The following is a 57,043-nucleotide window of genomic DNA, read 5'->3' on the forward strand; positions in this document are numbered from 1 at the left end:
TCCCCGGAAGCCTCCTGCCCGACCGGCGCAAGCCCGACCGGCGAGAGCCCGGGCAGCGCACGCTCCCCGCTGCCGCCGGCGCGCTCCACGAACGTGTGCGTCATGTCGCCGATCCCCGCGATGGTCGCGACGACCAGGCCGTCGCGGGCGACGGGCGCGGACACCGGCCGCGCGCCGCGGCGGACCGCTTCGGCGAAGGCGGCGCCCGCGTCCGCGACGCCCAGCGCGATGTCGGCCACCCCGTCCCCGTGCCGCTCCACGTACTCCGCCCCAAGATGACCGGCCGCGACCGGCTCGCTCAGCAGCAGCCGGATCCCGCCCCGCCCCAGCGCCAGCGACCGCACCCCCACCGGCCCCGGCCCGCCCTTTGAACGCGCGTACACCGTCAGGCCGTACCCCCCGGTCAGCCAGTCCGCCGCACGCGCCAGGTCCGCGACATAGAACCCGACATGGTCGAGGACCATGTCCGAGAACGCCGCCGCGGCCGCCGGGGCCGCTTCTAACCGTCCGCTCATCGTCCTCTCCTTCAGTTCGTCCGCAGGCGCCGCGCGAGAGCGCGCGGCCGAAGGTCGCTCCAGTGCTCGTTCACGTAACCCAGCGCAGTGGCGCGATCGGCCGGAGGCAGGGCCACGGTCCATCCGCCCGGCACCGGCGCGGCGGCCGGCCAGAGCGAGTACTGGCCCTGCGCGTTGACAAGGACCGAGAACAGGGCGCTCTCGTCGTCGAAGGGGCCGCTCATCGTCGCTCTCCTTCCGTCCGCTCCTCAGGCGCCGGCCCGGCCGGCCCCAGGAGCCCGTCCAGTCCGAGCACCGTCGGCGCGTCGAAGAACTGGGTGATCGTCACGTCCGTGTCGAACAGCGACCGGATGCGGCTGATCAGCCGCATCGCCGCCAACGACTGCCCGCCCAGGTCGAAGAAGCTGTCGTCGATCCCGACCCGGCCCACCTCCAGCGCCTCCGCGAACAGCGCGCACAACGTCCGCTGCCGCTCGTTCAGCGGCTCCCGCCCGCCGGCGGGCCCCGACTCCGGCCCCGGCTGCGGCAGCGCCCGCCGGTCCAGCTTCCCGTTGGGCGTCAGCGGCAGCTCCGCTACGGCGACGAACGCGCTCGGCATCATGAAACCGGGCACCAGCCCCGCCATGTGCGCCCGCAGACCAGCCGCCTCGAAGCCCTCTCCCGCCGCCACGTAGTACGCCACGAGCCGCCGGTCCCCGGCCGCCGACACCACCCCCGCCACCGCGGCCTGAGCGATACCCGGGTACCGCGCCAGCGCCGCCTCCACCTCGGCGAGCTCCACCCGGAAACCGCTCACCTTGACCTGCTCATCGGCCCGGCCCAGCACCTCCAGCAGACCGTCGCCGCCCAGACGCACCAGGTCCCCGGTGCGGTACATCCGCTCCCCGGGCGCACCGAACGGGTTCGCCACGAAACGCTCCGCCGTCAGATCGGGCCGCCCGAAATACCCCCGGGCCAGACCCCGCCCGGAAATATGAAGCTCACCGACACCGCCCGCCGCGACCTCGTTCAGGTCCTCGTCCAGGACGTGCAGCCGCACACCGTCCATCGCCCGCCCCACCGCCACCGGACCGTCGGCGCGATACGGCGCGGTCATCGGCAGATGCGTACTGAACAGCGTCACCTCGGTCGCCCCGTACATGGCCCGCACCACCAGACCCGCATTGGCATCGAGCGCCTGCCGGACGGCGGCCGGCGCGATGACATCGCCACCGGTCAGCACCTCGCGCACCCCGGCCAGACACCCCGGATCCGCCTCCATCAGCACCCGGAAGAGACCCGCGGTCAGATGGACGCCGGTGATCCGCTCCTCGGCGATCAGCCGGCGCACCAGAGCCACGTCGATCTCCCCCACGGGGGGCACCGCGATGGTTCCGCCGTGCAGCAGCGGAACCCACAACTCATAGGTGGAGACGTTGAACGCGTAGGGCGCCAGCGCCAGCACCCGCTCGTGCCGGCCACCCTCCCAGATCGAGTCCAGGGCCAGACCCAGCGCCTCCTGATGGGTGACGGCCACCCCCTTGGGCACCCCCGTCGAACCCGAGGTATGGATGACGTACGCCAGCTGCGCCGCCTCGACCGGGACGCCCGGGTCGCTCGCCGGGTAGGGGGCCAGGCCCTTCTCACCCTCGACGGTCACGACCGCGGCGGCGCCCTGCGGCACGCCCCGCCCGCGCGTCTCCTCGTCCACCAGCAGGACGGGCACGGCGCAGTGATCCATGATCGACCGCATGCGCTCGAGCGGGTACGCGCTGTGCAGCGGGAGGTAGCAGCCGCCGGCCTTGAGGATCGCCAGGATCGCCACGACCACGTCCACGGACCGTTCCATCAGCACCGCGACCGGCGTCTCGGCCGATACTCCGAGCTCACCCAGCCGGTGGGCCAGCCGGTTGGCGCGCTCGTCCAGCTCCCGGTACGTCAGGCGGTATCCGCCGGAGGAGAGCGCGATCGCATGAGGCGTCCGGCGTGCCTGTTCGGCGACATTCCCGTGCAGGGAAGGGGAAGTCATGGTCTTCTCCGATGTGTGGGATCAGCTGTCGAGAAGGTCCTGAACGGATTGCCCCAGGTCGGGGAACGAAGAAAGGTCCGGGACCGTCCATCCGTTGAGGTCGTACTCCGCCATGCACTCGTCGACGAGGCCCTTGTAGGAATCCAGGTGCCCATTGGCCATCTGCGAGAACAGCAACTCGATCCGGGTGTTCTCGTGATTTCCCGCGTAGTTCAGCTCGTAGAGTTCATGACGCCCGCCGAATTCACTGCCCACGGCGTCCCACAGCAGTTTCATCAGCTTGACGCGGTCGACCGCCTCGACACCGCCGGATCCGCGGACGTACTTGTCCAGATACGGCCGGATCTCCGGATTGGCGAAGTCCCGGGAACTGGAGTTGACGTAGATCAGCCCGCTGGCCACGTCCTGCAGCACGATCTCCCTGATCCGCGGATAGCCGACCTGCATGAACCAGCGGTAGGCCAGGCCGTACTGGGGGTTGGGCAGCACCGCGCCGTTGTGCCAGGCGACCGGGTTGCGGGCGGCGGCGTCCGACAGACCCTGGAACAGGTTGCGCCAGGCCAGTACCTCACCCAGGCGGCTCTGCACACCGCGGAAGTCGCTCGTGCCGGTGATGTCGAGGGCCTTGGCCAGCAGCCCGGCGATGAACTCCAGCTTCACCGCGAGCCGCGTGCAGCCGTGGAAGGTGAAACGCTCGATGAAGCCCGACTGGCCGGTGAACATGCGGATCTTCTCCGGCTGGCCGTAGACGAAGACGTTCTCCCAGGGGATGAGCACCTTGTCGAGCACCAGGATGGTGTCGTTCTCGTCCAGCCGTGAGGACAGCGGGTAGTCGAACGGGCTGCCCATCGCCGCGGCCGTCGCCGTGTACGACGTGCGGCAGATCAGCTTCATGCCGGCGGCGTCCATCGGCACCGTGGCCACCAGCGCGAAGGTGCGGTCCTTGATCGGCAGGCCGTAGTGGGCGATGAAGTTGTAATGCGTCAGCGCCGAACCGGTCGCCACGACCTTCGCCCCCGACACCACCAGGCCGGCGTCCGTCTCCCGCTCGACATGGACGAACACATCGGCCACCTGGTCCGGCGGCAGACTGCGGTCGACCGGCGGGTGCACGATCGCGTGGTTCCAGTACAGGACCTTCTCCTGGGACTCGGCGTACCAGCGCCGCGCGTTGTCCGCGAACGGCTCGTAGAAGTCCGCGTTCGCGCCGAGCGTGCCGAGGAACGACGCCTTGTAGTCGGGACTGCGGCCCATCCAGCCGTAACTCAGCCGCGCCCAGGCGGCGATGGCCTGCTGGGCACCGACCAGGTCCTCGGCGCTGCGCGGGGTGGTGAAGAACCGGTGCGTGAAACCGTCGCTGCCGGTATCGGTCGGCGCCGTCAGCACCGGGCTGTGGCGCGGATCGTGCAGCGCGTCGTAGAGCCGGGCGACCATCCGGACCGGATTGTGGAACGCGGGGTGCGCGGTGACGTCCTTGACACGCTCTCCGTAGAGGTAGATCTCGCGATCGTCGCGGAGGCTGTCGATGTATTCCTGACCGGTCAGCGGACGCGTCTTCCGCACGGTCTTGTCACTGCCATCGCGACCCTCGGTCATCAGACGCCTTCCGTTTCCACCGCCTCGAAGGAACATCTCAGAGCGTGGCAGCCCGATCGCGCCCGGGCTTCTCTCAAGCTGCGCAGCCCGAACACCGCCCGAACCTCCGACTGGGCAACCTCAAAGATGCCCGTGCCGCAACGCGCACAAATCATTGGCAGGGCCCGAAGGCAGGCCCTCCGGCAAGACCTCCAAAGGAGAACACCCGAATGAGGAACCGCATCGACATTGACATATGGGTGCCGGTCTACCCGTTCATGCCGTACTTCCTGGACCGGACCCGAGAGCTCGCCGAGAAGTTCACGACCGCCCATCCCGAATACCGGATCCAGGTGACGGGCGCGGACTGGCTGGCCCTGCCGCAGGCCGTCAACGACGCGGCCCTCAAGGGCGCCGCTCCGACCATCGCGCAGTACTTCTACACCTCCACCCAAGAGGCCCGCGACGCCAAGAACCCCAGCGGCCGGCCGCTGTTCACCTCGGTGGAGCGGGCGATCGCGGGCCGCACCGAGATCCTCGGCGAGCCGGTCGTCCTCGACGACATCACCGACGCGGCCCGCCGCTACTACACCTTCGACGGCGAGGTGGCGGCCATGCCCCCGCTCACCTCCACCACCCTGCTCTACGCCAACACCAGCCTGCTCAAGCGCGCCGGACTCGACGACGCCCCCCGGACCTGGGCCGAGCTGGAGGCCGCCTGCCGCGCCGTCGTCGCGCTGCCCGACGGTCCGGCCCACGGGATCAGCTGGCCCAACCACGGCTGGCTGTTCCAGCAGGCCGCCGCCCAGCAGGGCGCGCTTCTCGCCGACCACGACAACGGCCGGACCGGCAGGGCCGAGAAGACGCGTCTGGACTCGCCGGCCATGGCGGCGTACTTCCACTGGTGGCGGCGGATGCACCAAGACGGGCTCTACCTCTACCGCGGCAGGCCGACGACCGACCAGAGCGACTGGGACGCCAACTTCCGTGCCTTCGCCGACCAGAACGTCGCCTTCACCCTCACGACCTCCGTCGAAGCCGAACGGATGATCGCCGCCGGCCGGGACGGCGGCTTCACGGTGCAGGCGTGCCGGATGCCGTACAACGAGCAGGTGCCCTACGCGGGCAACGTGATCGGCGGTGACGCGCTCTGGCTGGCGGACGGCCTGGACACGGACACCCAGGACGGGGCGCTGGCGTTCATGCAGTACCTCAACGCCCCGCGGGCCGCCGCCGACCGCCACCGCGACACCGGCTTCATCGCGGTCACCGACGGCTCCTTCCACCTGCTCGACCAGGAAGGATGGTTCGAAGCGAACCCGCACTTCCGCACGGCCCTGGACCAGCTCGCCGCCAACGACGGCTCACCCGCCGCGCAGGGCGCGGTACTCGGGGACTTCGCCGGGATCCAGCAGACCCTCACCCAGGCCATGCACGACGTCCTGGTCTCCGACGTCGACGTGCACACGAGCCTGACCCGCGCCAACGCCCGCGCCCAGCAGCTCCTCGACGCCTACAACGACGGGGTGCGCGGCCTGCGCCCCAAGGGGCCGATCACCGTCGGCTGAGCCGGGTCGGGTGCGGGGCCCGTCCGGCGCCCCGCACCCGCCCGCCGGGCGGCCCGCGGCTCATCCCGGAATGCCCAGCGGGGCATCCGGCGCGTCGACCACCTCCGACAGCGTCTGCCGGAACCGGTCGACCATCGCGGCCACCGAACTCTCGTCGTAGAGGTTGCTGTTGTACTGGATGCCCGCGACCACATCGCCGGCCGGGTCGAGATTGAGCGTCCACAGCGCACCGTTGGGCACGTCCGAGCCCACCGGCTGGGAATCCAGCCGGCGCCGTATCTCGGTGTACTCCAGATCGCCGATCCGAGTCCCGTCCAGCACGAACGGGAACGGGAACACCTGAAAGACACAGGCCGCCCGGTCGTCCTCCATGACCGGCCCCATCAGATCGGGCGCCTCCGCCAGGATGTGGACCGAGGCGATGTCGTGGGAGTACGCCTCCAGACAGGAGGTCCTGATCCGGGCCACCACCTCGGAGAAGTCCCGGCAGCCGGCCAGCTCGGTGCGCAGCGGCAGCAGGTTGAGGAACGGCCCGACCGTGTACTGGAACCGCTCCTGGTCGCGCCCGGGGGAGAACGTCGGCACCACGACGTCGGTGCTGCCGGTGGTCCGCTGGACCATGAGCGCGAACGCGCCGAGCAGCACCATGAACGGCGTGCTGCGCAGAGCCTTGGCCATGTCCACCGCCCGCGACACCAGAGGGGCGTCGATGCCGAAGCGGTACACCGCCGTGGACTCCGGCAGGCCGGACGACTTCGGCCGGTCGGTGGGAACGGACACGATGCGGGCACCGGCGAGGTTCTTGCGCCAGAAGTCGCGCGCACGCTCCGCCGCCGCGCTCGCCGCGAACTCGTGCTGCCAGGCGACGAATTCACGGTAGGGCAGAGCCGGCGGCAGTTCGGGCACCGCGTGACCACGGCGCGCGGCATACAGGCCGGCCAGATCGCGGATGATCCGCCGGACCGACCATCCGTCGGCCGCGGTGTGGTGCACGATCAGGACCAGAACCGACGAGGTCTCGTCGATGCGCAGCAACGTCGCCTTGATCAGGGGCAGTTCCCGCGCGTCGATCGTGCCGGACTCCACCTCGGTCAGCAGCCGCTCCGCCGCCCGCTCCCGCCCGCCCGCGTCGACACCGCCACCGTCGACACCGCCCCCGTCGACACCGGCCGCCTCCCGTACGTCCCACCGCACCGGGACCGGTGGCCGGACCCGCTGATACCAGCCCTCCTCGCCCCGCACGACTTCCGTACGCAACGCCTCGTGGCGGGCCACCACGTCGTCCAGGGCCTCTCGCAGGGTGTCGACGTCCACCGCTCCGCGCAGCCACCAGCCGTGGACGATGTGGAACCGCGGGCCGGACGGCCCCTCGTCGTCACCCCGGTCGAACCCGTAGAGGAACTCCTGATTCAAGGAGAGGGGAATCCTGCCGGCCGCGTCGCCGGCCCGTGACGTGCTGTCGTGGCTCATAGGGGGTCTCGTCCTCCCGCCGGGATCAGCCGAACGTTCCCGCCGAACCCTAGCCCCGACGATTGCGCGCGGGTTCTTCCGTCATGCTGGCAATCGGGGAGATGCGCCGGCGTATCGCGGGCGGGGACCGTGGCTGCCAGTGAGATCCATCCAGGAGTGAACGGCGAAGGAGCTGCGCTGGCATGACGGCCACCACGATTCCCGCTTCCGGGCCGCCGTCCCGGCCCGAACCCGATGTGACGCCCGCCGAGATCATCGCCAGGGCCGAGGCCATCGCGCCGACCCTCGTGGCCCGCCAGGCGGAGACCGAGCAGCGCACGTACTACGCCCAGGACACCCATGAGGCGTTCTCCGACGCGGGCTTCTACCGGCTGCTGGTGCCCCGGCGCTACGGCGGCTACGAGTTCGGCGTCGACACCTTCCTGCAGGTGTCGATGACGCTCGCCCGGGGCTGCCCCTCGACGGCGTGGATGTTCTGCCTCGGGGCCACCCACGCCCTCCCGGTCGCCTCGCTGTTCGGCGAACGGGCCCAGGCCGAACTGTTTCGCGGCGGCGACTTCATCTGCCCGGCGACCATCGTGCCCTCCGGCTCGGCCAAGCCGACACCGGACGGGGACTGGGCGCTGGAGGGAACGTGGAAGTACTGCTCGGGCTCCCCGTACGCGACGCACTTCCTCGGCCATGTCCCGGCTCCCGGCCCCGACGGACAGCCCGCGGCACCGATGCTCTTCGTCGCCCCGCGCAGCGAGTTCCGCCGCCTCGACGACTGGGGCGGCCAACTGGGCCTCAAAGGCAGCGGATCGCACAGCATCGTCATCGACAACGGCACGATCCCCGGGCACTTCGCGCTTCCCGGGACGCATATGAGCGAGGCCGACACCACCGGCGGCACACCGGGCAGCCGGCTGCACGCCAACCCCGAATACGGCGGCGGCCCCCTCAGCTTCATGCTGCTGGAAGTGTCCTCTCTCGCCGTCGGCATGGCCCAGGGCGCGCTGGACGCCTACGAGGAGCTCATGCGCTCACGCACCACCCTGTTCCCCCCGATCGTCACCCGGGCCGAGGACCCCGACTACCAGTTCTGGTACGGGGAGGCGGCCGGACTCATCGCGACCGCGGAAGCCGCCCTGCGCCAGGCGATCGCACAGTGGCGCGACCTGTGCGCCGACGGCCCCGGAGCCTTCACCCGGGAGCACGACCTGCGCATCGCCACCATCTGCCGCGAGGTCGTCCGGCTGTGCTGGCGCGCCGTGGAGGGGCAGCTGTTCCCCACGGCCGGTTCCAGCGCCGTCCGGCACGGCGAGCGCATCGAGCGGGTCTGGCGTGACCTGTCCACCCTGCACAGCCATGCCGGGATCGGCGTCCTTCTGAAATCGGTGACCACGCGGGAACTGGCCCGCGCCCACTTCGGCATCACGTAGCCGACACCCACGAAAGGAACCGGCCCATGACCGGGATCGACCCGCCGGCGGTGACGATCGCCCACCCCGGCCAGGCCTCGTTCGCCGCGGCGACCGCCGTGTTCAACCTGGCCGCTCCCCTCCGGCCCGCCGCGGCCGTCACGGTCCGCACCGCCGAACACACCCGGGCGGCCGTCCGGCACGCGGTCGCCGAACGGCTGTGGGCGCGGCCGCACACCAGCGGGCACGCCTCCGCCTCGGCCCGCCCGATGCACGACTCGCTGCTGATCCGCACCGAACCGTCCGGGCCGGTCGAGATCGACACCACGACCGAAACCGCCCGCGTCCCGGCCGGAACACGCTGGGGTGCGGTCGTCGAGGCGGCCGCCGCACACGGGCTGGCCGCCGCGCACGGGACGTCGTCGACCGTCGGCGTGGTCGGATACCTGCTGCGCGGCGGGATCAGCGTCTACGGCCGGCACACCGGGCTCGCCGTCAACACCGTCCGCGCCATCGAACTCGTCACCGCCGACGGCGAGTCGCGCCGCATCGACGCGGCCTGCGACCCGGAGCTGTTCTGGGCGCTGCGCGGCGGGGGCGGCGGCTTCGGCGTGGTCACCGCGGTCGAGATCGGCCTGTTCCCGGCGGCCCGGGTGATCACCGGTGCCGCGTTCTGGCCCGCATCGCACGGCCCCGAGCTGTTCTCCCGCTGGATCCGCTGGACCCATCACGCCCCCCGGGCCGTCACCACGGCACTGCGCGTGATGAACCTGCCGGCCGTGCCCGGCATCCCGCCCGAGCTGACCGGGGGACCGGTGGTGTGCCTGACCGGCACGGTCCTCGCCCCCACCGACGACGATCCGGCGCACGCCCGGCTACTGGCCGACGACCTCCTCGGACCGCTCCGCGCCGTCGCCCCGACGCTCCTCGACACCTGGAGCGACACCGCGCCGACCGCGGTGACCGCCTCCCACATGGACCCCGCCGACCCGGTGCCCGTGGTCGGCGACCACCTGCTGCTCTCCGCGCTCGACCAGGACGGAATCGACACCTTCCTCCGGCTGCTCGGCGAGGGATCACGCTCGCCGCTGGTCAACGCCGAACTGCGCCAGCTCGGCGGCGCACTCGCGACCCGTGCCCCCCACGGCGGCGCACTGAGCGCTCTCGACGCGGACTTCGCCTTCACCGCCGGCGGCCTTGCGGCCGATCCGGCCGCGGCGGACATGATCGCGGCGTACTGCGCCAAGGTCCGCTCGGCGCTGGCCCCCTGGGACACCGGATGGACCGCGCCCACCCTGGTCGAAAGCCCCGACCAGCCCCAGCGCCACCTGACGCCCGACGCGATCGCCCGGGCGGACCGCGTCCGCCGCCGCGTCGACCCGTCCGGAATCTTCCGCCACGACATCCCCCCGGGCGCCTCCGCCCGGTACTGACGACAAAGGAAAGGGAGGTCACGCGCGGCCGCAACGATGTCGAATCCCGGCCACCGGCACCGACGTACGGGCGAGTGACGTCTGCACAGGGCGTCCGCGACGTCAGGAGCGCAGGTGTGAAGTACATGCTGATACTGCACATGGACCCCGCCGCGTGGGACGCCCTCACGGACGCCGACCGCGCGGAGTTCGTGCAGGGACACCGCGCCTTCCACGACATTGTCGCGGAAGCGGGTGAACTGATCGCCGCGCACACCCTGGCCCACGTGTCGCAGAGCACCGTGGTCCGCGTGGTCGGCGGCGCCGTGTCGGTCACCCGCGGCCTGCCCGCCACCTCCCCGATCCAGTTCTCCGGCTTCTACCTGATCGACTGCGAAACAGCCGAGCGCGCCCACGAGCTGGCCGCACTCGTCCCCGAGGCCCGCACCGCCGGGCTGGGCATCGTGGTGCGGCCGATCATGCAGCCCTCCGGCATCGAGATGTGACCGCGGGCGCGCCCGCCCACCGGGACATCGGACCCTGTCGCCCAGCCATTCCATGCACGGGAGAAAGAGGTCGCACATGAGTTCGCCGTCACCTGCCCGTCCGAGAACACTGCGCTCACTGGAAGGGCTGCGCGCCCTCGCCGTCGTCTTCGTCTTCGCGAGCCACGCACTCGTCCTCGGCGCGTTCACCTCCGGCGACGCCGCCGCCGTCTTCAACACCGCGACCGGCGAAGGGCGCATCGGGTTCCTCGCCGTGTCGTTCTTCTTCGTCCTGAGCGGATTCGTCCTGACCTGGTCGGCCAAGCCCAGCCAGAGCGCGACCGGCTTCTGGCGGCGCAGGCTGATGCGCATCGGCCCCTGCCACCTGCTCATCGGCGCCATCGCCCTGACCCAGTTCGCCGCCGCGGGCGAGACGATCCGATGGGGCCCCGCACTGGCCAACGTCTTCCTGGTGCAGAACTGGTGGCCCAGCCAGGACCTGATCATGTACCAGTTCAACGGCGCCACCTGGACCCTGGCCGTCGAAATGCTGTGCTACGCGATGTTTCCCCTGCTGATCCGCTGGGTGCGCCGGCTCAGCACCCGAACCCTGTGGTACTGGATCGTCGGCCTGGGCGTCGTCGCCGTCCTGATCCCGCTGATCAGCTACCCCCTGCTCTCCGGATTCCCGCCGAGCAAGTTCTACCCCCTGGGCTCATGGCCGCAGCTGTGGGCGCTGTACTTCTTCCCGCCCGTCCGGGCCATCGACTTCGTCATCGGCATGCTCCTCGCCCGGATCATCGCCACCGGAGCATGGCCCAACATCCGGATCCTGCCCGCCGTCGCGGTCAACCTCGGCGTCTTCCTGCTCCTGTTCCAGCTGCCCATACCCTTCGGGATCGCCGCCCTCTACCCCATCCCCACCGCACTGCTGATCGGCGCCCTGGCCACCAGAGACCTCTCCGGCCGCACCACCATCCTCGGCAGCCGCTTCATGGTGTGGCTCGGCGAACTGTCCTTCTCCTTCTACATCATCCACATCACCGTCATGTTCGCGGTGCACGCCGCCTTCGCCGGCGACCTGGTCGGCTACGCCCACGCCTACACCCCGACCCAGTTCAGCACCCCCGTCGCCATCGCGTTCATCATCGCCCTCTACGCCCTGTGCGTCGCCCTGGCCTGGGTACTGAACAAAACCGTCGAACTGCCGGCCATGCGCCGCTGGAGCCGCCCCGCGTCCGAACGCGCCACCCGCCGCCCCGAACCCGAACCCCAGCCACAGACCTGACCACCCGTCATATCCACGAGAGGAGACGACCCATGGCCGACATCACCGACCCCCCGTCCTACCCGATGCCGCGAACCTGCCCGTACGCCCTTCCGGACGGATACCGCCAACTGCGTGAACGCCCGACCCTGGGCAAGGTCAAGCTGCCCAACGGCAAACTCGCCTGGGCCGCCACACGCTACGAAGACGTCAGGGCCATGCTGGGCGACAACCGGTTCAGCTCCGACCTGCGCCACCCCGGATTCCCGGTGATGATGGACCACCAGGTCCCCGCACCCGAGTTCTCCACCTCACTGGTGGGCATGGACCCGCCCGAGCACACACTGGCCCGCCGCGCGGTGGCCACCGACTTCACCCCGCGCAGCGCCCGGCTCATGCGGCCCCGCGTGCAGGAGATCGTCGACGAGTACATCGACCGGATCCTGGACGGGCCCCGTACCCTCGACCTCGTCGACGCGTTCGCCAACCCCGTACCCCTGCTCGTCATCTGCGAGCTGATCGGCGTCCCCTTCGCCGACCGCGACTTCTTCCTGCGGATCTCCCTGACGGTCATGAACGCCACCACACCCGAGGCCGGCGCCCAGGGCGTGGCGGAGCTGATGGGCTACATGGACAAGCTGGTGACCGGGAAGGAGAAGGAGCCGACCGACGACGTCATCGGACGGCTCGCCGCACGCCGCGGCGAGGCGGGCGTCCCCGACCACCGCGACCTGGCGGCCATGGCCTTCATGCTGCTGATGGCCGGACACGAGACACCCGCCAACCTCATCGGACTGGGCGCCATGCTGCTCCTGGACCGCCCCGACCTGCGCCGCGCCCTCAGCGACGACCCGTCACGCTGGCCGGCGGCCGTCGACGAGATGCTGCGCTACTTCACCATCGCGGAGATCGCCAACTCCCGCGTGGCCCTGGCCGACGTCGAAATCGGCGGCGTGCGGATCGCGGCCGGCGAGGGAGTGATCGGCCTGACGGTGGGAGCCAACCGGGACCCGGAGCGCTTCACGGACCCCGACACCTTCGACCTCGACCGCGGCGACCAGCGCAGCCTCGCCTTCGGGTACGGCACACACCAGTGCCTCGGCCAGCACCTGATGCGCATCGAACTGGAGGTCGCCCTCAGGACGCTGTTCGACCGCATACCCGGCCTGCAACTCGCCGAGCCCGTCGAAGCACTGCGGTTCAAGGAGGAACACGTCAACTACGGCCTGCACGCACTGCCGGTCACCTGGTGAGGGGGTACGCATGCGGATCCGCACCCACCGGGACACCTGCATCGGCGCTGGCCGGTGCTACCTCGTGGCGCCCGAACTCTTCGACCAGCGCGATGACGACGCGACCGTCGTCGTCCTGGCCGAGCAGGTGACGGGCACCGGGCTGGACAAGGCACGCGAGGCAGCCGACGAATGCCCCACGCGCACGCTGTACCTGACCGAGGAATAGGACACGGCGCGGCCCTCGGGGTGCGGCCGACCGCACCCCGAGGACCGCGCCGCCGTTCACTGCGGTGCGTCGGCTGCGCGGCCCTGCCGCTGGAAGTACACCCCGGCCAGGACCGCCAGCCCGATCAGGATGGCGGTGGAGACGCCGGCGACGACGTTCAGCCCGGTCAAAAACGCGTCGTGCGCCGAGTCCAGCAGCGCCGCCGAAGCGTCCGGCCCGAGGCGCGACGCCTCCGCGGCCGCCCCGGCGACGGTCTCGCGCGCACTGTCGGCGGCCGCAGGGTCCAGGCCCGCGGGCAGATCGCCGCTCACACGGTGGGAGTAGACCGCCGAGCCGATCGTGCCGAGGACCGCGAGACCGAGCGCGCCGCCCAGGTAGTTCGACGTCTCCGCCATCGACGCGGCCGAACCCGCCCGCTCAGGCGGCACCGATCCGACCACCAGGCCGGTGCCGAGCGCGAACATCGGACCGGCCCCCAGGCCGATGATCCCCGTGCCGAGCACCATCGGCCACGCCCCGTGCTCGTCGTTCACCACGATCAGCAGCGCCGCCCCGATCGCGGACAGCAGCAGACCGCCGATGATCGCGGTCCGCGGCGTGATCTTCTGCGTCAGCGCCGGCGTGGACATCGTCCCCACCGCCATGCACAGACCCATCGGCATGAACCACAGCGCCGAGGCCAGCGCCGAGTAACCGAGCACCGTCTGCAGCAGCTGCGTGACGGCCAGCGCCGTACCCGCCAGGACCATCCCCGTCAGCGCCAGCGCCGACAGCGTCAGCGTGAACGAGCTGTTCGCGAAGAGCCTGAGGTCGAGCAGCGGGTCCTCGGCGTGCAGCTGACGGCGCACGAACAGGGTGCCGAACACCAGACCCACGACCAGCGCCCCCCACGCGGCCACAGAGCTCCCGTTCCCCAACGACAGCGCCTTGACCGCGTACACCACCGGCAGGATCCCGAGCAGCGACAGCGCGACACTGGTCAGGTCGAGACGCCGTGCCTGCTGCGTGCGGAACTCCGGAAGCACCACGGGCCCGGCGATCAGCACCACCGCCGCGACCGGGATGGCCAGCAGGAACACCGCACCCCACCAGAACGGGACGAGGAGCAGCCCGCCGAACACCGGCCCGAGCGCGGCGCCGGTGAAGGTGCAGGTCGCCCAGATCGAGATGGCCTTCCCCCGCTCCCTGTCGTCCCGGAAGATGTTGCTGATCAGAGCGAGCGTCGACGGCATCAGCGTGGCGCCCGCCATGCCCTGCACACCGCGCGCCACGATCAGCATGTTCGGGCTGGTCGCCCAGGCGCAGACGAGCGAGGCCACGGCGAACACCGCCATGCCGATCATGAGGAGCCGGCGGCGTCCGATCCGGTCGCCGAGCGTTCCCATGGTGATGACCAGCCCGGCGACCATGAACCCGTAGGCGTCGGTGATCCACAGCTGCTGGGAATTACTGGCACCCAGGTCGGCGGTGAGCTCGGGCAGAGCCAGGAGCAGGACGTTCGCGTCGAGCGCGACCAGCAGCGTCGGCAGAGCGAGGACCGCGAGCGCCCACCAGCGCCGCGATCCGGTATCAGTGAGGCTTTGATCCTCCGTGGTGACCGACATGTCGTGTGGTCCTCTCGCTCGTCAGAGTGTCGTTCACGACGTCGTCGGAGCGAGAAGGGAAATCTTGCGCCCGATCACGGAACTTTTTCGCAAAGGCGCCCGCTCACGGCACCGCGGATCACCCGCCGCCGCCCACACGGTCCGCCCGCGACTCCAGGAAACGCCGCTCCGGAAGACTGGCCGTGCGCCGCGCCGCCTCCCGGTAGCTCTCACGCGCCCCGGCCGGGTCCCCGGCCATCTCCAGCAGATGACCGCGCACCGCGTGCACCCGGTGATGGTCGGCCACCCGGTCGTCCTCGGCGAGAGACCGCAGCAGATCCAGACCCGCCGCCGGGCCCTGAGCCATGGCCACCGCGACGGCGTGATTCAGCGTGACCATCGGATTGGGCGACACCTGCTCGAGCAGCCGGTACAGGATCACGATCTGCCGCCAGTCGGTCTCCTCCGCGCTCGGCGCGTCCGCGTGCACCGCGGCGATCGCCGCCTGCAGCTGATACAGGCCCATCGGCTCACGGGCCAGCACCTCCGTCGTCAGCGCGACACCCTCCTTGAGCGCCACCTGATCCCAGCGCGTCCGGTCCTGCTCGGCGAGCGGGATGAGATTGCCCTCCTCGTCGGTACGCGCCGGCCGCCGGGCGTCGGTCAGCAGCATCAGCGCGAGCAGGCCCGTCACCTCCGGAGTGTCGGGCAGCGCACGGCCCAGCGCGCGCGTCAGCCGGATCGCCTCACGGGTCAGCTCGACCTGGTGAAGATCCGCACCGGACGTACTGGTGTATCCCTCGTTGAAAATCAGATACAGCACGTGCAGGACCACACCGAGCCGCCCCGGCCGGTCCTCGGGCGGCGGCAGCTCGAACTTCGCGCCCGCCGCCCTGATGCGCTGCTTCGCCCGGCTGATCCGCTGCGCCATCGTCGCCTCCGGCACCAGGAACGCCCGCGCTATCTGGCTCGTCGTCAGACCACCGCACGCCCGCAGCGTCAGCGCCAGCTGGGACGACGGGGACATACTCGGATGACAACAGAGGAACAACAGGACGAGCGAATCGTCCTGGTCCGACGGGTGGAGATCGGCGGGACCGAACTCCGCGAGCTCGTCCGCCCGGACCATGGCCGCCACCGCCGCCTCCCGGCGCCGGCGCGCGATGTCGCTCCGGGCACGGTCGGCGAGCCGGCGATAGGCGACCCTCGTCAGCCAGCCGAGCGGATTGTCCGGGACACCGTCCTTGCGCCACTGCACGATCGCGTCGAGCAACGCGTCCTGCGCGGCGTCCTCACACTCCTCGAACCGGCCGTAGCGGCGCACCAGAGTGCCGACCACCTGGGGAATGAGCTCACGCAGCAACGCGCCGATATCGGTGGGGCGGTTCACCGGGATCCTCGACGGCGCCCCGGTAAAGCGGGGCGGACAAGAGCTGCGGCAGTCATACGACTCGGACCATCCCCTGCGGCTCGCGGCGCTGCCGAGCGGCGCGGCAGCCGGTGCCGACACCGTACAACAGGCCGACCGGCACTGCCCGGCAAGCACCGCGATCGCCACCGGGGCGCCCAGGTCAGTGGTGGTACTCACCGCAGTTGACGTCCAGGCAGTGGCCCGTGACGGCACGCGCCATGTCCGAGGCCAGGAAGATCACCGCGTCGGCGGTCTCCTCCGGACTCTGCACCCGCCGCAGATCCATCCCCGCGGCGACCTCGTCGTACCCCTCGTCAAGGGACAGGCCGCGCGCCGCCGCGAGCCGGCCGACGAAATCCTTCACCTTGTCGGTCCACATGGGGCCCGGAGCCACACTGTTGACCCGGATCCCCTCCGGGCCCAGCTCGGTGGCCAGGCTCTGGGCGAGCGACAGCAACGCCGACTTCGCCATCTTGTACGCGCCGCACGCACGTTTGGAGTGCCGCAGGACCGACGAGTTGACCATGACGATCGAACCCCGGCTCTCCCGCAGCGCCGGAGTGAACAGCCCCGACAGCCGCAGCGCCGCGTAGACGTCCACCTCCATGCCCAGCCGGATGTCGTCCAGCGAGGTGTCGACGAGCTCCGTATGGGGCGGCTCCACCAGCGCGTTGCTGATCAGGGTGTCGACCCGGCCGAACCTGCCGAGCGCGGCGGCGGCGAGCCTTTCGGCGGCGGCCGGATCGGTGATGTCCGTCGCCACCGCCAACGCACGCCCCCCCACCTCCTCGACGGCCTTGGCGACCTCGTCGAGATAGGACGCGGTACGCGCCGCGAGCACCACGTCGGCCCCCGCCTCGGCGCATCTGACCGCCAGTGTTCTCCCGAGCCCCGATCCCACACCCGACACGACGACGACCTTGCCGCGAAGCAACTCCGGAACCTTCATGAGCGCGTACGTCCTCTCGACATGGAGCGGGCGGACATCCTGAGGGGGAGTGGGACGCCCGGGGGCACGACGGCCCCCGGGCAAGGAGTCACGCGGAGGCGTCCTCGCTGAAGATGATCGGACGGACCTCGATGCCCAGGCCCTCGACCGCGGCGTCCGGGATCATCGCGGCGACCTCGTGGGCCCGCTCCCGGTCCTTGACGTCGACGACGTAGTAACCGCCCATGAGCTCCTTGGACTCCGCGTACGGACCGTCGGTCACCGCCGGGACCCCGCCGCGCACACGGACCACGGAGCTGTCGTCGGGCCCGGTCAGCGCCACGGTGCCGACGAACTCACCGCTCTCCTTGATCTTCGTCATGAACTCGCCGTGGCCCTGGAAGACGGCGTTGCGGTCCTCCTCCGACAGCGCGTCCATGACAGCGGCGTTCGGGTACATCATGATCAGGTACTTCACGGTGCTGCTCCTTACGGCGTGAGGCGTCCAGTGCGCCTCTTTCAGACCTTCGTCGGTGCCGAGACACGGTTCTCGACATCGCCACGAAAAAATTCTTTCCCGCAGTGGATCATCAGGCAACGCGAAGGCCCGGACCCGCAAAAACGCGGATCCGGGCCGAGCCTTGCGCACCATCCGGTCAGTAGGCCACGACCGCCCGGAACCTCACCTCGCCGGCCGCCGTCCTCGCGACGGCCTCGGCGACGTCCTCCTTCGAAAACACCTCGTACACCGGCGTCACCGCCCCCCGCCCGACCATGTCCAGGGCCTCGGTCAGATACTCCAGGCCGTTGTGCGTGGCGCCGATGACCTGCTGGCGCAGCGACCAGAACGGAGCCGTCGGCTCGATGGTGAACGCACTGTTCGGGTCGATGGTGGCCAGCACCATCCGGCCTCCCGGCCGCAGCCCCTGCAGGGCGTCGGTCGCGGCCCGGTAGGAGATGCCGGTGACCAGGATGACGTCGGCGCCGCCCGCCGCCCGCAGTCCGGCGCCGTCGGACACCACCGTGCCGGCGCCGAGCTCGCGCGCGAGCTCGTGCTTGTCGGGCGAGGAGGTGACGGCCACCGTGTCGAACCCGCACGCACGGGAGAACTGAACCGCCATGTGCCCCAGCCCGCCGATGCCCAGCACGGCGACCCGCTCATGCGGCCCGGGCTCCGCCGCCCGCAGCGCACTCCATGAGGTGTAGCCCGCGCACAGGACGGGCGCGGCCGCCGCGTAGTCGAGGCCGTCGGGCAGCAGCACCGTGCTCGCCGCCGTGACACACACGTACTCGGCGTGGCCGCCCTGGACGTTGAGCCCGGTCATCACCGACGCCGCGCAGTGGATCCCCGACTGACCGGTGAGCGGAAGATTACGGCGGCAGTACTCGCACCGCCCGCAGGTCTCCTGCACCCACGTCGTCCCCACCCGGTCGCCGACCTGCCGGCTGCTCACCCCGGGTCCGACCTCGGCGACCTCGCCCGCGGCCTCGTGCCCGATGACCGCCGGACTGAACGCCGGGAACGGGAACACGCCCTCGCCGGTCCAGATGTCGTTGTGGCAGACGCCGCAGGCGCGCACCCTGACCAGGACCTCGCCGGGACCCGGCCGGGGAGTGGGGATCTCCCGGATCTCCCAGGGCGCCTTCGGCGCGGCGATGACGGCGGCCTTCACCCGCGCTCACCGGCCGGGCCCAGGCGCACCGGCAGCGATTCCAGGCCGTTCATGATGAACGTGCTCTGCGGCCTGATCTCCTCGGGGGCGACGGCCAGTTCGATGTCCGGGAAGCGGCCGAACAGCGTGGGCAGCGCGATCCGCAGCTCGGCGCGGGCCAGCGGCATGCCGATGCACCGGTAGATCCCGTGCCCGAAGGAGAGGTGGGTCTTGTCCTGGCGGGACAGGTCGAACCGGCCGGCGCTCTCCCCGTGCACGGCCGCGTCCCGGCCGATGGCGGCGAACGCGACCAGCACCGGATCACCCTGACGTATCGTCACCCCGCCGACCTGGACGTCCTCGGTGGCGAACCTGAACGGCAGATGCGCCACGGGAGCCTCCGCGCGCAGCGTCTCCTCGATCACGTCGTCCCAGTCGGCCTCCCCCTTGCGGACCCGCGCCAACTGGTCCGGATGGGTGAGCAGCGCGTGGACGGCGTTGCCGATGAGGTTCATCACCGGCTCGGTCCCCGTCGCCAGCATCAGATGCAGGGTGCCCACGAGTTCCGACGGGCTCAGCCGGCTCCCGTCCGCTTCCTGCGCGGCGATCAGGTCACTGGTGAGGTCGTCGCCCGGCGCCCGGCGCTTGTGCTCCACGAAGTCGTGCATCTGCTGGTGCCAGCGCTCGACGTTCGCCGCCGCCTCTTCGGGGCTGGTGGTCGTGTCGACGTTCACCTCGCCGCCGCGCAGCAGCTCGGCGCGCTCCTGTTCGGGGACGCCGAACAGGTCGGTGATGACCCGCGCCGGCAGCGGATGGGCGAACCGCCTCTTCAGATCCACGGCCTCGCCGGGCGCCACCGCGGCCAGGTCGTCCAGCAGCTCCGCCGTCGCCTGTTCGATCACCGGGCGCATGGCCTCGACCCGGCGCGGAGTGAACGCCGAGGCCGTCAGCCGCCTCAGCCTGCTGTGGTCGCTGCCGTGCGCGGTCGTCAGGTTGTCCATCAGCACCCACCCGATGAGCGGGAAGTCCTCGCCGATCTCACCCTTGCGGAACGCGAGCCAGTGCTTACGGGGGTCCTTGGAGAACCGAGGATCGCCCAGGACCTGCAGGGCGGCCTCGTAGCCGGTCACCGACCAGGCCTTGACCGCCCCGGGCAGCTCGATGAGGGCCACCGGGCCCTGGCGGCCCAGCGCGGCGAGCTCGGCATGGATGTCGGAGCCGGTACGGTCGATGACGGTCGGGCGTTGCTGGGTCACTACGGCCTCCGGAGGCTGGGGCTGGGGCCCACGACGGCTACAGGTAGAGGGTGTTGGGCTCGAGCCCGCAGGCGATCCGGCCGTACAGCTCGTAGTTCGTGTTCGGGTGCAGGATGGCGTGCAGGTTGAGCGTCTGGACGTCCCGCTCGATGCGCTGGATCGGCACCGCGGTGAACACCGAGGAACCCCCGCTGGCGGTGGTGAGGATGTCCACGGCCTCCTTGGCGCGCTGGCTGACGGCGCCCAGGTCGAGCCGCACCCGGGCACGCTCCTCCAGCGTCCACTGCGCGCCGGCGGCGGCGTGGGTGTCGACCAGGTCGGCCGCACGCCGCGCGTGCCATTCCGCCTCGTCGATCTTGGTGATGGCCTCGGCGACCTGAAGGTGCGTGATCGGTGCCTCGGCCTGGCTCTCGTAGGTGGTGTAGCTGATCTTCCGTCCCGGCAGCCGCTCGAAGAAGCTGTCCTTGGCGGCCCGGGCAAGACCGACGGCGGGCGCGGAGACCGTGGCGCACGCGGTGGCCATGAACGGCGCCTTGAAGACGGGTGAGTCGGCGTTCGCCAGCGACCGGTGCTGCCCCTGCAGGACCGGCACCATCGGCAGGACCCGCGGTTCGGGGACGAACACGTCACGGGCCACCGTGGTGACGCTGCCGGAGCCGCGCAGGCCCGCCGTGTGCCAGTCGTCGATGATCTCCAGATCCGCCATGGGAAGCGCCACCATGATCGGCTGCGGGCCCTCCGGCGTCAGGAGGATCGCCGCGTTGGTGTTCCAGGAACTGTGCAGCGCACCGGAGTTGAACGACCACTTGCCGTTCAGGAGCACGCCGCCGTCGGTCGGGACGGCGGTGGCGGTCGGGCTCAGGATTCCCGACACCCGCACGTCGGGCTCCGCGAAGATCTCGTCCTGGACCTCGTCAGGGAACAGGCCGGCCATCCAGGTGCTGACCGCGAAGACCGAGGCGACCCAGGCGGTCGAGCCGTCGCCGCGGCCCAGCTCGGCGACCACGTCGACCACCGTGCGCATGTCGGACTCGTAGCCGCCGTAACGGGTGGGAACCCGCATCTTCAAAAGCCCGGACTCGGCCAGCGCGTCGACGGTCTCCTGCGGGAGACGCCGGTTCTCCTCGCCCCAGGGCGCGTTCTTCTGCAGCAGCGGCACCAATTCCGCGGCACGGCCGACGAGTTCTTCCCTGGACGGAATACGGTTCGACATCGGCGGGTTTCCTCCGGGATCAGACGACAGGGTGATCGACCTCGTCGAGGCTGGCATTCGCAACCGGCGCCCGCATCTCCCTGATTGCGGCGCGAGACGGCACGCGCCGCGGGACCGACAGGCGCAATCGGGAAGATGCGTCCCGCCGCGGACGCGTGTGAGCCTGACCGGCATCCGGAAATGCGACGTACCTGCCGAAGGAGAGGCCATGGCCGCCACCCCGCAGTTGGACACCGGCGACACCGACGCCCTGCGCGCCATCCCGCAGCACATCGTGGAAGCCTGGGCGGATCACGACGCCGACCGGTTCGCCGAGGTGTTCACCGAGAACGCGACCCTGATCCTGCCCGGCGACGTCTTCCTGACCAGCCGCGAGGAAATCCGCGCCTTCATGCGGAACGCGTTCTCCGGCCCCTTCAAGGGCACCCGGGTGACCGGCGCACCGCGGTCCGTCCGGCCACTGGCGCCCTCCGTCGCCGTGCTCGTCACCCAGGGCGGCGTCCTGGCCCCCGGGGACACCGAACCGACCGCCGCCCGCGCGATCCGCGCGACCTGGGTGCTGGTCAAGGAGGGCGCCGACTGGCGCATCGCCTCCTACCAGAACACCCCCATAGCCGGCGCGTGACCCAGCCCGGCGGGACACCCCGCGGGAGAAGGAGGTACCGGCGATGGGCCGCCCTGTAGGAGATCGCGTGGTCGTGCTCGGCGGCAGCATGGCGGGGCTGCTGGCCGCCACCGTCCTGGCCGAGTCGTACACCGAGGTCCTGGTCGTCGACCGGGACGAACTGGACGGTGCCACCGAGGCACGGCGCGGCGTCCCCCACGGACGCCACGCGCACGGCCTGGTCGCCCGCGGCCAGCAGATCTTCGAGGAACTCTTCCCCGGCCTGACCGAGGAACTGCGCACGGCCGGTGTCCGGCCGGGTGACTTCGGCAGCTCCATCCGCTGGTACTTCAACGGCCGCCGCCTCGCCACCGGCCACTCGGGACTGCTGTCGGTCCCCGCGACGCGCCCGGTCCTGGAGTACCACGTCCGCCGCCGCGTGAAGGCCATGGCCCAGGTCACCTTCCTCGAACGCCACGACATCCTCGGCCTGGAGACCAGCGCCGACGGCCGGACGGTGACCGGCGCCCGCGTCCAGCGCCAGGACGGCGGCGCCCCCGAGGTACTGCCGGCCGATCTGGTCATCGACGTCACCGGACGCGGATCGCGCACCGGGACGTGGCTGGAACAGCTCGGCTACCAGCGCCCGGAAGAGACCAGGATCAAGATCGACCTGGCCTACACCACCCGCCACTTCAAGCTGGACACCGATCCGTTCGGCAACGAACTGGCGATCATCCCGGTGGCCACCCCGGCCCACCCGCGGGGCGCGTTCTTCTACCGGATCCCCGGCGACGACGGCCAGGTACAGCTCTCCCTCACCGGCATCCTCGGCGACCACCCGCCCGCGGACCTGGACGGATTCCTCGCCTACACCAAGTCACTGCCCGTGCCGGACGTCTACGAAGCCGTCCGCCGGGCCACACCGACCCTGGACTCGGGAACACACAAGTTCCCCGCCAGCATCCGCCGCCACTACGAGCGCCTGACCCGGTTCCCCGCGAACTACCTCGTCATGGGCGACGCCGTGTGCAGCTTCAACCCCGTCTACGGGCAGGGGATGACCGTCGCCGCCCTCGAAGCGCTCGTCCTGCGGAGCCAGCTGCGATCCGGCGCGCCCGTGGACTTCAGGCGCTTCTTCCACGCCGTCGGCACGGCCGTCGACGCGCCCTGGGAGTTCTCCGCCGGCGCCGACCTCGGCTACCGCGGCGTCGAGGGACGCCGCACCCCCAAGATCCGCCTGGCCAACGCCTACGTCAACCGGCTCCACCACGCCGCCACCCACGATGCCGAACTCACCTCGGCCTTCATCCGCGCGGCCGGGCTCATCGACCCGCCCGCCGCGCTGATGCGCCCCAGGACACTCCTGCGCGTCCTGCGTCACTCGCTGCGCCCGCCGACCGGTGCGCCCGCCACCGCCGACACCGCGCCGGACCACGCCGCACGACACACCGGCTGAGAGGCACTGCCATGCGTCCCTTCCGTATCGACGTCCCCCCCGAAGCCCTGGACGACCTCCAGCGCAGGCTCGCCGCCACCCGCTGGCCGCAGGAGATGCCCGGCGCCGGCTGGCAGCGCGGGGTCCCGCTCGGCTACCTCAAGGAACTCGCCGAGTACTGGCGCACCGGCTTCAAGTGGCGCCAGGTCGAGGAACACCTCAACTCCTTCCCCCAGTTCCTCACCGAGATCGACGGTGTGGACATCCACTTCCTGCACATCCGCTCACCCGAGCCGGACGCCATGCCGCTGATCGTCACCCACGGCTGGCCCGGCTCGGTCGCCGAGTTCCTCGACGTGATCGGCCCGCTGACCGACCCGCGAAGCCACGGCGGCGACCCCGCCGACGCCTTCCACCTGGTCATCCCCTCGCTGCCCGGCTACGGCTTCTCGGGCCGCCCCCGCGAGGCCGGCTGGGACACCGAGCGCATCGGCCGGGCCTGGGCCGAACTGATGCACTGCCTCGGCTACCCGCGCTACCTCGTCCAGGGCGGCGACTGGGGCACACCCGTCTCGCTGCGCACCGCGCTGGCCGACCCCGAGCACGTCGCCGGCGTCCACCTCAACATGCTCCCCACCATCCCGCCCCAGGACCCGGCCGAGCCGGGACGCCTGGACGCCGCCGACCTCGCCCGCCTTCAGTTCGCGGCCACCTTCGAACAGGACGGCGCCGGGTGGCGAAAGATCCAGTCCACCCGCCCGCAGACCCTCGCCTACGGCCTCACCGACTCCCCGGTCGGGCAACTGGCCTGGATCGTGGAGAAGTTCAGGGAGTGGACCGCGCCCGGCCAGGCGGCGGAGATCCCGGTGAGCGACGACTGGCTGCTGACCAACGTCTCGATCTACTGGTTCACCGCCTCCGCCGGCCCCAGCGCCCAGCTCTACTACGAGTCCAACCGGCTGGACGCCGACTTCCTGCGGACCTGGACCGGCCCCTGGCCGCTGGCCATGCCCGTCGGGGTGGCCGTCTTCCCCCACGACGCCGTCCGGCCGATCCGCCGCTGGGCGGAGCGGATCCTGCCGACCCTCACCCACTGGTCCGAATTCGACCAGGGCGGGCACTTCGCCGCCCTGGAACAGCCGGAGCTGTTCGTCGGCGACCTCCGCGCGTTCGCACGTGACTGCCGCTGAGACCGCGGCCCCCACCCCTCCTCCTGGGACATCAGCCCCCTTTGAGCAGCCCGCGGCCGCGGACCGGCACCGGGCGGAAATGAGACCGGCTTGACAGCCAAGGCAAGCGTGCGGACCCGCGGGGCCAGACGGATCGGAGCGGGCCGGATCGGAGCGGGCCGGATCGTCCTGACGGGGCTGGCCCTGATCGGCACCCTGGTCGCATCGGCGTGCAACAGCCCGCGGAGCGCGGGCCCGGCGGCGCCGCCGGACCGGCCGGACCGGACGGCCGGCGCCGGCCAGCGACCGGCCGACTGGCCCATCGCCAACGGCGATCTCCTCAACACCCGGGCCACCACCCGCACCCCGATCAACTCCAAGAACGTCCGGGACCTCAAGGTGAAGTGGCGCCTCCCGCTTCAGGGCAAGCCCACCTTCGCCGGCCTGATGGCCTCCAACCCGATCGTGGTGGGGGAGACGGTCTACCTCATCGACCTCAACTCCAACGTCTACGCGGTCAACAAGGACACCGGCCAGGTCCGCTGGAAGCGGCAGTTCGACGACCCCAACGTCGGCCCGAACGGCGTCGCCTACAGCAAGGGCCTGATCCTGGGCACCACCTTCACCAGCGCCTACGCCCTGGACGCGCGGACCGGCCGGACCGTGTGGTCCAGGAAGCTGATCGAGGACAAGAAGGGCGGCATCGACGTCGCCCCCCAGGTCTACGGCGACACCGTCGTGGTCAGCACCGTCCCGTCGACCTTCGGACAGTACGTGCCGGGAACGATGGGCATCGTCTGGGCCCTCGACATCGCCACCGGAAAGCCGAAGTGGAGCTTCAACACCGTCAAGGACGGCGATCTGTGGGGCCACCCGGAGATCAACTCCGGCGGCGGCCTGTGGTTCCCGCCCGCCATCGACAGCCACGGCCGGATGTTCCTGGCCGTCGGCAACCCGGCGCCGATGCCCGGCACCCCCGAATACCCCAACGGCAGCAGCCGCCCGGGCCCGAACCTCTACACCAACTCCCTCGTGGCGCTGGACGCCAAGACCGGGAAGCTGCTCTGGTACCAGCAGGCCCTGCCGCATGACATACGCGACTACGACCTCCAGATCTCGCCCATCATCACCACCGTCGCCCTGCGCGGTGTGAAGACCGAGATCGTGATCGTGGCGGGCAAGATGGGCAAGGTCTTCGCCTACCGCTCCGACGACGGCAAGCCGCTGTGGACCCGCCCGCTCGGTATTCACCTCAACGACGTGGGCCCGCTGCCGGACAAGCCGACCACCATCTACCCCGGGGTCCTGGGCGGGGTGGAGACACCGATGGCCGTCGCCGAGGGGCGGGTCTTCGTGCCCTGGGTCGACCTGCCGTCCGAGATGAGCTCGACCGGCGGCATGACGTATCCGGGAACGGACGCGGGCCGCGGCGGCCTCGCGGCACTCGACACCAAGACCGGCGAGGTCCGCTGGAAGCGCGATCTGCCCCAGATGCCGCTCGGCGCCGCCACGGTCGCCAACGACGTGGTCTTCACCACCACCTACGACGGCCGGATCTTCGCCTTCCACACCCGCACCGGCAAGACCCTGTGGACCCAGACCACCCGGGCCGGCATCAACTCCTTCCCGGCCATCAGCGGCGACATGCTGCTGGTGGGCGCGGCGGTCGCCGGGACCGGGAAGGACGCGAAGACCGAACTCGTCGCCTACTCCCTGGATCCCGGCAGCCCGCGCGACTGACACCGGCTGGTAGAGCGTTCCCGACGGCGCAGCCCCGGACCGCATCACGGTCCGGGGCTGCGCCGCGCGCGCCGGGGGATCAGGACAGTCCCACAGCGTCCGCGTCCGCGTCCGTGTCCTCGGTCTCCCGCCGCCGGCCGGTGGGCGGGACATGACGCAGCAGGGCGGTCACCAACGCCGCCGCGGCCAGCAGCAGGACACCCGCGACGGCCACCACACCGTGCACTTCCGTGGCGAACGCCGCACGCGCCGCGCCCAGGAGCGCCTCGGCCGTCCGGGGCTCCAGCCCGTGCGCGGCCTCCACGGCACTGGCGAGGGACTCCTCGGCCGCTGACACGCCCAGCGCGGGCAGCCCCGCCGGAAGATCGAGCACGCCCCGGTAGACCGCGGTCCCGAGACTGCCCAGGGCCGCGATGCCCAGCGCGAAACCGAGCTGCCCGCTGGTCTCGTTCAGCGCCGCGGCGGAACCGGCCTTCTCCTGCGGGGCGGAGCCGATCACCAGGCCCATCCCGAGGGTGACCATCGGACCCGAGCCGAGGAAGACCAGCGCGAACCCGGTGATCAGCAGCCCCGGCCCGGACCCGGCCCTAACCTGCGTGATCAGCGCCATGCCCAGGACGCAGACGAGCAGACCGCAGCCGATGACGTACGCGGGACGAAACCGCTGCCCGAGCCAGGGCGCCACGACGAACCCGACCGTGTTGGTGACGATCGCCGGCAGCATCCACAGACCCGCACTCAACGGGCTGTGCCCGTAGAGGAGTTGCAGCGACTGGGTGACGAAGTACATCACCGCACCGGTGAGCATGGTGCCGAGGAACATGCTGAGCAGAGCGGCGCGGAACCGGCGGCTGGAGAACAGGGCGAGGTCGAGCAGCGGGCTGTCCAGCCGGCGCTGACGGCGGGTGAACGCGACACCGAAGCCGACGCCGGCCAGCACGGCGACGGCCGGCAGGATCCGCCAGCCGTCCGTGGCGAGCTCCTTCATGCCCCAGACGGCCGGGAACACGGCGGCGATCGACTGAAGGACGCTGACGGGGTCCAGGCGCCCGGCGCCAGGATCCCGGTACTCCGGCAGCAGCACCGGCCCCACGACCAGCAGCACTGCCAGGGCGGGCACGCCGAGGAGGAACGCCGAGCCCCACCAGAACCGGGCGAGCATCGCACCGCCCACCAGCGGGCCGACGACGGCGCCGACGGAGAAACACGCCCCCCAGATCCCGATCGCCGTACCGCGCTGCCGGGGATCTCGGAACATGACGGAGATCAGCGAGAGCGTGGACGGCGCCAGCGTCGCCCCGGCGACACCCATGACGGCGCGCGCCGCGACCAGCATCCCGGGACCGGTGGCGTAGGCCGCGCCCACGGACGCGACGCCGAAAGCGGCGGCGCCGATGAGCAGCAGCCTGCGCCGGCCGATCCGGTCGCCGAGCCGGCCCATGGTGATCAGCAGACTGGCGAGCACGAACGGATAGACGTCGGTGATCCACAACTGCTGGACACCGCTCGCACCCAGCGCCGAGGACAGCTGGGGCAGCGCGAGCAGCATGACGTACACGTCGATCGAGACCAGCAGCGTCGGCAGGGCCAGCACGGCCAGCCCGATCCACTGCCGCCCGCCGGCGCGCGGCGCCGGGGCGCCCGATATCGCGGTGGCACTCATCACGGGTCCTTCCAGAGGGTCGACTCCCCGAACTCCGCGAGTCCACCGCCACGTTCACGGCATACGGGACGCGCTCACTCCTCCAAGCCCTGCAGCCGCAGCAGCAGACCCGGAAGGTCGACCGCGCGCACGGCACCCGCAGGAGTCAGGTCGGGCCGCCAGCCGGGTTCGGAACACAGCACCATCGGCCCGTCCGGCGGCGAGTCCGGCAGACGGCCGTGCGAGCCGCGCACGCAGGACGGATCCAGCGGCACCGCGTTCATGGTGTAGCGCAGGCCGAGCTTCTTGCGCGCCAGACCCAGCGCCGCCTTCGCCTTGACCAGCCGGTCCGCCGGGTCGAAGAACAGCTCGGCCGGGTCGTAGCCCGGCTTGCGGTGGATCTCGACCGACCGGGCGAAGTCGGGGGCCCGGGCGTCGTCCAGCCAGTAGTAGTACGTGAACCAGGAGTCCGGCGCGGCGACCACCACCAGTTCACCGGAGCGCGGATGGTCGATGCCGTACGCCGCCTGCTCCTCCCGGCCCAGGACCTCGTCCACCCCGTCGAGCCGCGTGAGCAGGTCACGCACCTTGGGCACATCGGCCTCGTCGGCGACGTAGACATGCGCGGCCTGATGGTCGGCGACGGCGAACGCCCGTGAGGCCCACGGATCCAGATACTCCATCCCCGCCTGCTCGTACACCTCCAGCCAACCCCCGCGGCGCAGCGCCCGGTTGATGTCCACCGGTCGGTCGACCGCGGTGATGCCGTACTCGCTGAGCGCGATCACGGCCGCGCCCTGCTGCTCGGCCTGCTCCAGCAGCGGCGCGAGCTCCGCGTCGACGGCCCGGGCGGCGGCCACGGCCTGCGGGGAGTCGGGACCGTAGCGCTGCAGGTCGTAGTCCAGATGCGGCACATAGGCCAGCAGGAGTTCGGGGCGCTCGGTGCTCAGGATGCGGCGGGTCGCCGCGACGATCCACCGGGTGGACGCGATCCCGGCGGTCGGACCCCAGTACTGGAACAGCGGGAAAGGACCGAGTTCGTCGGTGAGCCGGTCGTGCAGGCCGGGCGGGCGGGTGTAGAAGTCGGGGGACTTGCGGCCGTCGGCGTGGTAGACCGGGCGCGGTGTCACCAACAGGTCCGTGGAGGCGCCCATGGCGTACCACCAGCACACATTGGCCACCCGGTAGCCGGGGTAGCGGGCGCGCGCGGTCTCCCACACGTTCGGGCCCCGCACCAGCCGGTTGTGCTGCCGCCAGAAGTGGACCTCGCCGAGCTCGCGGAAGTACCAGCCGTTGCCGACGATGCCGTGCCCGGCCGGCAGCCGCCCGGTGAGCAGGGTCGACTGGACGCTGCACGTGACAGCGGGCAGCACGGTACTCAGCGGGGCGGATCCGCCCCGCGCGGCCAGCCGGGACAGGTTCGGCATCCACGACAGCAGACGCGGCGTCAGACCGACCACGTCCAGGACGACCACCGGCTTCACCGCACACCCCCTTCATCCACCAACTCGCGTTGCGCCCACTCCAGTTCGGCGGCTATCCCGTCGACGGGGTCGGCGCCCCGGGGCAGCACCTGCCAGGTGTACGTCTCGACCTCGATCACGACCTTGTCGCCCGCGGCCGCCACCGCCCGCCGCAGCACGTCGGTGGTGGCCCGCAGCGGACGCTCGGGTTCGGCGTGCAGCGGAATGTGGAAGTGCACCCGCCACGCCCCCCGGCCGGGCAGCGTCTCCAGCGCCTCGGGGAGATCGTCGGCCGCCAGCACCCGGCCCCGCTCGCCCGCCTCCCTGACCTGGTGCAGGTAGCGGGGCTCGGCGTACCGGGCGAGCAGCCGGCGGGCGGCCGGGTCACGGGGATCGTCGACGTGCAGGGCCGCGGACGCCTGGACCTTGACGACCGCAAGGCCGGCCTCCTCGACGGCGGCGACGGCCTGCTCCGGCTCGGCGAAGGAGACGGCCAGATGCGCGGTGTCCAGGCAGATCCCGACGACCTCGGGATCCACCCGGGGCACGAGCCAGCGCACCGCGTCCGCCACGGTGTCCAGGACGCAGCCCGGCTCCGGCTCGACCGCGAGCCGAATCGGCCGCCCGGCCCGCGCGGACGCCTTGCGCAGCTCGCCGGCCGTCCACCGCAGCGCCGACTCGGCCCTCCGGTCGGCCTCGGGCGACCACGGAGTGCGCCAGCCGAGCGGCAGCGTGGACAGGCTCGCGCCATCCGCGTCCTCGGGCATCAGCCCGGCCAGCACATACGCGCAGTCGGCCGTGTATCGGGCCCGGGCCGGATCGGTCCAGTCCGGCCGGTAGACGGAGTGCTTGACGACCTCCTGGTGGAAACCTCCGTAGGGGAACGCGTTCAGGGTCAGCACCGACAGACCGCGGGCGTCCAGCTCGGCGCGCAGCCGGCGCACCGCCGCCGGATCGGCGGCCAGCTCCGCCGCAGCCTCGGCCGCCAGCCACAGCCCGAGCCCGAGCCGGTCGCACCCGAGCCGTTCGCGCACCGGGACCGCGTAAGCGTCGAGCTGACGCAGAATCCCGGCCACATCCTCGGCCGGATGCACGTTGGTGCAGTAACACAACCGCGTCATGACTGGCCCCGCAGCACCGAATTGCCCTCGTGCAAAGCCCCTTCGGCACCGGCCTCACGCTCCTGCCCGAGAATCAGATGCCCGCTGCGCCGGTAGAACTCCACCGGGTTACGCCACAACACCCGGTCGACATCGGCGTCACCGAACCCGGCCTCCAGCATCGCCATGCCGACCCGATGGGTCGTGAGCGGATCCGAACGGCCCCAGTCCGCCGCCGAGTTCACCAGAACCCGGGCGGTCCCGTACTCCTTGAGGACGGCGACCATGCGGTGCTCGTCCATCTTGGTGTCGGGGTAGATGGAAAACCCCATCCAGCAGCCGGAGTCGGCGACCATCCGCACGGTGACCTCGTTGAGATGGTCCACCAGCACGGCACCCGGATCGATACCGGACTCGCGCACCACGTCCAGGGTGCGGCGCGTCCCCACCGACTTGTCCCGGTGCGGGGTGTGCACCAGGACCGGCAGGGACCGCTCGACGGCGAGCGCCAACTGACGTGTGAAGGCCTCGTCCTCGGCCGGCGTCATCGAGTCGTAGCCGATCTCCCCGACCGCGACCACACCGTTCTTCCCGAGATACCGCGGCAGCACGTCCAACACCTCGACGCACCGCGGGTCGTTGGCCTCCTTCGGGTTCAGCGCGATCGTGCAATTGTGGCTGATCCCGAACTGCGAGGCCCGAAACCGCTCCCAGCCGATCAGACTGTCGAAGTAGTCCACGAACGACGCCACCCCGGTACGGGGCTGACCCAGCCAGAAAGCGGGCTCGACCACGGCCCGCACACCGGCCGCGTACATGTGCTCATAGTCGTCCGTGGTACGGGACGTCATGTGGATGTGCGGATCGAAAATCCTCATCGGGAACGGTCCTCAATCCTCATCGGGAATCGTCCTCTCCTCGCGACGGCCCCGAGGCCGGCAGTACGGCGACATCGAGCAAGGCGCGAAGGTCAGGACCGATCTCCCGCCCCGCGGCACACCGCTCCTCAGCCAGGTCACGGACCATCCGCAGCAGCTCGGCGTCGGTCCGCCGGGCCAGATCCGCCACCGCCATCAGCGGTATCCCGAGGAACAGGCACTTCAACACGCCCTGCCGCCACGCCGCCTGCCCCAGATGCGCGGCGGAGAACGGCCCCATCGCCGCCGCAACAAGCCGCGGGTCGTTGCTGCGCAGCCCGTCCGCGACCAGCGCCACACCGAGCCGCACCGACGACGCGGGCAGCACCGGCAGAGCCCGCAGCACGCCCCGCCGTTCGGCGTCGTCACCCTGCCGGTAGAGCCGCTCCGTCTCGCGCTCCACATCCGCTTCGGGCAGCACCTCCACCAGGACCGCGAGCAGCCGCGCCCGCGCCCGGTCGTCGGCGGTACCGAAGACCAGTGCCTCGGGATCGGCGCTGCCCCGCACGGGCTCCGCGCCGACCAGCGCGTACTCCTCGTGAATGGACCAGGGCCGGTCCCGGACGCGCCGCTCCGCGGCCGCGAGCAGATCGTCCATGCTCACCGCTCCCCGACAGCGGACGGCCTCGACGCACCGCCCTGTATCGACGTACCGCCCCGCAACGGCGGACCGTCCTGCTTCGGCCCGTTCGCTCCTCGGGCCTGACGCAGCGCCGCCAGCGCCCTCGCCGCGACCTGAGGCGCGGCGTGACTGTGCCGGGGCAGTTCGACGGCCGCGACCCCGCGATAACCGATCAGGTCGAGCGCCGCCAGCGTCCCGGCGAGGTCGAGCCCGCCCTGCCCGAACTCCAGGTGCTCGTGCACGCCCGGCAGCATGTCGTCGAGCTGGACGTTGAACAAAAGCCGCCCCGCCCGCACGACGCACGTCGCCGCGTCGACCGGCTCCACGGCGACGCAGTGCCCCACATCCAGGGTGACGCCCAGCACCTCGGGCTCACCCAGCGCCCGGCGCAGATCCAGCGCCTCCTCCAGCCGCTCGACGACCATGCCGGGCTCGGGCTCCAGCGCGAGCCGGACACCACGCCGCTGCGCCTCGTCCACCACCGGCCCCAGGTGCCTGATCATCCGGCCGCGGTTGGTCTGCCCGGACACCCCCGGCTCGCTCACACCGGACCAGAACGACACGCACGCGGCGCCGAGCGACTGGGCGATCCGCACGGAGCGGAGCAGGAAGTCGATCCGCGGCCCGGCCGACTCCGACACCAGCGTGGGATGGTGCTTGTGGGACGGATCGAGCAGATAACGCGCGCCCGTCTCCACCACACAGCGCAAGCCCAACGACGAGAGCAGGCCTGCGAGCCGCTCGGCGGCCCGGGCCTGTCCGGGCGCGAACGGGTCGAGGTGGTGATGGTCGAGGGTGAGACCGACCGCGGTGTACCCGAGATCGGCGATCACCCGCAGCGCGTCGTCCAGCCGGTGGTTCGCGAACCCATTGGTGCCGTAACCCAGGTCGAAAGAGCTCATGTCGGACTCCGCATGCTGGAAAGCCGACGCACCAGCGGCAGAACACCCAGCACCAGCGCGGCGGCGGTGAACGACCCGGACCGCGCGGCCAGCCCGGCCTGCAGCGGCACCATGCCGTGGATCCCGGCAACCGTGGCGGCCCGGACGGCAACGGGATCGGCCACGCCCCCGGCCGCGCCCCGCACGGGCGCCGCCGCCACCTGAGCGCGCATCGTGGTCCCGGCATAGACCAGCGAACACACGACAGCCCCCGCCCCCCGCCGTACGGAGGACACCCGCCCCCCGCAGGTCAGGGCGGCGGACAGCATGCTGGCGCCCAGCGCCACCCGCTGATCGGCCCGCCCACCGCCGTGGACCTCGCCCCGGGAGAGCGCCGTCACCCCGAAGGTGTGCGCCGCCAGAGCCAGCGCCGGTGTCCGGGCGGACACCGCGCGGGCGGCTCCGGCACCGAGCAGGACGTCGAGACCGCGACAGGCCGCCATCCCCAGCGGCGCCGCCCGGGTCGGCTTGAGCACGGTGTCGTACGCCCAGACGGCCGCGGTCAGCGGAACGGCGACGCGCAGGGCGTCGGAGCCCCCGGCGAAGGCGGCCAGAGCGAGCCCGGCGCCGCTGAGCCCGACAGCCGCGGCAAGGGCGGCCCTTGGCGTGATCCTGCCCGAGGGAATGGGCCGCTCGGGGCGTTCGTCGGCGTCCACCGCACGGTCGGACCAGTCGTTGAGGGCCATGCCCGACCAGTACAGCGCGACGGAGGCGAGCGGCAGCGCCAGCCGCCGCCCGCGCAGCGGACGCCCGGCGGCCCCCGCCCCGGCCACCACATCACCCAGGACCGTGAGCGCGGCGGGGCCACGGACCAGCTCGATCCAGTCGCCCGGCCCGCCCCCGGGCCGCCCCCGAGTGCTCACCGGGCCACCGTGATGCGCCGCACCCAGCCCACCAGGTCCCGTTCCTGCTGGGCGAGCCGGTGCTCGTCGCTGCCGACCGGGTCCTTGAAGAAGAAGCCCAGCGCACCCAGCGGCCCCGACACACCGGCCGCGTGCGCGCCCGCCGTGAGCCGGGCGAGATCGAGGACGAGGGGCGCCGCCAGCGCCGAGTCGTGGCCCTGCCAGGTCAGCTGGAGACTCATCTGCGCGCCGAGGAACCCCTCGAAGGAGACGTGGTCCCAGGCCACCTTGCGTTCCCCGAGGTCGGGCACGTAGTCGATGTGCAGCGGCGCGTCGGCCTTGCCGCCGAGCAGCGCCTCCAGTCCGCGGGCCTTGGAGGCCAGCTTTCCCGCCGCCCGGCCCTCCTGGCCGAGGTTCGCGCCGTCGCCGCCGCCGAGCAGGTTGGTGCCCGCCCACGACCTCACGTGCAGGGCGCGCGCGACGAACATCGGTGCCAGCGCGCTGCGCAGGAGCGTCTCGCCGGTCTTGCCGTCGCTGCCGGCGTAGGGCAGGTTCCGCCGGTCGGCCAGTTCGACGACGGCGGGAAGACCCAGGCCGGGGGAGGGCGTGAAGTCGACGTAGGGGCAGTCGGCGTAGAACGCCGCGTACGCGGCCAGCGCGCTGGGCGGGAGCACCCGCCGTCCGGGAGTGGCCAGGGCGCGGTCGAGGGCGGCGAGGTCGGCGTGCTCGGGCTGCGGGGGGACGGGGGGCTCGGTACTGGAGACGTTGACGACCACGACCCGGTCCAGGCCGTGGGCGTGACGGAACGTCGTGATGTCGCGGGCCAGGTGTTCGACGGCTTCGATCTGGCGGTCGGGCCCGTCGACGCCGTCGTATCCGGGCCGGATCTCGCGGTCGGCCGCCTCCAGGTCGTCGGCGACCGCCGCCGGAAGCCAGGCCGGCAGCACACCGGCGGCGGCGAGGTCGTCCGCCCGCTTGCGCAGCGGGGTCCGGACGATGTCGTGGCCGCCGACCACCAGCTGGGACCAGGTGGGGAAGAGGGCCGGGTCCAGGTCCAGGAGCTCACTGACGGAGCCGGTGGCCGGGGACAGCCCCGCCCTGAGCGCGGCGAGGCCGCAGATGGCGGTGGTGCCCACCGAGCCCCTGCCGCCGACCAGCCACAGACCGCTTCTGCCGTGCATCGTGCGACTCCCTTTCCCCACAGGTGACAGATGGCGTTCCCCGGCCCGAGCGGGCCGGCTCAGCGGGCAAGGCTCAGTCGGTGGAGGCGGCGGGCCGGTCCCAGCCCTCCCAGCGCAGGAGCCGGCCGCTGCCCGCCTTGGCCTCGACACCGTGGTCGGTCATCTCGAACCGGCCGAAGTCCAGGACGTACAGGGCGGGATCACCGGGAGCGAACCCGACGTCGATCGGCCGGTGCAGCTCGGGCTCGCCCGGCAGGCCGCGGGTGGACCAGTCGTCCGGGTCGACCATCAGCAGGTGCCGGCCGAGCTGCGGCCCGCCCGGCGGAAGCGTCATCGGGGCCTCGTCCCCGAACAGCGTGACCACCAGCTGTCCGGCGAACGCGGAACCCGGCGGGGCGACGGCGAACTTGGTCGCCGCGACGTGCGCCTCGAAGTCGAGCACGGCCTGCTCCGGGGGCGGCAGCCGGTCGTGACCGGCGAGCAGGAACGTCGGCTGGGGACCGCGCTCGGGCGCGAACCGGGGATCGGTCACCGGGATCCCGCCGATGAAGTCCGGCCAGCCGTACCAGGCGCCTTCGTGTATTTCGAGCAGCAGGTCGGGGGCGTTTCCGATGGGCCGGCTGCCCCGGTCGTCGGCTCCCTGGTCCACCGCGAGGAGCCGGCCGTCGGGCAGGAACCCGAGCCCGAAGGCGTTGCGGATGCCCCAGGCCACCAGTTCCAGGTTGCCGCCGTCGAGATCGCAGCGCATGACGGACGCGGTGCAGGGCAGTTCGGCCGCGACCCGCTGCCCGGGGCGGGTGGCGGTGCCGAAGGGGGCGAACGCGCCGGTGACGGCCTGCGCGCCGGGTGTGCCGGACAGCGGGTCGCGGGTGGTGGCGTTGACGCCGGTCAGCTCGATGTCGAGACCGGGAACGTCATAGGCGTGCGGGAGGCGGCCCAGCCAGCCGAGCTCGTAGGCGTCCAGCCCGATGATCCCCAGGTTGGACATCGCTCCCTGGGCGAAGTACAGCTTGCCGTCAGGGCCCGCCACCGCCATGTCGACGTGGTAATTGCCGGGCCCGGGCAGACCGTCGACGATGACGGTGCGCTTCCCGTCGGGGCCGATACGGGTGATCCGCCCGGCACCCCCCTCGGACACGTACAGATGGTCCTGGTGCCACAGAAGCCCGGTCACGGGCGCGGCCAACTGGTCGGCGACGAGCCGCCGTCCGGCGCCGTCCCTGTCCATCCGCCAGATCCGGCCGCCCGGCGCGGCGCCCGCGAACGGCAGGCCCGACTCGGCCAGATACACCCCGTGGTCGTTGTCGAAGGCCAGACTGGTCGGGAAGTCCAGCCCGTCGGCGACTGCGGTCAGGGAAGACACGAAGGCTCCTTCGAAAGGGGTGCGCCCGGGGCGATCGCCGCCGGAGGAACAGCGCGTCACGCGCAGGGAAAAGTACGGAGGGCGGGCGGGCTTCACCGGGAAAAGGCCCCGGCCCGGCGGATCGGATGGCAACGGGAGGCCATCCGATCCGGGCCGGGGCACCGGGGTCAGGAGGCCGCTTCGTCCAGACCGGCCTTCGCGGCGGAGAACAACTCGGGCGCCACGTCGTGGGCCATGGCCGTCGCCGACTGCCAGCCGACTTCGTGGGCGTTGCCGACTCCGCCGCACAGCAGCACGAACCGCCTGAAACCGGCCGACACCAGGGCGTCCAGCTTCGCCTTGACCGTCTCGGCCGATCCGACGAGGGCGAACGGATTCCTGAGGTAGGAGTCCGCCGGCGCCTCGAACACCCCTTGCACGCCGGTGTCGCCCTCCTTCGCCAGCATTTCCAGCGAGCTCTCGGTGAGATGGGCCCCGGCCAGCCGCGCCAAATGCCCCCCGGCGGCCTCGACGTGCGAAGCGAAACCATCGCGCACGATCTCGGAGGCTTCCTTGTCGGTGTCCGCGATAACGGTGAAGCAGCTCGCCGAAACATTCGACATGGACAACGCGTGCCCGTTTTCCTGCCCGATCTCGAAATACCGCTCCAGGCGCGTGACCATCTCCTCCACACTGACCTTGGACATGCCGCCCGCGGACGGGTCGAGGTTCAGTCCGGTGAACACGTTCCATCCGCGCCGGGCCGCGGTGGCCAGGGACCCGTCGGTCTCGGCCGCCACCCACAGGGGCACGCGCCGCTGGACCGGCCGGGGCCACACGGTGACCCTCGCGGTCTCGATGTCCTGCGCGAAGGGCGCCAGCGCCGGCGTCAGATCGGCCTTCGGCACCGGGTGGTCGATCTGGTTGAGGACGCCGTCGACGAGGTCGGCCGCGTGCTCGAAGGCGGCACGGTCGCCGCGCCGGCCGAGACCCACCTCGAGCCGGCCGCCGGAGAGCACGTCGATCATGGCGAACTGCTCGGCCAGGTGCAGCGGATTGTGCAGCAGGGCGAGGTTCACCCCCGACATGATCCGGGCCCTGCTCGTCCTCGCGGCGAGCGCCGCCAGCATGATGTTCGGATGAGTGACCAGCGATGACGGCCCGAAATGCTCCGGCATGCTGAGACCGGCATAGCCAAGCCGCTCCGCCTCGACGCAATGGTCGAGGTAGCTCTCGTAAATCTGGGCCCCGAGCCCGGCATCCCACTTCTCCGGGTCGCGCGATCCCGGCGGCGCGTACGTGAGGTTGTCCCAGTAGACGAACTTGACGATGTCCGAGTCGTCGCCGATTTCGCTCATGCCTCGATGCCCCTCTGCTCGCAATCACCACCGCCTGGCTGTGCCTCAATTGAGTCAGGCGGTGGGGGAGCGGGGCATCTTCCAAATTGCCAAAGCCCCGAGACACCACCGAATAAAACACCGCGAACCAACCGAACCGGACCGGTCACGCCCAAAAAGCCCCGGCGGGTGCGACGCGCACCCGCCAGGGCCAAGGAAGAACCGTGCCCGACCCGGTCACCGCCTCCAGAACAGCAGATGGGTGACCCCGCTGGAGCTGGGCACCGACTCCATGTGGAAGCGGTCGAGCAGTTCGTCGGGGCTCTTCCACAGCCGCTCGCCCCGGCCGATGTCGACGGGCGCGACGGCGATGTGCATCGTGTCGACCAGGTCGGCGTCGATGAACTCGCGGATGGTGCTGACCCCACCACCGAGATGCACGTCCCGCCCGGCCGCCGCCTCCTTCGCGCGCGCCAGCGCCTCGGCGGGAGTCGCGTCGAGGAAGTGGAAGGTGGTGTCGGCCAGGGTGAAGGACGGGCGTACGTGATGGGTGAGCACGAACACCGGCGCGCGGAACGGCGGGGTGTCCCCCCACCATCCCTGCCACTCGTAGTCCTCCCAGGGACCACGCTGGGGCCCGAACTTGTTACGCCCCATGATCTCCGCCCCCATGTTGCGGGCGTGGTCACGCGTCAGGTAGTCGTCCAGCCCACGCGTACCACCGGGATCGGTCCGGTTCACCCAGCTGGCGGTGGCACCCGCCCAGGAGAACAGGGCGCTGGGATCCGCGTGCCCGAAAGGCCGCTCCAGACTCTGCCCCTCACCGGCCCCGAACCCGTCCCGCGACACGTTGAAACACTGCACCCTCAACAGCTGTGACCCACCCCCTCCTCCAGAAGCCGACACCGGCCCGGCCGCGTTCTCCGGCTCCGCGGCAGAAGGGGACGACGAGGAGGAAGGAGGGGCGCTCATAGTTCTCATACCGACACCAACGAGACAAACCCGAATCGGATACGCGACCCACGCCCCACGACGCAGCAACGACCGCCAGACAGCCCGGCGCCCCGCCCTCCCAGTGGGAGCCGAAGCCGGGGGAGCGGCGTCCGGTAAGACCGAACCACGCCTGCCGAAGCGTGACGCGCGTCTTCTCGGCGGGCTCGCCAAGATCCACCCCATCCCCGACCGGTGACGCGACCTGAACAAGAACGTGGGCGTGGGCGCTGAAGCTGTTCTGGCGCGCGGGTGGACGGCTTAGCCTTGAAGGCGTTGGTGCGGGTCCGAGCGCTCAACAGCCGGTCGACCTCTGGCTCATCGGGGTGTCGAGGAGCGGGAGGTCGGCGTGGGTGGCCATCCGGAGCAGGTCGTAGGCAGATCGCTCCCGCGCGCTCATTGGGCCCGAGTACCTCTTCACCCGCACCGACGGCGTCGTCGGCCTTCTCGAACGCCTCATCGAGGACGGCTGCGCCGAAGCGATCACCAGCGTCGCCGAGCGCCTTACCGAGACCCTCCTCGACACGCTCCCGCTCACCCTGGCCGGAGCCAGCCGCGATGCCGAGGCCGACGAGATCCCGTCTGTCCCCGAAGCTCCAGCCCGCCGCCCGCGTGCCGGACGGCGCCGCGACACCGCGTTTGATGACCACGGCCCCGCCGCTTCGGACACGGCATGAACACGCTGCTGCCCAGAAGCCTCGACCCGGTACCCGGCGACCTGCTGCCCGGCTACCTCCTACGCCTCGCCCTCCCACCGCTGGACCTCGGACACCTCTGCGGCCTCACCACCGGCCCGCTCCTCCCCGTCCGCCACCTCGTCCGCCTCGACGCCGCCCATGCCCAACAGGTTGCCGACGCCTGCCGCCTCCACCCCGGCCGAAGTCCACGCACTCACCCTCGCCGGCCAAGCCCCCGGCTCTACGCCGCTGCGCATCGACTACCTCGGGCGGCACCAGAGCTCCGTCACGATGGCCGACGACGGCTGGGTGCTCACCGCTTTCAGCCGCTACCGCCCCCACTGCCTGACCGACACCGCCCAACTCCCCGGCGGCCCCGTCCGGCAGGGAGCCTGACGCCTCCCGCACACCTTTCTCCGCGAGCGGCACAACCGACTCCTGGCCTGGCAGCGCCCCGCCTGCCACGCGCCGGCGTTCTCCAACGGCTACCGCTCCGAGGAACGATGGCGACCCACAGCTCATCCCCGCCCCGGGGCAGCGTCTGCACCCCGCCCGAGAACACCTGCGGCCCACGCCGGCCATGACGCACGCCCATCGCCGACTAGCCGAAGCCGCCACAGCCGGGGCCGATCACGAGGTAACGAGCCTCGGTCAGCGGGTGTCCGCCCAGTGGTTCTTCAACGACATCCGGGCGACCGTCTCGGCCGTCCGCGGCAGCTGGCCCCTCAGCCTGCGAGGTCTTCGCGGAGCTCGGGTCGATGGACGCGGTCACGGCCCACGGCGATGCCCTGCGTCGCCCCCACCCCGAGCGGACAATGGCGCTGGGGGACAGACGGGTCGCTCGAACCTTCGGACACCCGCCCGCCGACCCGCTCCCCGCAGCGGCCCTGATGGCCCTCACCGTGGCGACCCTCGACGACCCGAACGGACACCACACCCCTGCGTCGCTCCTGTCCGCCCTGCCGTCGACGAGCACCGCCCACATCCGGCTCCGCCGGCAAGTTCCCCACTGCTCACCCACGATGACCGCGGTGCTCCGCGGTGCTCCGCGGGATCGTCCGGTTCCCACGGAAGGCCGTGGGAAAGCCTGCCCTCTTCCCCCAGCCCGCCACCCACCGGGGCCGACTCGCCCCCTGCACCATCCCCGCTGTCCTGCCAGAGCACTGGACCACCCCGCTCGACGAGCTCGACGCACCGAGACGGCAACTGCGGCGGGACGCGGCGATCCGACTCGTCCAGATGGCCACTGGCCGTTCCCGCCGCTCCGCCGCCCTCTACCTCGGAATCCCCCTGGGGTCGCTGCCCTCTGCCACCGTCACCATCAGCCCCTGGCAGAAGGAACCAGGCAACGCCGTGGCGTACCAGAACGCCCTTCACCGCGTCGCCGAGACCGCTATCGCCGAAGGCGACCCGCGAGGTGCCTCGGCCAGGTGAGGGGGTCCCCGTGATGGGGTGGTGCTGCCGCAGCCAGCTCCGGCTCTGAGGATCGAAGTTGGCCCCGAAGCATTCCAGTTGGCCGACGGCGCTCGATAGCGATTCATCCCCACGACGGGATCCCCTTCGTCTGTGAACTGATGATGCGGCCGTACGCCCACCTCGACCTGGGCGACGAGGTCGCCGACGTCATTGGCCGGGCATGGCAGTTCGACGGCCCCTGGGAGTGGACGCCCTTCGACGGGGAACCAGTCGGCACGGGACCCGTGTGGCCACCTCGTCCTGCTCACCCGCGCAGGAGCACCATGCTCCATCGAGCAAGCCGAGGCAGTGGCCGCGAGCACGGCGAACGGTTCGCACCAGGAGACGGTCCGAGACTGGAAGTCATTCGCGGGGGCCTCCCCGACGCCCTGACCCGGCGGCGTCGCTCCGTCGTCGACTTCCTGAGCACGGACTTGGCCGGACGGGCCAACTACGGCGCTCAGTCACAAAATGTGACTGAGCGTTTCAGCTGACCCCTGAGCGTTGTACTTGGCCCGGCTGAGCGTGATGGTTTGCCCGGGCCGTCCGCGGGTGGCGCCCCGCCGATCTGTTCGGCTGCAGCGTCATGGGTTTCTCGTTGCTCCACGGCGCGGTCGATGCGTTTGTGGCTCCCGGCCAGTCCAAGCTCGTGACACCCCAGGAAAGGACACCGCCATGTCGGAGCTTCTCGTCGACTTCATCACCTCCCTCGACGGCCACGCGTCGGGAGAGGGATGGCCCGGGTTCTGGGGCCTCGAGGGCCCGGAGTACCTCGCATGGCTCGGCGAGCAGCCCGAGGCCACCTACCTGATGGGAGCGAACACCTACCGCCTCATGTCGGGCTTCGCCGCAGGCCAGGTCCCCCATGGCCAAGACGAGTTCAGGCCCGAGGAAGAGGCGTCCGTCGACGAGCTCACGCAAGCGTCCAAGGTGGTGTTCTCCTCCTCACTCCAGGAGCCACTGACGTGGGCCAACTCCACGCTCGTCCGCGACGACGCCGTCGAGGCGGTCAGCGCCATGAAGTCGAGTGGCTCGGGGCTCCTCAGCACGATCGGCAGCCTCAGCCTGTCCCGGTCCCTCCTACGAGCCGGACTCGTCGACCGCTTCCGGGTCGTCATGTTCCCGGTGATCACCGGGAACACGGGCGAAGAACGCATCTACGACGGCTATCCGGACGTTGCCCTCGAGATGATCGAGCACCGCACCTTCGACGGCCGCATCCAGCTGGTCGAGTACAAGCCCCGCGTGCTCGAGCACCCGCCGCTCGGCGTCCCTGCGTGACGTCGCCCCGTCCGCCGGTCTGGACGGCCGCCAGGCCGGCGCCGGCGGGTGCGGAGCAAGACCTCATAGGGGGCCAGTCAACGTCAGGACGCCGAGCCGTCGCAGGTCAGCCCATGTAGGCCGCTCCCAGACCGCGGTCTCCGCAAAGGTCCACCTTCCGGATACGGATGCGCCGCTCGACGCTTCCCTGGGCAGAGCTCGCGGCTGCCGGGGCGACATGCCCGGGTCCCCGTGCTCCTGGCCCGGCTGCGAGAACCCTCGCCGGCTCCAGCATCTTCTGATGGGCCGACAGCGCAATACACGACCCCAGCAGCGCCCGCTGATGGTCTGCGGGGGAGTGCCAGTGGAGATTCGTGAGCTGGTTGTCAGCGGTGTAGCCCCAAGGGCTGGCAACGATGCGCCTTGCGTCGTCAGGACAGTGACGTCGGACGGCGATGCGGGGGATACGGCCCTCAGGAGTTCCCACAGCGGCCGTGAGCCGCCTGCCCGCTCTGCCAAGACGGTCCGGTCGACCAGATGCAGCCGTTGCGCGCGCGCGAACTCCACTGCGGTCTTGGAGGTCCGCGTCACCGGCCGTTGACATCGAAATCTCAGTGCGGTTCACCTGTTCCGGCCCGTACGCTGCCGACGCAGCCCTCGTCGTCCAGCGGCCCAGGACACCGGTCGCCGGTTCGCCGGAGCCGGAAACCCGGGTTCGAATCCCGGCGACGGTTGCATCCCCCGTCGGTCTCGGCGTTCCGCCCGGAACTACGAGGGTGACGGAGCGTTCAGGGGCGTCTGAGGGAGATCTGGTGCAGGACGTCATGGCGGGGATCGCGGCCAACCCAGCCCTCCCGGAGCGACTGTTCGAGCCACTCGCGCAGACGGGTGACGAAGACGTCCGTCACGTTCTGACGTATCGCGATGACCTGTCCGAGCTCCAGGCGCGCATCCTCTTGGCCTACGACGACGTCGATGTCCACTCGCTGATCACGCGCGGCAAGATTCCCTGGGCCGAGGTGCCACGCCATGACTCCTTCTTCCTGCTGGCCGCAGCCCAGGCCGGGATCGCGCCGGAAGTAGTGGTGCGAGAACTTGCCGTGCACCACGACCCAGAAGTCCGTGGCGAGCTGGCCTCCTACGTCACCGGCCTGCCACCCGACGTCCTTGCCACCCTTGCCCGTGACCCCGACCCGGCCGTGGCCGAGCGGGCGGCCGAATCCTCCGAACTGCCGGCCGACCTCGCAGAGGAACTCGCCCGCCACCCCCACGTCGTAGTACGAGTGAGCCTCGCGCACAACGACCACATCCCGCCCGCACTGCTCACCGCGCTCCTCGCCGACGGCGGTAGCCCCGCGCCCACGCGCTGCGCGGCATGCCACCTTCGCACCGAAGGCTGCTCCGACCACGCCCCGGGCATCCGCAGGATACGGCTGGCCGCCGCCACCAACCCGGCCGTGCCACCCGCCGGTCTCGAGAACTTCCTCGACGCCGAGGAAGCCGGGACACCGGCTGAGATCGCGGAACGGACCGACCTCCCAGCCGCCTTCCACGCCCGCCTGGCCACCCATCCAGCGGCCTTCGTACGGGAGACCCTCGCCCGCAACCCCAGCATCGGTGAACCGCTGATCCTCCAGCTCACCGAAGACCCCGACCCCGGCGTCCGCCTGGCTGTCGCGGAGAATCCATCAACACCACTTTCCTACCTCACCGCGCTCGCAGGCCGCCGAAGACTTTCGGACGGGCCGCTGTCGCGGATCCTGAACGCGACCGAACCCGAACTGCACAAACTGGCCACGAGCCGCGTAGCCCAGGCACGCGCCCTCGCCGCCGCGCGCCCCGACCTTCCCGCACCGCTCGTCGACCGGCTCGCCAAAGATCCCGACATCGGGGTCGCCCGCAAGATCGCACCCCACCCAAGGCTCACCAGCCACCAGCTCACCGACATGGCCGACCGCCACGGACCACCCGTGTACGGCGCCATCGCTCAAAACCCCGCCTGCCCCGCCAAGCTGCTCCGCCGGATGGCACGGGACACCGGATCCGCGCGCAAGGCGCTCCGCCCGATTGCGGCCCACCCGGCTTCACCGCCGGACATCATCGAGGGCCTGCTTGCGAACCCCGACCCCAGGGTCGTCCACGCCGCAGCCGCACACCCCGCACTGCCGGTGGAGACGATGGAACGGCTGCTCGACCGCGCCGCGGCGAGCTGACACCGCTCGTCGACCGGAGCTACGGCCACGTAAGTACCAGCGCCTGGTTGCGATGTGCCGGGTTGGTGTCAGTGGGTTGGTGTCAGTGGCGGCACGTCAGGCTGGGGTGTTTTCGCTGGTCGGGCGTTGATGGAGGGCGGGGGGCGGGGACACTGTCGTGGGGCGGGGGGACGCCCACCCGACGCAGGTGCTGCTCCTGACCGACGCTGAAGCCGAGTTGACGGACTGGGTTCCGGCCTGGGAACGGCCGTACAACCTTGAATGGCCTTTGGAAGTCCTGCGGTCGGGGCGCGCGGACGCCTCACCCATGATTTCGGGAGGAATCCCCTTGAAGCACCTCAGCCCTGCCGGCCGACGCCTCGCTGTCGCCGTCACGGTCGCTCTTGCGGTCACCGCCGGCAGCCCGGCCGTCCCGGCGTTCGCCATGCCCCTCGCGGTGGCGCCTGCCGCCTCCGACGCCCCACAGGACGCGATCTCCATGCCGCCGGGCACGGTCGCCCTTTCCGGCGGACCCACCGGCTTCCTCACCCGCCACAAGGAGGGCGAGAGCGAGGTCCACACGTGGACGCGGTACGCGGACGGGGTCCGGACCCGGCTGCCGGGCGGGACGTACGAGGCGGACCCGGGCACGGACACCGTCATCCGGACCGACGGCACGACCCGCACGTTCCTCGACATGGCGACCGGCGAGGAGCTGGTCTCCTACGACCTCGCCGCGCACGGCGAGGCCGGCGCCATCGCCTCCGTCGCGTACCGGGGGACCACGCTCGTCGTGGAACGACGGGTGGACGGGAAAGGGGAGGTCCACCTGATCGACAAGGATGACCGGGGCCAGGATGTGGACCGGAAGGTGACCGGCCTGCAGGAGACCTGGTGGTGGCGGGGTGAGCAGCACACGGACCCCAGCACGCTGATGATCCGTGGCTTCGTGAGTTCGGACGGGACGGGGGGACAGAAGCTGGTTTTCGTGGACCTCGCCACGGCCTCGGTGACGGCGACCCACGACGTCCTGAACGCCACGGACTGGATCACCCCTGTCGGTGGCTCCCGGACCCGCGCGGTGTGGCAGGAGAGGGACGCCACCGGGAAGACGGTCCTGGCGGTGGCCCGGCGTGACTCCCTCGAGGTCGCCCGCACCACCTGGGCGAGGGAGGTGAGGGGGGCGCCGCTGGCCCTCGGAGTCACGCACGACTGGGTCGTGTACGGCAACTCCTGGGCCTTCGGTGCCTGGAACGCCGAGGGACTGCGCGACCTGACCGCCCGTTCGCTGACGACGGACGAGACCTTCCCGCTCCTCGCGCACGCCACCTCCGTCGTCCAGGCCGCCGACGGCGGCCTGATCGCGACCGGCGGCACCGTCGAGCACGGCGAGGGGGTGTACCGGATCACGCCCGGCGCGAACGGCAGCCGGCCGGCCGTGTCCGTCCTGGCGACCACCGGCGTCCCCACCGCCCTCACCGCCCGGTCCGAACCCCAGGCGCCGTCCGGCGTGGTCGACCTCGACGCGGCGGACGGGAAGGTGCCGTTCAGCTGGACGCTCGACCGCCCCGGCGCTCTCGTCACCCTCAGGGTGGTCCACACGGCCTCGCGTGCGACCGGCACCCTCAGGGCCTGGCAGGAACGTGGGGGACCGAGCGAGTTCCGGCTCGACTGGGACGGGTTCCTCAGCAAGTTCCCGGCCTACGCGGGCGCGTACACATGGACGATGACGGCCGAGCCCCGCAACGGCATCGGTCCGGCCGTCGAGCGCACCGGCTCGTTCGTCGTCGCCCCCCGCACACCCCTCCGGCACGACTTCGACGGCAACGGCTCGCCCGACGTCTTCGGCCGCTCCTCGGACGGCTTCCTCTACCTGTACGACGTGGGCCAGCTCCGGCAGCTGACGCACGACGAACCGGTGCGGCGGACCCTCATCGGCGGAGGCTGGAACGCGTACGACCAGATCGTCCGCCGCAGCACGGGACTCGTCGCCCGCGACAAGGACGGCGTCCTCTGGTCATACGAGGGCAAGGGTGGCGGCACCTTCACCCCCCGCAAGCGCGTCGGCGGGGGCTGGAACGTCTACGCCAAGCTCACCAGCGGCTCCGACCTCACCGGCGACGGCCGCGAAGACCTCGTCGCGACCGACAGGGAGGGCGTCCTCTGGGTCCATCCGGTCAGGGCTGACGGTACGTTCGCCGCGCGCAGGAAGGTCGGCGGAGGCTGGGGCGTCTACCACCAGATTGCCGCCACCGGGAACATCGGCGGCGCCGCCGCCGGTGATCTCGTCGCCCGCGACAAGGACGGTGTGCTCTGGCTCTACCTCGGCAAGGGCGACGGCACGTTCGCGACCCGGTCGAAGATCGGCGGTGGCTGGCGCGATCTCAGGGTCATCGGCGCGGGTGACGTCGACGGCGACGGCAAGAACGATCTGGTCTCCGTCAACTGGGCGGACTACACCCCCACCTACCTGGGCCTCCGCCGGGGAACGGGCCAGTGGAAGACCCCGTTCGAGGCCGTCATGAGCCCCAGCGGCCAGTTCCAGAACGTACCCCCGCTGTTCTGACCCCGCCCCCCGGCGGTCAGCGGGACAGCCGCAGACCGTCCTGCCGACCCTGCGGGCCTTGACACCCCAAGCGGTGGCGAGGGCGGCCACGAGCAGCAGACCGTAGCCGCCCTCGTCAGGACTCGGGCACGGTAACGGGCGGCGCTCCCCACAGGCGACCGGCGCGCCCCTTCCTGTGCCGTGAAAGGCGTGAACCACTAGGTGCAGAGGCGGAATTCCTGGAGGTTCTACGTGCGCGGGGTGGCCTTCGGTGACCGTCGCCGTCCGGTCGGCGTGCCGAGGGCGCAGTCGATGACGGCACACAGTGTGGTGAGCTCGCCGTGTACTCCTCAACTCGTTCCCGCAGGGCCGGATCCTCCAGACAGACCACGATGCGCGTACCGTCCCCGCTGTCGCCCCAGCGGGTCAGCCGGTGATCGAGAAGAAGATCGAGCCGTCCTCGGCCCACCACCAGGCGCCCTCGCCCTTGTTCCATTCCGAGGCCCAGCTGTCGAGGGCCTCGATGAGCTCCCCGAGGTCGTACCGAAGATCGGCGTCGACGCGGTCCAGCACCGCGCGGTAGGCCTCCACCGCGGGGCCGGCCTTCGCGAGGGGCCAGCAGCCGATCTCCGGTGATCCCTCCAGGGGATGGGGTATGTGGAACCCGATCTCCGAGGGCGGGCCGCTGAAGACGTACTGGTAGGGCAGCAGGTCGGCCGGGACGCCCGCCGAGCTGAGGGCGTCGTCCAGGGCGGAGAAGTAGGTGACGGGGCTCCGGTAGCTCGCCAGGGTCGCGCTGTCGCTCGCGTTGTGGTCGATGATGATCTGGAGGGCCGCGTAGTAGGCGCAACCGGCGTAATCGGCGGAGGAGTCGGCCCGGCCGGAGACCAGCTCCTCCAGGGCGTCCGGGACCGACAGTCCCCAGTCCACGCCCTGGAGGTCGAGGCTGTCCTGACGTGCCTTCGCCCTGACGCGCATGTTGTCCAGGCGTCGTGATTCGTCGGCGCTCAGGTCCAGGGCGGGCACGAAGCGCACGATCTCGCCGCGGTTCGCCATGCTGTAGTTCACTACCTTGCTCATGGGTTCATGCTGTCAAAGGGCACTGACAGCCCGGTGTCCGGGACCGGTTCGCAGGTGCCGGAGAGCCGCTCAGGCCGTATCGCAACCGCGAAGCGTGGTGAGCTCCTCGCACGGTTTTGCGTTCACGGTGGGCACGATCCCCGGCACGCTCCTCCGGGACGCGCCGTGAAAGCCGCGGGGCCGCCCCGACTCCTTCGCCGACCCCGTCTACGTCGTGCTGTACGACGTGGACGGTGAGGGGAGGGCCCGGGAACTGGCCGCCGGCCTGCACGCCGTCTTCTACGGCGACCTCGAACCTCTGGCCCGCGCCGTACCTCCCACGCCCTGACGGTCATCTGCCCCTAGGACATGAGGCGTTTCCTCTGGTGACAGGGTGTGCGGGCGTGTAACGTCCCCGTTAGCTGTCGTGGTTCGGATCTTCCCCTTTGCCCATGCCTTCGGCGTGGGCTTTTTTGCTGTGCTGTGCCGCAGGAACCAGGGCGATCACCTCCGCCTCCCACACCGTGTGGGCGGCGTTCATCGACTGGAAGGCATGAGACATGGCTACGGGAACTGTGAAGTGGTTCAACGCGGAGAAGGGCTTCGGCTTCATCGCCCAGGACGGCGGCGGTCCGGACGTCTTCGCTCACTACTCGGCGATCAACTCGACGGGCTTCCGTGAGCTCCAGGAGGGCCAGATGGTGACGTTCGACGTCACCCAGGGCCAGAAGGGCCCCCAGGCGGAGAACATCAACCTCGCCTGACCCCCACCCTCCGGCGGAACTGGGGCCGTGACCTGGACAACGGAATCGGCCCCTTCACTCACCCGGACGGACAAGGCTCCCTACCGGCCCGTGCCGGAATGGAGCGCGCGGGACAAGGCCCCGGTCCCCGTGACGGGACGCAGTACGGCCGGGGCCGCCCCCGCAAAGCAGCCGCGCGCCCAAGGGCACGGTGACTGCAGCCGGGATCCCGCCCGCGACTGATGTCCCTCCACGTCCGCCCGTCGGTACACGGGATAGGCCGGGTCACCACCGTCATCCGTACGATCGGCGTCCGTCACGGACGGCGCCCACGGCCTCGTCACCGACGGCCTCTACCTCGACCTGCGGCACGCACTTCGTAATCCGGTCGACGACCCCGCACTCCGTTACGCCACCGCCCTGGCCCCCCCAAGGTCGACCCGGCCACCCGCAGCCTGTCCGGCCAGTGCGTCTCGATCCGGCCCAGGTTCACCTTGTTGCGGGCGATGGCCTCCAGCGGCCCGTAGCCGAGCTTCCCGACGACCCCGTCAAGGGACGGCTGGCTGGCTGGTGCCAGGCGCGCCGCTGCTGTTCATGCGCGTGAACGCCGAAGCGGCCCCGCCGTGAGGCGAGGCCGCTCGCGCAGGAGCTGCGAGATCTCACGTGAAGGCGTTGTCCTCATCTCGGACAATAGACGTGAAGGGAAGGCAGTCCAGGGTGACGTTGCGACCGCCGGTGGAGCCGATGCTGGCGCAGGCTGTGGAGTCGGTGCCGGGACCCGGCGTGGCGGGCGAGCTGGCGTTCGAGCGGAAGTTCGACGGCTATCGGGTCCTGCTGTTCACCCCCGCCGGGCCGGGCGGCGTCCTTCTGTTGCAGACCCGTCGCGGGGCACTGATCCAGGACCGGTTCCCCGACCTTGTCGCCGCGGCGGACAAGTTGCCCGACGGCGTGGTCCTGGACGGCGAGCTCGTCGTCTGGGACACCAAGGCAGGCCAACTGTCGTTTGAAGGGCTGCAGCGGCGCACCGCTGCCCGCGGCCGCCGCAGCACGCGCGCTCTCGCTGCGTCGCTGCCCGCGTTCTTCATCGCCTTCGACATCCTGCAACAGGACGGAAGCGAGCTGATCGACTACCCCTACCGCCAACGCCGCCTCCGGCTGGAAGCCCTGTTCGCCCTCCACCGGCTCACCTCCCCCTGGACGCTGTGCCCTATGACCTCGGATCTGATCAAGGCCCAGCAGTGGCTGGAGTCCTGGACCGAGATCTCCGGCGTGGAAGGAATCGTGGTCAAGGCGGTGAACCAGCCCTACCGGCCAGGACACAGGGGCTGGTACAAACTTCGTCGCCGGAACACCACAGAGGCGATCATCGGCGCGATCACCGGCACCCTGACCCGGCCCCAGCTCCTCCTCCTGGGCCGCCGCGACGTCTCCGGTCACCTCCGCTCGATCGGCCGCACGGCCCCGCTCCGCGCCGAGCTGGCGCGCCTGGTCGGCGGCAACGTGAACGCGGCCGAAGCCGGACATCCCTGGGAAGGCCGGCGGTTCGCATCGGCGTGGGGCAGCCGAGACGTCCTGGACGTAACCCTCGTACGCCCCGAGCTGGTCGCCGAAATCAGCGCCGACACAGCCGTCGACCAAGGCGGCGTCTTCCGGCACCCGGTCCGCTTCAAACGGCTGCGCCTGGACGTGACCGCGGAGGAGGTACCGCTGTTCAGCACCGGTCCGAGCACGGCCACCGGATGATCGAGCTGGACATGAACAACCGCCTCGACCTGGACCTGTCGCTCCGGGCGACACAGTCCGGAGGCCCGCGCATTCCGCAGCCGCAGCCCCGCAGTGGCACTGGGGCCACCCTGCCTGGCCGGAGCCGTGGTGAATTTTGCATGGCCGTACGCAGTGGTACGCAGCGGAACCGTCGGCGGCTACCACTCGGGGTGGACGTCATGGCTGTCGTAGCGGGAGCCTGTGTCGGTGATCCAGGGCCGGAAGCGGCCGGGTCCGGAGGCTTCGTGGGCGTAGGTCACTGGTTCCTCCGTATCGTCGGTGACGATGACGGCTCCGGCCTTTTGGGCGCAGCGCAGGGCGTGGGTCCAGTGGCGGCCGCGGTGGCCGGTGCGGAAATCGGGGGTCTTGCACTGGGTCATCGGTTCTCACCGCCATGCATGTCGAATGCCTGCCAGTACAGGACGGGCGGGCGCCCAGCAGATGCCGAACAGGCAGGAATACCCGATTTATGCAACTTTGAACATCTAGATTTGCCGGCCACGGGGCAGGTGCCGGCTGTGCTCCGCCATAGTCGATCATGCAGCCGGAGAAACGATGCCGCCGAGCGTCTCAGTCCTCCTGTACAGCAGCGACGCCGGCACCCGGGCGCAAGTCCGGCTGGCGGTCGGCCGTGGCCCCGCGTCCGACGTCCCGCCGGTCGCGTTTGTCGAGTGCGCGACTCTGCCCGCGGTCCTGCTGGCACTGGACACAAGCCGCATCGACGCCTGCGTGCTGGACGGCGAAGCGGCGCCCGCCGGCGGTTCGGGGGTGTGCCGACAGATCAAGAACGAGGTCTTCCGCTGTCCACCGGTCCTGCTCTTGATCGGACGGCCGCAGGACGCCTGGCTGGCTGGCTGGAGCCACGCCGACGCCGTGATCACCCTGCCTGTGGACCCCGCGGAACTCGCCGCGTCCCTCGCCGCACTGCTCCGCGCGCCACGGTAGGCATGCTCGGGCTGGAAGGAGTCGTCCAGCGCTTCACCCCCACCGGACGGCTCACTGTTGAGGTGCTTCGATCCCGGTCGCCCCTGGCACGTCCGGCCTCCGCGTCGGAGACGACCCCGGGAACCCCGAGCTGAGCGGAGCACCCGAGACGCTCTTCTCGCCGACCTCCGCGTGCGATGGGTCAGGTCTCGTCGCTCTTGAGGAGGGGGCGCGGTTCGAGCGGGTGGACGGCGGGGCCCTGGAGGACGGAGCCGTCGACGGCGAACCGAGATCCGTGGCAGGGGCACTCCCAGGCACGCTCGGCGTCGTTGAAGTGGACGAGACAGCCCAGGTGGGTGCAGCGCGCAGACACGGCGTGCGTCGCGCCGTTCTCGTCGCGGTAGACCGCGCAGCGCCGCCCACCGACCCGTACGAGGGCTCCGGTACCGGGCGTGATCTCCTCGATGCTGTCGGCGTGGGAGGTACGCAGCCGGTCGCCCACGAAGTGCTTGAGAACCGAACCCTGCACCTTCAACAGGGACGGTGTCTCACGGACGTGGAGGCGCCGCGGGTCGTAGAGCGAGGCCCAAGGCAGCTCGCCGCCCGTGATCTCGGCGGTGAGCAGTCGCCCGGACATGACGCCGTTGCTCATGCCCCAGCCTCCGAAGCCGGTCGCCACGTATACGTGCCGGGAACTGGGATGGAAGGGCCCTACGAAGGGCACCTTGTCAGTGGTGGTGTTGTCCTGCGCCGCCCACCGGTGGGTGATCTGTGCGTCCGGGAAACGTTCCATGGTCCAGGTGGCGAGCTGCTCGTAGCGCTCGCTCACGTCGCCGACGCCCGGCGTGAACTTCTCCCCGGTGACGATGAGCAGCCGCTTCCCTTCACCGTACGGAGCCGTGCGCACCGACCGGGTGTTCTCCTCCTGGGTCAGGTACATGCCCTGCGGATCACGGTCGGCAGGAAGAGCCGCCGCGATGACGAGTTCACGGTGCGGTTCGAGCCGAGAGAACAGCAGGGCACGGTCGAAGACAGGGTAGTGAGTGGCCACGACGACGTCTTGAGCCACGATCTCTGCCCCGCTCTCGGCGGTGAGCCGGCACGGCGCGCCCTCGTCGAGCGAGACGATCCGCGTTCGTTCGTGCACGGACCCGCCCCGGCCGACGAAGTCGGCGACGAGAGCAAGCAGGAACTTGCGCGGATGAAACTGCGCCTGGTCGTCCATCCGGACCGCGCCCGCGACGGGATACGGAAGTCCGGTTTCCGAGACGAACGAAGCCGCCAGCCCGGCCTCGCGCGCCGCATCTGCCTCGGCCCTCAGCTGGTCGACCGCGTCCGCGGACTCCGCGTACGTGTATCCCGGGACGCGTTCCAGCTCGCAGTCGATCCCCAGCTCCGCCGCGACCCGGTCAACGTACTCGACGGCCTCCTGCTGCGAGCGCGCGTACTGCCGCGCCCCCTCCACACCGAACGACTTGCGCAGTTGTGCGTAGAGGAGGCCGTGCTGGGCGGAGAGCTTCGCGGTGGTGTAACCGGTGACTCCCGCCGCCACGCGGTCCCCTTCGAGCAGGGCGACCCGCAGCCCGGCGCGTGCCAGCTCCCAGGCGGTGCAGATGCCGGCGACACCGGCGCCGACCACCACCACCTCGACTTCCAGATCACCTGTAAGAGCGGGATACTCGGGGCCCGTCCCGGTCTCCATCCAGTACGACTCGTAGGTACCGGGCATGCGCGTCATAAGCGGTCTCCCACTTCCGTCCATGTCGTGCCGTGGCGCCCATCCGGCCTCGCTATCCGGTGGCCCTTTCGGGGCCGGGCAGGAACGTCTCGTCAAAGTGATAGCCGAATCGCCGGAGTCCCCGGACGAGGGCGACTGCCTGTCAGCCGGCGGCCCGCACTGGGGCAGGATGGGGGCGTGGCCGCGCTCACCCAGTCCCATGCTTCGCGGGCGACGCGCTCCGCGGGTGCATCGTCGATACGACGGCTCCCCCCCCACTAACGACGCTGCCGTCGTCAGTGGGGGCCGAGGTGCCATTTGCTCATCGTGACCTCCGGAATCGATGGCGAGTGCCAACCTCGTCTTGGCGTCTGACCCACATCGGCATCGCTCAATCCTCTCGACGACCCTCGATTCGGCGGCCGAATGAACGCGCTGGGCGCCGCTCGACGTAATCCGGTGGACACGGTCGCGTGCCCAGGAGCTCAAGTGACGCCGGGAGTGCCGTTCCTGGCGGCCTGAGACTGATCCGGCGAGGATGCGGCCACTGCTCGCGGAATCAACGGGCGCGGGGCCAGTCGAGACTGGGGGCGACAGGTCAAATATTTCGTTCAAGACCAGTCACTGAGCGTGCAGGCAGCACCGCCTTGATCAGCGCTCACGGCGAAGTGCCTCGACGCTGCTTCGGCTACTGCGATCGCGAGAATCGGGGCCGGCTGGACGTTCCCGGTGCAGCGTTTGCGGTTACCCGCACGGCATGGCACCTATGTGGCAGCGCAAGCGCGACGAACAGCACCGGCACGAGGGGCAGCACCTGGACGTCGGCCGTGAGGGGAACGACAGGCGCGGGGGCGGAGCGAGGCCCGCTCCGCAGGTGCAACGCGATGCGCCGGACGAGCCTACGGACATGGGAAGGAAGTCGTGGGGGGCGGTGCTGAAGCGGACGCTGAAGGAGTTCAAGGACGACGAGCTGGCCGACCGGGCTGCGGCGCTGACCTACTACGGCATCCTGGCGCTGTTCCCCGCCCTGTTGGTGCTGGTCTCACTGCTGGGTATCGCGGGGAAAACGGCGACACAGGAGGTCTTGGACAACCTCACGAAGCTTGCCCCTGGCGCGGCCCGCGACGTCATCACCAATGCGGTGAGCCAGCTGCAGTCCTCCGGCGGCACGAGCACCGCTCTGGCGATCGTCGGCCTGGTCATGGCCCTGTGGTCGGCCTCGGGGTATGCGGCCGCCTTCATCCGTACCTCCAACGCCGTCTACGACATCCCCGAGGGTCGCCCGGTCTGGAAGATCACCCCGTTGCGGCTGGTCCTGACGCTGGTGCTGATGATTCTTGCCTGCATCAGTGCGCTGCTCGTGGTGCTCACCGGCCCTCTCGCCCAGCAGATCGGCACGGCCCTGGGCGTCGGGGACACCGCCTTGAGCGTGTGGTCGATTGCCAAGTGGCCGGTCCTGGTCGTGCTGGTCACCATCATGATCGCGATCTTGTACTGGGCCTCACCCAACGCGCGCGGCCGCGGCTTCAAGTGGATCACCCCGGGAAGCTTCTTGGCCCTGCTGATCTGGATGATCGCCTCGGCGGGCTTCGCGTTCTACGTGGCGAACTTCGCCTCCTACAACAAGACCTACGGCACCCTCGCGGGAGTGATCATCTTCCTGGTCTGGCTCTGGATCACGAACCTGGCGATCCTGCTCGGCCTTGAATTCGACGCCGAGATGGCCCGCGAACGCGCCATCATCGGAGGCCACCCCAAGGACGAAGAGCCCTACGTCGAGCCCCGGGACACGTGCAAGTGGAGTGATGAGGAGCGCAAAGACATGGGCGAGCGCTGGCCCGGTGGTGTACGGGATGACGGAAGCAGGTGATCATGCGCCTTCTGGATGACGTTCGTCGCCTCGACCGCCGGCTGACCCACCACGCCGCCTCTTGGGATTCACCCTGGGCGCGGCAGGTCCTGCCGGCCGCGGAGTCCGCGGCCGAGGAAAGCAAACTCTGGTAGAGCACGGCCGTCCTGATGGCCGCAACAGGCCGGCGCGCCCAGCACAAGGCTGGGGCCACCGCCCAAGTGCTTTCGAACGCCGTGTGCAAGCAGAGCGCACTACCCCAGCGACATCGCCGCCGCCATCGGCATCGCCTGCGCCCTCGTGGTCCACCACACCCCCCGCCTGCCGCGCCACGTCCTGCTGTAGGGCGCCCGACACCCAGGTTCGGCCGGATGGGCCAGCAGATGCCGGGTACCCGCCAGGAAACGACCGACCCTCCCGGCAGCAAGGAAGCACAAAGCCCCCCGAAGGCTCAGGTGACAATGATGAGCAGGTCAGTGGATCACCCGCCCCGTCACGACGACGAGCCGGTGGGTGCGCTGGTCCAGCAGGCATCGGAGCAAATTTCCACGCTGATACGGCAGGAACTGCGACTGGCGCAGGCGGAGATGCAGCACAAGGGCAAACGGCTCGGGCTCGGCGGCGGCCTGTTCGGCGGAGCAGGCGTGATCGGATTCATCGCCCTGCAAGGCCTCGCGGCCAGCGCGATCATTGCCCTGGACCTGATCTGGCCCCTGTGGGTCTCGGCGCTCACCGTCACAGTCCTGCTTGCCGTGGTGGCCGGCGTGCTCGCCGGTGTAGGCAAGAAGCAGGTCAGTCAGGCCACCCCACCCGCCCCCGAGCAGGCCATCGAGGGCGTCAAGGCAGACGTGGCCGAAGTCAAGGAGAGGGCACACCGATGACGGACCAATCACAGAACAACGACGCCGCCCCCACTCCCGACGAACTGCGAGAACAGGTGGAAGACACCCGCGAGGAGCTCGGCGAAACGGTCGAGGCGCTGGCCGCCAAGGCCGACGTCAAAGCCCAAGCACAGCAGAAGGCAGCGCAGGTCAAGAGCCAGATCCAGGACAAGGCCGCCCACGCTCTCCATGCAGCTCAGGACAAGACGCCCCAGCCGGTGCGTGAGAAGGCAGCCCAGACCAAGAAGCAGCTGACCGACACCACCCACGCCCTGGGGGGCAAAATCCAGGACAGGACGTCAGGGCCGACCCGGGAGAAGGCCTATCGGATGGCAGACTCCGCGCGCAACAGTCGCGGCCTGCTCACCGCCGGCGCCGTGGCCGCACTCGCCATCGTCTTCTTCGCCAGGCGCACCAGGAGGGGTGCTAAATGAAAGCGTCCAAAGTCGCCTACAGGCCGGTCGGCCTGGCGCTCGGGGCCGTGAGCGGTGCCGTGGCCGGCGCAGTGTTCAAACAAGTATGGAAGACCCTCGGCCATGAGGAGGATGCCCCCGACGCCACAGACCAGGACCGCAGCTGGCCGGAGGTCCTGGCCGCTGCCGCCCTCCAAGGCGCGATCTTCGCCGGAATCAAAGCCGCAGTCGACCGCGGTGGCGCCACTACAGTGCACCGCCTCACAGGAACCTGGCCCGGCTGACACCTCGCACATCACCCAGGCTCCTGGCTCTCTTCTGCGTCCGGCCGACGTCGCGGGTGGCGATGCCGCGCCATTGTTTGAGGCGGTGGAAGCAGCGTTCGACGACGTTGCGTCGTCGGTAGGCGGCTTTGTCGAACCCGCAGGGGCCGTTCCCGGCGCCGCTTGCGGCCGGCGAGTTGGTCGACGCGTTCGGGGATCGTGGCCTTGATCCCGCGGCGTCGGCGGTAGGCCCGGAACGTGCGGGCCGAGTAGCCCTTGTCCGCGACTACGTGGTCGGGCCGGGTCCGGGGCCTGCCCGGTCCTGGCCCTGCCACGCGGATGAGGCTGATGACGGCTTCGGCCTGGGTGCAGTCGTTGCGGTTGCCTGCGGTGACCAGGAAGGCCAGGGGTCGGCCCTGTCCGTCGCAGGCGAGGTGGAGTTTGGTGGTCAGACCGCCACGGGAGCGTCCGAGGCCGCGTTCTTCGAGCCCCTTTTGGCGGCGGCGTGCTGGTGGGCACGGACGATCGTGGAGTCGATCGCGACCAGCCAGTCCACCTCCGCCCGGCTTTGGGCTGCGGCCAGGAGGCGGTCGAACGTTCCGTCGACGGCCCAGCGGGCGAACCGTCCGTGGACGGTCTGCCATGGGCCGAACCGCTCGGGCAGGTCTCTCCAGGGCAGGCCGGTGCGGAACTTGAACACGATGCCCTCAAGGACCTGGCGGTGATCCCGCCACCGGCCACGAGCACGGCCCACAGGCGGCAACAGCGG

General features: G+C 70.7%; 53 protein-coding genes, 1 tRNA gene and 1 pseudogene (2 of these 55 only partly in view). 24 read left to right on the forward strand and 31 right to left on the reverse strand.

What is annotated here, in order from left to right; translation table 11 throughout:
* The 4 genes in view from hppD to ACIBG6_RS36410 are tightly spaced (at most 21 nt apart) and all read right to left on the reverse strand, a layout consistent with a single transcriptional unit that may run on beyond the window.
* On the reverse strand, positions 1-515 hold the beginning of the coding sequence (gene hppD / locus ACIBG6_RS36395; RefSeq protein ID WP_399227037.1) for a 4-hydroxyphenylpyruvate dioxygenase. 613 nt of this gene lie to the left of the window's left edge; 515 of the gene's 1,128 nt are visible here — the first part of the coding sequence; it begins with the start codon at positions 513-515; the stop codon falls past the left edge of the window.
* A gap of 11 nt (positions 516-526) precedes the next feature.
* The gene (locus ACIBG6_RS36400; RefSeq protein WP_399227038.1) at positions 527-739 is read right to left on the reverse strand and encodes an MbtH family protein; all 213 of its coding nucleotides are present in this window, start codon (positions 737-739) and stop codon (positions 527-529) included.
* Positions 736-2,523, reverse strand: coding sequence for a non-ribosomal peptide synthetase (locus ACIBG6_RS36405; protein ID WP_399227039.1), 1,788 nt, complete (start codon positions 2,521-2,523; stop codon positions 736-738). Before ACIBG6_RS36405 ends, ACIBG6_RS36400 begins: the two co-directional genes overlap by 4 nt.
* Before the next feature lie 21 nt (positions 2,524-2,544).
* Complete coding sequence (locus ACIBG6_RS36410; RefSeq protein WP_399227040.1) at positions 2,545-4,119, reverse strand: 4-hydroxyphenylacetate 3-hydroxylase family protein; 1,575 nt, start codon at positions 4,117-4,119, stop codon at positions 2,545-2,547.
* Positions 4,120-4,328: 209 nt separating this feature from the next.
* Between ACIBG6_RS36410 and ACIBG6_RS36415 the strand changes: the two genes are divergently transcribed.
* Positions 4,329-5,666, forward strand: coding sequence for an extracellular solute-binding protein (locus ACIBG6_RS36415; protein ID WP_399227041.1), 1,338 nt, complete (start codon positions 4,329-4,331; stop codon positions 5,664-5,666).
* Between the two features lie 60 nt (positions 5,667-5,726).
* Here ACIBG6_RS36415 and ACIBG6_RS36420 read toward each other — a convergent pair whose 3' ends face one another.
* A complete protein-coding gene (locus ACIBG6_RS36420; protein ID WP_399227042.1) occupies positions 5,727-7,136 on the reverse strand; it encodes a condensation domain-containing protein in 1,410 nt (469 codons plus the stop codon).
* A gap of 182 nt (positions 7,137-7,318) precedes the next feature.
* Here ACIBG6_RS36420 and ACIBG6_RS36425 point away from each other — a divergent pair, with 182 nt between their 5' ends.
* The 6 genes from ACIBG6_RS36425 (at position 7,319) to ACIBG6_RS36450 (ending at position 13,161) form a co-directional block, all read left to right on the forward strand.
* Positions 7,319-8,557, forward strand: a complete 1,239-nt coding sequence (locus ACIBG6_RS36425) for an acyl-CoA dehydrogenase family protein (RefSeq protein WP_399227043.1) — start codon at positions 7,319-7,321, stop codon at positions 8,555-8,557.
* Between the two features lie 26 nt (positions 8,558-8,583).
* Complete coding sequence (locus ACIBG6_RS36430) at positions 8,584-9,969, forward strand: FAD-binding protein (RefSeq protein WP_399227044.1); 1,386 nt, start codon at positions 8,584-8,586, stop codon at positions 9,967-9,969.
* Between the two features lie 125 nt (positions 9,970-10,094).
* Positions 10,095-10,454 (forward strand): YciI family protein, encoded by a 360-nt coding sequence (locus ACIBG6_RS36435; protein ID WP_399227045.1) that lies wholly within the window; start codon positions 10,095-10,097, stop codon positions 10,452-10,454.
* Positions 10,455-10,530: 76 nt separating this feature from the next.
* On the forward strand, positions 10,531-11,721 hold the full coding sequence (locus ACIBG6_RS36440) for an acyltransferase family protein (RefSeq protein ID WP_399227047.1): 1,191 nt from the start codon (positions 10,531-10,533) through the stop codon (positions 11,719-11,721).
* A gap of 32 nt (positions 11,722-11,753) precedes the next feature.
* On the forward strand, positions 11,754-12,953 hold the full coding sequence (locus ACIBG6_RS36445; protein WP_399227048.1) for a cytochrome P450: 1,200 nt from the start codon (positions 11,754-11,756) through the stop codon (positions 12,951-12,953).
* A 10-nt stretch (positions 12,954-12,963) separates the two neighbouring features.
* Positions 12,964-13,161, forward strand: coding sequence for a ferredoxin (locus tag ACIBG6_RS36450; protein ID WP_399227049.1), 198 nt, complete (start codon positions 12,964-12,966; stop codon positions 13,159-13,161).
* A gap of 56 nt (positions 13,162-13,217) precedes the next feature.
* On the opposite strand, the gene ACIBG6_RS36455 is transcribed toward ACIBG6_RS36450, so the two are convergent.
* From ACIBG6_RS36455 to ACIBG6_RS36485, 7 genes are all read right to left on the reverse strand, one after another.
* On the reverse strand, positions 13,218-14,765 hold the full coding sequence (locus ACIBG6_RS36455) for an MFS transporter (RefSeq protein WP_399227050.1): 1,548 nt from the start codon (positions 14,763-14,765) through the stop codon (positions 13,218-13,220).
* 118 nt (positions 14,766-14,883) lie between these two features.
* On the reverse strand, positions 14,884-16,134 hold the full coding sequence (locus ACIBG6_RS36460; protein ID WP_399227051.1) for an RNA polymerase sigma factor: 1,251 nt from the start codon (positions 16,132-16,134) through the stop codon (positions 14,884-14,886).
* 181 nt (positions 16,135-16,315) lie between these two features.
* The gene (locus ACIBG6_RS36465; RefSeq protein ID WP_399227052.1) at positions 16,316-17,104 is read right to left on the reverse strand and encodes an SDR family oxidoreductase; all 789 of its coding nucleotides are present in this window, start codon (positions 17,102-17,104) and stop codon (positions 16,316-16,318) included.
* An 88-nt stretch (positions 17,105-17,192) separates the two neighbouring features.
* Positions 17,193-17,561, reverse strand: coding sequence for a YciI family protein (locus ACIBG6_RS36470; RefSeq protein WP_399227053.1), 369 nt, complete (start codon positions 17,559-17,561; stop codon positions 17,193-17,195).
* 178 nt (positions 17,562-17,739) lie between these two features.
* A complete protein-coding gene (locus tag ACIBG6_RS36475) occupies positions 17,740-18,756 on the reverse strand; it encodes an alcohol dehydrogenase catalytic domain-containing protein (RefSeq protein ID WP_399227054.1) in 1,017 nt (338 codons plus the stop codon).
* Positions 18,753-19,991, reverse strand: a complete 1,239-nt coding sequence (locus ACIBG6_RS36480) for a cytochrome P450 (protein ID WP_399227055.1) — start codon at positions 19,989-19,991, stop codon at positions 18,753-18,755. Before ACIBG6_RS36480 ends, ACIBG6_RS36475 begins: the two co-directional genes overlap by 4 nt.
* Before the next feature lie 37 nt (positions 19,992-20,028).
* Positions 20,029-21,204 carry an acyl-CoA dehydrogenase family protein gene (locus ACIBG6_RS36485; protein ID WP_399227056.1) on the reverse strand — a complete coding sequence of 392 codons (1,176 nt, stop codon included), beginning with the start codon at positions 21,202-21,204 and terminating at the stop codon, positions 20,029-20,031.
* Between the two features lie 208 nt (positions 21,205-21,412).
* On the opposite strand from ACIBG6_RS36485, the gene ACIBG6_RS36490 reads away from it, so the two are divergent.
* The 4 genes from ACIBG6_RS36490 (at position 21,413) to ACIBG6_RS36505 (ending at position 26,155) form a co-directional block, all read left to right on the forward strand.
* On the forward strand, positions 21,413-21,829 hold the full coding sequence (locus ACIBG6_RS36490; protein ID WP_399227057.1) for an SgcJ/EcaC family oxidoreductase: 417 nt from the start codon (positions 21,413-21,415) through the stop codon (positions 21,827-21,829).
* Positions 21,830-21,872: 43 nt separating this feature from the next.
* Positions 21,873-23,267 (forward strand): FAD-dependent oxidoreductase, encoded by a 1,395-nt coding sequence (locus tag ACIBG6_RS36495; protein ID WP_399227058.1) that lies wholly within the window; start codon positions 21,873-21,875, stop codon positions 23,265-23,267.
* An 11-nt stretch (positions 23,268-23,278) separates the two neighbouring features.
* The gene (locus ACIBG6_RS36500) at positions 23,279-24,436 is read left to right on the forward strand and encodes an epoxide hydrolase family protein (RefSeq protein ID WP_399227059.1); all 1,158 of its coding nucleotides are present in this window, start codon (positions 23,279-23,281) and stop codon (positions 24,434-24,436) included.
* Between the two features lie 90 nt (positions 24,437-24,526).
* Positions 24,527-26,155 (forward strand): PQQ-binding-like beta-propeller repeat protein, encoded by a 1,629-nt coding sequence (locus ACIBG6_RS36505; protein WP_399227060.1) that lies wholly within the window; start codon positions 24,527-24,529, stop codon positions 26,153-26,155.
* 79 nt (positions 26,156-26,234) lie between these two features.
* Here the strand turns inward: ACIBG6_RS36505 and ACIBG6_RS36510 are convergent, their stop codons facing one another.
* From ACIBG6_RS36510 to ACIBG6_RS36560, 11 genes are all read right to left on the reverse strand, one after another.
* Positions 26,235-27,818 (reverse strand): MFS transporter, encoded by a 1,584-nt coding sequence (locus ACIBG6_RS36510; protein WP_399227061.1) that lies wholly within the window; start codon positions 27,816-27,818, stop codon positions 26,235-26,237.
* A 74-nt stretch (positions 27,819-27,892) separates the two neighbouring features.
* On the reverse strand, positions 27,893-29,224 hold the full coding sequence (locus tag ACIBG6_RS36515; protein ID WP_399227120.1) for an alkaline phosphatase family protein: 1,332 nt from the start codon (positions 29,222-29,224) through the stop codon (positions 27,893-27,895).
* A gap of 53 nt (positions 29,225-29,277) precedes the next feature.
* Positions 29,278-30,381: a metabolite traffic protein EboE gene (eboE, locus tag ACIBG6_RS36520; RefSeq protein WP_399227062.1), complete on the reverse strand. Its 1,104-nt coding sequence runs from the start codon at positions 30,379-30,381 to the stop codon at positions 29,278-29,280.
* Positions 30,378-31,238 (reverse strand): TatD family hydrolase, encoded by an 861-nt coding sequence (locus tag ACIBG6_RS36525; protein ID WP_399227063.1) that lies wholly within the window; start codon positions 31,236-31,238, stop codon positions 30,378-30,380. The genes eboE and ACIBG6_RS36525 overlap by 4 nt, the downstream gene beginning before the upstream one ends.
* A 19-nt stretch (positions 31,239-31,257) precedes the next feature.
* Positions 31,258-31,875, reverse strand: coding sequence for an EboA domain-containing protein (locus ACIBG6_RS36530; protein ID WP_399227065.1), 618 nt, complete (start codon positions 31,873-31,875; stop codon positions 31,258-31,260).
* 2 nt (positions 31,876-31,877) lie between these two features.
* Entirely contained in the window at positions 31,878-32,801 is a 924-nt protein-coding gene (locus ACIBG6_RS36535; protein WP_399227066.1) for a sugar phosphate isomerase/epimerase family protein, read from the reverse strand.
* Complete coding sequence (locus tag ACIBG6_RS36540; protein WP_399227067.1) at positions 32,798-33,703, reverse strand: SCO3242 family prenyltransferase; 906 nt, start codon at positions 33,701-33,703, stop codon at positions 32,798-32,800. The genes ACIBG6_RS36535 and ACIBG6_RS36540 overlap by 4 nt, the downstream gene beginning before the upstream one ends.
* Positions 33,700-34,863: an inositol-3-phosphate synthase gene (locus tag ACIBG6_RS36545; protein WP_399227068.1), complete on the reverse strand. Its 1,164-nt coding sequence runs from the start codon at positions 34,861-34,863 to the stop codon at positions 33,700-33,702. Before ACIBG6_RS36545 ends, ACIBG6_RS36540 begins: the two co-directional genes overlap by 4 nt.
* A 73-nt stretch (positions 34,864-34,936) precedes the next feature.
* Positions 34,937-36,226, reverse strand: coding sequence for a PQQ-dependent sugar dehydrogenase (locus ACIBG6_RS36550; protein ID WP_399227069.1), 1,290 nt, complete (start codon positions 36,224-36,226; stop codon positions 34,937-34,939).
* A gap of 167 nt (positions 36,227-36,393) precedes the next feature.
* Entirely contained in the window at positions 36,394-37,563 is a 1,170-nt protein-coding gene (locus ACIBG6_RS36555) for an LLM class flavin-dependent oxidoreductase (RefSeq protein WP_399227070.1), read from the reverse strand.
* Positions 37,564-37,779: 216 nt separating this feature from the next.
* Positions 37,780-38,448, reverse strand: coding sequence for a dihydrofolate reductase family protein (locus tag ACIBG6_RS36560; protein WP_399227071.1), 669 nt, complete (start codon positions 38,446-38,448; stop codon positions 37,780-37,782).
* Between the two features lie 920 nt (positions 38,449-39,368).
* Here ACIBG6_RS36560 and ACIBG6_RS36565 point away from each other — a divergent pair.
* The 3 genes from ACIBG6_RS36565 (at position 39,369) to ACIBG6_RS36575 (ending at position 41,945) form a co-directional block, all read left to right on the forward strand.
* The gene (locus tag ACIBG6_RS36565; protein ID WP_399227072.1) at positions 39,369-39,605 is read left to right on the forward strand and encodes a hypothetical protein; all 237 of its coding nucleotides are present in this window, start codon (positions 39,369-39,371) and stop codon (positions 39,603-39,605) included.
* A 681-nt stretch (positions 39,606-40,286) separates the two neighbouring features.
* Positions 40,287-40,643, forward strand: a complete 357-nt coding sequence (locus ACIBG6_RS36570; protein ID WP_399227073.1) for a hypothetical protein — start codon at positions 40,287-40,289, stop codon at positions 40,641-40,643.
* 696 nt (positions 40,644-41,339) lie between these two features.
* The gene (locus ACIBG6_RS36575) at positions 41,340-41,945 is read left to right on the forward strand and encodes a dihydrofolate reductase family protein (RefSeq protein ID WP_399227075.1); all 606 of its coding nucleotides are present in this window, start codon (positions 41,340-41,342) and stop codon (positions 41,943-41,945) included.
* A 410-nt stretch (positions 41,946-42,355) separates the two neighbouring features.
* Here ACIBG6_RS36575 and ACIBG6_RS36580 read toward each other — a convergent pair.
* Positions 42,356-42,494: pseudogene (locus tag ACIBG6_RS36580) on the reverse strand (restriction endonuclease); the annotation flags it as partial.
* A gap of 82 nt (positions 42,495-42,576) precedes the next feature.
* On the opposite strand from ACIBG6_RS36580, the gene ACIBG6_RS36585 reads away from it, so the two are divergent.
* Positions 42,577-42,659 (forward strand) — tRNA-OTHER (locus tag ACIBG6_RS36585).
* A gap of 53 nt (positions 42,660-42,712) precedes the next feature.
* Here the strand turns inward: ACIBG6_RS36585 and ACIBG6_RS36590 are convergent.
* Entirely contained in the window at positions 42,713-43,222 is a 510-nt protein-coding gene (locus tag ACIBG6_RS36590; protein ID WP_399227076.1) for a hypothetical protein, read from the reverse strand.
* Here ACIBG6_RS36590 and ACIBG6_RS36595 point away from each other — a divergent pair.
* Both ACIBG6_RS36595 and ACIBG6_RS36600 read left to right on the forward strand, forming a co-directional pair.
* A complete protein-coding gene (locus ACIBG6_RS36595) occupies positions 43,208-44,137 on the forward strand; it encodes a hypothetical protein (protein ID WP_399227077.1) in 930 nt (309 codons plus the stop codon). The genes ACIBG6_RS36590 and ACIBG6_RS36595 overlap by 15 nt on opposite strands.
* Before the next feature lie 328 nt (positions 44,138-44,465).
* Positions 44,466-46,682: an FG-GAP repeat domain-containing protein gene (locus tag ACIBG6_RS36600; RefSeq protein WP_399227078.1), complete on the forward strand. Its 2,217-nt coding sequence runs from the start codon at positions 44,466-44,468 to the stop codon at positions 46,680-46,682.
* Between the two features lie 405 nt (positions 46,683-47,087).
* On the opposite strand, the gene ACIBG6_RS36605 is transcribed toward ACIBG6_RS36600, so the two are convergent.
* Both ACIBG6_RS36605 and ACIBG6_RS36610 read right to left on the reverse strand, forming a co-directional pair.
* Positions 47,088-47,741, reverse strand: a complete 654-nt coding sequence (locus ACIBG6_RS36605; RefSeq protein WP_399227079.1) for a hypothetical protein — start codon at positions 47,739-47,741, stop codon at positions 47,088-47,090.
* Positions 47,742-48,138: 397 nt separating this feature from the next.
* Positions 48,139-48,282: a hypothetical protein gene (locus ACIBG6_RS36610; RefSeq protein ID WP_399227080.1), complete on the reverse strand. Its 144-nt coding sequence runs from the start codon at positions 48,280-48,282 to the stop codon at positions 48,139-48,141.
* Here ACIBG6_RS36610 and ACIBG6_RS36615 point away from each other — a divergent pair.
* Both ACIBG6_RS36615 and ACIBG6_RS36620 read left to right on the forward strand, forming a co-directional pair.
* Positions 48,281-48,484, forward strand: coding sequence for a cold-shock protein (locus tag ACIBG6_RS36615; protein ID WP_030556983.1), 204 nt, complete (start codon positions 48,281-48,283; stop codon positions 48,482-48,484). The two genes, ACIBG6_RS36610 and ACIBG6_RS36615, sit on opposite strands and share 2 nt — an antisense overlap.
* 642 nt (positions 48,485-49,126) lie before the next feature.
* On the forward strand, positions 49,127-50,206 hold the full coding sequence (locus ACIBG6_RS36620; RefSeq protein WP_399227081.1) for an ATP-dependent DNA ligase: 1,080 nt from the start codon (positions 49,127-49,129) through the stop codon (positions 50,204-50,206).
* A 179-nt stretch (positions 50,207-50,385) separates the two neighbouring features.
* On the opposite strand, the gene ACIBG6_RS36625 is transcribed toward ACIBG6_RS36620, so the two are convergent.
* A complete protein-coding gene (locus ACIBG6_RS36625) occupies positions 50,386-50,607 on the reverse strand; it encodes a hypothetical protein (protein WP_399227082.1) in 222 nt (73 codons plus the stop codon).
* A gap of 175 nt (positions 50,608-50,782) precedes the next feature.
* Between ACIBG6_RS36625 and ACIBG6_RS36630 the strand changes: the two genes are divergently transcribed.
* Complete coding sequence (locus ACIBG6_RS36630) at positions 50,783-51,172, forward strand: hypothetical protein (RefSeq protein ID WP_399227083.1); 390 nt, start codon at positions 50,783-50,785, stop codon at positions 51,170-51,172.
* Between the two features lie 181 nt (positions 51,173-51,353).
* Here the strand turns inward: ACIBG6_RS36630 and ACIBG6_RS36635 are convergent, their stop codons facing one another.
* Positions 51,354-52,889: an FAD-dependent oxidoreductase gene (locus tag ACIBG6_RS36635; RefSeq protein ID WP_399227084.1), complete on the reverse strand. Its 1,536-nt coding sequence runs from the start codon at positions 52,887-52,889 to the stop codon at positions 51,354-51,356.
* Between the two features lie 736 nt (positions 52,890-53,625).
* Between ACIBG6_RS36635 and ACIBG6_RS36640 the strand changes: the two genes are divergently transcribed.
* From ACIBG6_RS36640 to ACIBG6_RS36655, 4 genes are all read left to right on the forward strand, one after another.
* Positions 53,626-54,738: a YihY/virulence factor BrkB family protein gene (locus ACIBG6_RS36640; protein WP_399227085.1), complete on the forward strand. Its 1,113-nt coding sequence runs from the start codon at positions 53,626-53,628 to the stop codon at positions 54,736-54,738.
* Between the two features lie 443 nt (positions 54,739-55,181).
* A complete protein-coding gene (locus ACIBG6_RS36645; RefSeq protein WP_399227121.1) occupies positions 55,182-55,598 on the forward strand; it encodes a phage holin family protein in 417 nt (138 codons plus the stop codon).
* Positions 55,595-56,032 carry a DUF3618 domain-containing protein gene (locus tag ACIBG6_RS36650; RefSeq protein WP_399227086.1) on the forward strand — a complete coding sequence of 146 codons (438 nt, stop codon included), beginning with the start codon at positions 55,595-55,597 and terminating at the stop codon, positions 56,030-56,032. The genes ACIBG6_RS36645 and ACIBG6_RS36650 overlap by 4 nt, the downstream gene beginning before the upstream one ends.
* Complete coding sequence (locus tag ACIBG6_RS36655) at positions 56,029-56,295, forward strand: DUF4235 domain-containing protein (protein WP_399227087.1); 267 nt, start codon at positions 56,029-56,031, stop codon at positions 56,293-56,295. Before ACIBG6_RS36650 ends, ACIBG6_RS36655 begins: the two co-directional genes overlap by 4 nt.
* An 11-nt stretch (positions 56,296-56,306) precedes the next feature.
* Here the strand turns inward: ACIBG6_RS36655 and ACIBG6_RS36660 are convergent, their stop codons facing one another.
* The gene (locus tag ACIBG6_RS36660; protein WP_399227122.1) at positions 56,307-56,825 is read right to left on the reverse strand and encodes a transposase; all 519 of its coding nucleotides are present in this window, start codon (positions 56,823-56,825) and stop codon (positions 56,307-56,309) included.
* Positions 56,723-57,043 carry the 3' portion of an IS5 family transposase gene (locus ACIBG6_RS36665; RefSeq protein ID WP_399227088.1) on the reverse strand. Its footprint extends 96 nt past the window's final position, so 321 of the gene's 417 nt are visible here — the last part of the coding sequence; its start codon lies beyond the right edge, outside the window; it ends in the stop codon at positions 56,723-56,725. The genes ACIBG6_RS36660 and ACIBG6_RS36665 overlap by 103 nt, the downstream gene beginning before the upstream one ends.

Source organism: Streptomyces sp. NPDC050842 (assembly GCF_044456565.1).
Taxonomy (GTDB): domain Bacteria; phylum Actinomycetota; class Actinomycetes; order Streptomycetales; family Streptomycetaceae; genus Streptomyces.

Coding starts and splice junctions, on each gene's coding strand:
- ACIBG6_RS36565 (WP_399227072.1), top strand. CDS start 39,369: ATGCCCAACAGGTTGCCGACGCCTGCCGCCTCCACCCCGGCCGAAGTC.
- ACIBG6_RS36440 (WP_399227047.1), top strand. CDS start 10,531: ATGAGTTCGCCGTCACCTGCCCGTCCGAGAACACTGCGCTCACTGGAA.
- ACIBG6_RS36635 (WP_399227084.1), bottom strand. CDS start 52,889: ATGACGCGCATGCCCGGTACCTACGAGTCGTACTGGATGGAGACCGGG.
- ACIBG6_RS36510 (WP_399227061.1), bottom strand. CDS start 27,818: ATGAGTGCCACCGCGATATCGGGCGCCCCGGCGCCGCGCGCCGGCGGG.
- ACIBG6_RS36420 (WP_399227042.1), bottom strand. CDS start 7,136: ATGAGCCACGACAGCACGTCACGGGCCGGCGACGCGGCCGGCAGGATT.
- ACIBG6_RS36435 (WP_399227045.1), top strand. CDS start 10,095: ATGCTGATACTGCACATGGACCCCGCCGCGTGGGACGCCCTCACGGAC.
- ACIBG6_RS36455 (WP_399227050.1), bottom strand. CDS start 14,765: ATGTCGGTCACCACGGAGGATCAAAGCCTCACTGATACCGGATCGCGG.
- ACIBG6_RS36515 (WP_399227120.1), bottom strand. CDS start 29,224: ATGCCGAACCTGTCCCGGCTGGCCGCGCGGGGCGGATCCGCCCCGCTG.
- ACIBG6_RS36495 (WP_399227058.1), top strand. CDS start 21,873: ATGGGCCGCCCTGTAGGAGATCGCGTGGTCGTGCTCGGCGGCAGCATG.
- ACIBG6_RS36625 (WP_399227082.1), bottom strand. CDS start 50,607: ATGACCCAGTGCAAGACCCCCGATTTCCGCACCGGCCACCGCGGCCGC.
- ACIBG6_RS36555 (WP_399227070.1), bottom strand. CDS start 37,563: ATGAGCGAAATCGGCGACGACTCGGACATCGTCAAGTTCGTCTACTGG.
- ACIBG6_RS36655 (WP_399227087.1), top strand. CDS start 56,029: ATGAAAGCGTCCAAAGTCGCCTACAGGCCGGTCGGCCTGGCGCTCGGG.
- ACIBG6_RS36405 (WP_399227039.1), bottom strand. CDS start 2,523: ATGACTTCCCCTTCCCTGCACGGGAATGTCGCCGAACAGGCACGCCGG.
- ACIBG6_RS36425 (WP_399227043.1), top strand. CDS start 7,319: ATGACGGCCACCACGATTCCCGCTTCCGGGCCGCCGTCCCGGCCCGAA.
- ACIBG6_RS36465 (WP_399227052.1), bottom strand. CDS start 17,104: ATGAAGGTTCCGGAGTTGCTTCGCGGCAAGGTCGTCGTCGTGTCGGGT.
- ACIBG6_RS36645 (WP_399227121.1), top strand. CDS start 55,182: ATGAGCAGGTCAGTGGATCACCCGCCCCGTCACGACGACGAGCCGGTG.
- ACIBG6_RS36610 (WP_399227080.1), bottom strand. CDS start 48,282: ATGTCTCATGCCTTCCAGTCGATGAACGCCGCCCACACGGTGTGGGAG.
- ACIBG6_RS36575 (WP_399227075.1), top strand. CDS start 41,340: ATGTCGGAGCTTCTCGTCGACTTCATCACCTCCCTCGACGGCCACGCG.
- ACIBG6_RS36500 (WP_399227059.1), top strand. CDS start 23,279: ATGCGTCCCTTCCGTATCGACGTCCCCCCCGAAGCCCTGGACGACCTC.
- ACIBG6_RS36525 (WP_399227063.1), bottom strand. CDS start 31,238: ATGAGGATTTTCGATCCGCACATCCACATGACGTCCCGTACCACGGAC.
- ACIBG6_RS36650 (WP_399227086.1), top strand. CDS start 55,595: ATGACGGACCAATCACAGAACAACGACGCCGCCCCCACTCCCGACGAA.
- ACIBG6_RS36490 (WP_399227057.1), top strand. CDS start 21,413: ATGGCCGCCACCCCGCAGTTGGACACCGGCGACACCGACGCCCTGCGC.
- ACIBG6_RS36415 (WP_399227041.1), top strand. CDS start 4,329: ATGAGGAACCGCATCGACATTGACATATGGGTGCCGGTCTACCCGTTC.
- ACIBG6_RS36400 (WP_399227038.1), bottom strand. CDS start 739: ATGAGCGGCCCCTTCGACGACGAGAGCGCCCTGTTCTCGGTCCTTGTC.
- ACIBG6_RS36410 (WP_399227040.1), bottom strand. CDS start 4,119: ATGACCGAGGGTCGCGATGGCAGTGACAAGACCGTGCGGAAGACGCGT.
- ACIBG6_RS36630 (WP_399227083.1), top strand. CDS start 50,783: ATGCCGCCGAGCGTCTCAGTCCTCCTGTACAGCAGCGACGCCGGCACC.
- ACIBG6_RS36485 (WP_399227056.1), bottom strand. CDS start 21,204: ATGTCGAACCGTATTCCGTCCAGGGAAGAACTCGTCGGCCGTGCCGCG.
- ACIBG6_RS36450 (WP_399227049.1), top strand. CDS start 12,964: ATGCGGATCCGCACCCACCGGGACACCTGCATCGGCGCTGGCCGGTGC.
- ACIBG6_RS36640 (WP_399227085.1), top strand. CDS start 53,626: ATGGCACCTATGTGGCAGCGCAAGCGCGACGAACAGCACCGGCACGAG.
- eboE (WP_399227062.1), bottom strand. CDS start 30,381: ATGACGCGGTTGTGTTACTGCACCAACGTGCATCCGGCCGAGGATGTG.
- ACIBG6_RS36615 (WP_030556983.1), top strand. CDS start 48,281: ATGGCTACGGGAACTGTGAAGTGGTTCAACGCGGAGAAGGGCTTCGGC.
- ACIBG6_RS36545 (WP_399227068.1), bottom strand. CDS start 34,863: ATGCACGGCAGAAGCGGTCTGTGGCTGGTCGGCGGCAGGGGCTCGGTG.
- ACIBG6_RS36445 (WP_399227048.1), top strand. CDS start 11,754: ATGGCCGACATCACCGACCCCCCGTCCTACCCGATGCCGCGAACCTGC.
- ACIBG6_RS36605 (WP_399227079.1), bottom strand. CDS start 47,741: ATGAGCAAGGTAGTGAACTACAGCATGGCGAACCGCGGCGAGATCGTG.
- ACIBG6_RS36535 (WP_399227066.1), bottom strand. CDS start 32,801: ATGAGCTCTTTCGACCTGGGTTACGGCACCAATGGGTTCGCGAACCAC.
- ACIBG6_RS36430 (WP_399227044.1), top strand. CDS start 8,584: ATGACCGGGATCGACCCGCCGGCGGTGACGATCGCCCACCCCGGCCAG.
- ACIBG6_RS36530 (WP_399227065.1), bottom strand. CDS start 31,875: ATGGACGATCTGCTCGCGGCCGCGGAGCGGCGCGTCCGGGACCGGCCC.